The 54,983-nt window shown below is 71.0% G+C and carries 59 protein-coding genes and 2 tRNA genes (2 of these 61 only partly in view); 20 read left to right on the top strand and 41 right to left on the bottom strand.

What is annotated here, in order from left to right; genetic code table 11:
* Both AB0230_RS11555 and AB0230_RS11550 read left to right on the top strand, forming a co-directional pair.
* Nucleotides 1-572, top strand: the end of a protein-coding gene (locus AB0230_RS11555) for a mechanosensitive ion channel domain-containing protein (protein ID WP_366375849.1). The gene continues 682 nt to the left of window position 1, outside the view; the window shows 572 of its 1,254 coding nt (coding positions 683-1,254); its start codon lies beyond the left edge, outside the window; its stop codon occupies nt 570-572.
* Nucleotides 569-1,018, top strand: coding sequence for a globin (locus AB0230_RS11550; protein ID WP_315995569.1), 450 nt, complete (start codon nt 569-571; stop codon nt 1,016-1,018). The genes AB0230_RS11555 and AB0230_RS11550 overlap by 4 nt, the downstream gene beginning before the upstream one ends.
* 112 nt (nt 1,019-1,130) lie before the next feature.
* Here AB0230_RS11550 and AB0230_RS11545 read toward each other — a convergent pair whose 3' ends face one another.
* A complete protein-coding gene (locus tag AB0230_RS11545) occupies nt 1,131-1,958 on the bottom strand; it encodes a cation-transporting ATPase (RefSeq protein ID WP_366375847.1) in 828 nt (275 codons plus the stop codon).
* Between the two features lie 191 nt (nt 1,959-2,149).
* Nucleotides 2,150-2,818 (bottom strand): hypothetical protein, encoded by a 669-nt coding sequence (locus tag AB0230_RS11540; protein WP_366375845.1) that lies wholly within the window; start codon nt 2,816-2,818, stop codon nt 2,150-2,152.
* A 54-nt stretch (nt 2,819-2,872) separates the two neighbouring features.
* Between AB0230_RS11540 and AB0230_RS11535 the strand changes: the two genes are divergently transcribed.
* Complete coding sequence (locus AB0230_RS11535; protein WP_366375844.1) at nt 2,873-3,742, top strand: acyl-CoA thioesterase II; 870 nt, start codon at nt 2,873-2,875, stop codon at nt 3,740-3,742.
* A gap of 94 nt (nt 3,743-3,836) precedes the next feature.
* On the opposite strand, the gene AB0230_RS11530 is transcribed toward AB0230_RS11535, so the two are convergent.
* From AB0230_RS11530 to AB0230_RS11515, 4 genes are all read right to left on the bottom strand, one after another.
* Nucleotides 3,837-4,376 (bottom strand): thioesterase family protein, encoded by a 540-nt coding sequence (locus AB0230_RS11530; RefSeq protein WP_366375843.1) that lies wholly within the window; start codon nt 4,374-4,376, stop codon nt 3,837-3,839.
* Nucleotides 4,369-6,048 (bottom strand): energy-dependent translational throttle protein EttA, encoded by a 1,680-nt coding sequence (ettA, locus tag AB0230_RS11525; protein ID WP_315995564.1) that lies wholly within the window; start codon nt 6,046-6,048, stop codon nt 4,369-4,371. Before ettA ends, AB0230_RS11530 begins: the two co-directional genes overlap by 8 nt.
* A gap of 71 nt (nt 6,049-6,119) precedes the next feature.
* A complete protein-coding gene (locus AB0230_RS11520; RefSeq protein ID WP_366375841.1) occupies nt 6,120-6,638 on the bottom strand; it encodes a hypothetical protein in 519 nt (172 codons plus the stop codon).
* A 54-nt stretch (nt 6,639-6,692) separates the two neighbouring features.
* Entirely contained in the window at nt 6,693-7,253 is a 561-nt protein-coding gene (locus AB0230_RS11515) for a single-stranded DNA-binding protein (RefSeq protein WP_366375839.1), read from the bottom strand.
* A 204-nt stretch (nt 7,254-7,457) separates the two neighbouring features.
* On the opposite strand from AB0230_RS11515, the gene AB0230_RS11510 reads away from it, so the two are divergent.
* Nucleotides 7,458-7,715 (top strand): hypothetical protein, encoded by a 258-nt coding sequence (locus AB0230_RS11510; protein WP_363391893.1) that lies wholly within the window; start codon nt 7,458-7,460, stop codon nt 7,713-7,715.
* A 336-nt stretch (nt 7,716-8,051) separates the two neighbouring features.
* On the opposite strand, the gene AB0230_RS11505 is transcribed toward AB0230_RS11510, so the two are convergent.
* On the bottom strand, nt 8,052-9,470 hold the full coding sequence (locus AB0230_RS11505) for a PLP-dependent aminotransferase family protein (protein ID WP_366375837.1): 1,419 nt from the start codon (nt 9,468-9,470) through the stop codon (nt 8,052-8,054).
* 61 nt (nt 9,471-9,531) lie between these two features.
* On the opposite strand from AB0230_RS11505, the gene AB0230_RS11500 reads away from it, so the two are divergent.
* A complete protein-coding gene (locus AB0230_RS11500) occupies nt 9,532-10,140 on the top strand; it encodes a hypothetical protein (RefSeq protein ID WP_366375835.1) in 609 nt (202 codons plus the stop codon).
* Between the two features lie 50 nt (nt 10,141-10,190).
* Here the strand turns inward: AB0230_RS11500 and AB0230_RS11495 are convergent, their stop codons facing one another.
* Complete coding sequence (locus AB0230_RS11495; protein WP_315995558.1) at nt 10,191-10,400, bottom strand: methyltransferase; 210 nt, start codon at nt 10,398-10,400, stop codon at nt 10,191-10,193.
* Between the two features lie 104 nt (nt 10,401-10,504).
* Here AB0230_RS11495 and AB0230_RS11490 point away from each other — a divergent pair.
* The 6 genes from AB0230_RS11490 (at nt 10,505) to AB0230_RS11465 (ending at nt 12,648) form a co-directional block, all read left to right on the top strand.
* Nucleotides 10,505-10,580 (top strand) — tRNA-Arg (locus AB0230_RS11490).
* Between the two features lie 35 nt (nt 10,581-10,615).
* Nucleotides 10,616-11,242, top strand: coding sequence for an oligoribonuclease (gene orn, locus AB0230_RS11485; RefSeq protein WP_366375832.1), 627 nt, complete (start codon nt 10,616-10,618; stop codon nt 11,240-11,242).
* Nucleotides 11,243-11,278: 36 nt separating this feature from the next.
* Nucleotides 11,279-11,354, top strand: a tRNA-His gene (locus AB0230_RS11480).
* Between the two features lie 168 nt (nt 11,355-11,522).
* On the top strand, nt 11,523-11,870 hold the full coding sequence (locus AB0230_RS11475; protein ID WP_363392282.1) for a metallopeptidase family protein: 348 nt from the start codon (nt 11,523-11,525) through the stop codon (nt 11,868-11,870).
* On the top strand, nt 11,861-12,169 hold the full coding sequence (gene clpS, locus AB0230_RS11470) for an ATP-dependent Clp protease adapter ClpS (RefSeq protein WP_315995556.1): 309 nt from the start codon (nt 11,861-11,863) through the stop codon (nt 12,167-12,169). The genes AB0230_RS11475 and clpS overlap by 10 nt, the downstream gene beginning before the upstream one ends.
* The gene (locus AB0230_RS11465; protein ID WP_315995555.1) at nt 12,166-12,648 is read left to right on the top strand and encodes a DUF2017 family protein; all 483 of its coding nucleotides are present in this window, start codon (nt 12,166-12,168) and stop codon (nt 12,646-12,648) included. The genes clpS and AB0230_RS11465 overlap by 4 nt, the downstream gene beginning before the upstream one ends.
* Before the next feature lie 30 nt (nt 12,649-12,678).
* Here the strand turns inward: AB0230_RS11465 and AB0230_RS11460 are convergent, their stop codons facing one another.
* From AB0230_RS11460 to gatC, 6 genes are all read right to left on the bottom strand, one after another.
* Nucleotides 12,679-13,272 (bottom strand): hypothetical protein, encoded by a 594-nt coding sequence (locus AB0230_RS11460; protein WP_315995554.1) that lies wholly within the window; start codon nt 13,270-13,272, stop codon nt 12,679-12,681.
* Nucleotides 13,247-13,567, bottom strand: a complete 321-nt coding sequence (locus AB0230_RS11455; RefSeq protein WP_076675934.1) for a hypothetical protein — start codon at nt 13,565-13,567, stop codon at nt 13,247-13,249. The genes AB0230_RS11460 and AB0230_RS11455 overlap by 26 nt, the downstream gene beginning before the upstream one ends.
* Before the next feature lie 78 nt (nt 13,568-13,645).
* On the bottom strand, nt 13,646-14,902 hold the full coding sequence (locus AB0230_RS11450) for a DNA polymerase IV (protein WP_315995552.1): 1,257 nt from the start codon (nt 14,900-14,902) through the stop codon (nt 13,646-13,648).
* Nucleotides 14,903-15,128: 226 nt separating this feature from the next.
* The gene (gatB, locus tag AB0230_RS11445; RefSeq protein WP_366375829.1) at nt 15,129-16,643 is read right to left on the bottom strand and encodes an Asp-tRNA(Asn)/Glu-tRNA(Gln) amidotransferase subunit GatB; all 1,515 of its coding nucleotides are present in this window, start codon (nt 16,641-16,643) and stop codon (nt 15,129-15,131) included.
* Complete coding sequence (gene gatA, locus AB0230_RS11440; protein ID WP_366375827.1) at nt 16,643-18,163, bottom strand: Asp-tRNA(Asn)/Glu-tRNA(Gln) amidotransferase subunit GatA; 1,521 nt, start codon at nt 18,161-18,163, stop codon at nt 16,643-16,645. Before gatA ends, gatB begins: the two co-directional genes overlap by 1 nt.
* Nucleotides 18,160-18,459, bottom strand: a complete 300-nt coding sequence (gene gatC, locus AB0230_RS11435; RefSeq protein ID WP_298872388.1) for an Asp-tRNA(Asn)/Glu-tRNA(Gln) amidotransferase subunit GatC — start codon at nt 18,457-18,459, stop codon at nt 18,160-18,162. Before gatC ends, gatA begins: the two co-directional genes overlap by 4 nt.
* Before the next feature lie 82 nt (nt 18,460-18,541).
* Here gatC and AB0230_RS11430 point away from each other — a divergent pair, with 82 nt between their 5' ends.
* Both AB0230_RS11430 and AB0230_RS11425 read left to right on the top strand, forming a co-directional pair.
* On the top strand, nt 18,542-20,221 hold the full coding sequence (locus AB0230_RS11430) for a long-chain-fatty-acid--CoA ligase (RefSeq protein WP_315995548.1): 1,680 nt from the start codon (nt 18,542-18,544) through the stop codon (nt 20,219-20,221).
* 171 nt (nt 20,222-20,392) lie between these two features.
* Nucleotides 20,393-20,893 carry a hypothetical protein gene (locus AB0230_RS11425; RefSeq protein ID WP_315995547.1) on the top strand — a complete coding sequence of 167 codons (501 nt, stop codon included), beginning with the start codon at nt 20,393-20,395 and terminating at the stop codon, nt 20,891-20,893.
* A 104-nt stretch (nt 20,894-20,997) separates the two neighbouring features.
* On the opposite strand, the gene ligA is transcribed toward AB0230_RS11425, so the two are convergent.
* The 3 genes from ligA to AB0230_RS11410 all read right to left on the bottom strand — a co-directional run bounded on the left by ligA (nt 20,998) and on the right by AB0230_RS11410 (nt 25,801).
* On the bottom strand, nt 20,998-23,436 hold the full coding sequence (gene ligA / locus AB0230_RS11420) for an NAD-dependent DNA ligase LigA (protein ID WP_366375824.1): 2,439 nt from the start codon (nt 23,434-23,436) through the stop codon (nt 20,998-21,000).
* Between the two features lie 64 nt (nt 23,437-23,500).
* Nucleotides 23,501-24,598, bottom strand: coding sequence for a tRNA 2-thiouridine(34) synthase MnmA (gene mnmA / locus AB0230_RS11415; RefSeq protein ID WP_315995545.1), 1,098 nt, complete (start codon nt 24,596-24,598; stop codon nt 23,501-23,503).
* A gap of 9 nt (nt 24,599-24,607) precedes the next feature.
* Entirely contained in the window at nt 24,608-25,801 is a 1,194-nt protein-coding gene (locus AB0230_RS11410) for a cysteine desulfurase family protein (protein ID WP_366375822.1), read from the bottom strand.
* A 47-nt stretch (nt 25,802-25,848) separates the two neighbouring features.
* Here AB0230_RS11410 and glgX point away from each other — a divergent pair, with 47 nt between their 5' ends.
* The 3 genes from glgX (at nt 25,849) to glgB (ending at nt 32,236) form a co-directional block, all read left to right on the top strand.
* Nucleotides 25,849-27,948, top strand: a complete 2,100-nt coding sequence (glgX, locus tag AB0230_RS11405) for a glycogen debranching protein GlgX (RefSeq protein WP_366375820.1) — start codon at nt 25,849-25,851, stop codon at nt 27,946-27,948.
* Between the two features lie 185 nt (nt 27,949-28,133).
* Nucleotides 28,134-30,101 carry a maltotransferase domain-containing protein gene (locus AB0230_RS11400; RefSeq protein ID WP_366376233.1) on the top strand — a complete coding sequence of 656 codons (1,968 nt, stop codon included), beginning with the start codon at nt 28,134-28,136 and terminating at the stop codon, nt 30,099-30,101.
* Nucleotides 30,098-32,236, top strand: coding sequence for a 1,4-alpha-glucan branching protein GlgB (glgB, locus tag AB0230_RS11395; RefSeq protein ID WP_363391914.1), 2,139 nt, complete (start codon nt 30,098-30,100; stop codon nt 32,234-32,236). The genes AB0230_RS11400 and glgB overlap by 4 nt, the downstream gene beginning before the upstream one ends.
* A gap of 180 nt (nt 32,237-32,416) precedes the next feature.
* On the opposite strand, the gene AB0230_RS11390 is transcribed toward glgB, so the two are convergent.
* Together AB0230_RS11390 and AB0230_RS11385 are read right to left on the bottom strand one after the other, a co-directional pair.
* Nucleotides 32,417-33,361 carry a tetratricopeptide repeat protein gene (locus tag AB0230_RS11390; RefSeq protein WP_366375818.1) on the bottom strand — a complete coding sequence of 315 codons (945 nt, stop codon included), beginning with the start codon at nt 33,359-33,361 and terminating at the stop codon, nt 32,417-32,419.
* On the bottom strand, nt 33,358-35,169 hold the full coding sequence (locus AB0230_RS11385) for a glycosyl transferase (RefSeq protein WP_366375816.1): 1,812 nt from the start codon (nt 35,167-35,169) through the stop codon (nt 33,358-33,360). The genes AB0230_RS11390 and AB0230_RS11385 overlap by 4 nt, the downstream gene beginning before the upstream one ends.
* A 172-nt stretch (nt 35,170-35,341) precedes the next feature.
* Here AB0230_RS11385 and AB0230_RS11380 point away from each other — a divergent pair, with 172 nt between their 5' ends.
* Nucleotides 35,342-36,418, top strand: coding sequence for an AI-2E family transporter (locus AB0230_RS11380; RefSeq protein ID WP_315995539.1), 1,077 nt, complete (start codon nt 35,342-35,344; stop codon nt 36,416-36,418).
* Nucleotides 36,419-36,420: 2 nt separating this feature from the next.
* On the opposite strand, the gene AB0230_RS11375 is transcribed toward AB0230_RS11380, so the two are convergent.
* The 9 genes from AB0230_RS11375 to rpsB form a co-directional block, all read right to left on the bottom strand.
* The gene (locus AB0230_RS11375; protein WP_363579232.1) at nt 36,421-37,143 is read right to left on the bottom strand and encodes an alpha/beta hydrolase; all 723 of its coding nucleotides are present in this window, start codon (nt 37,141-37,143) and stop codon (nt 36,421-36,423) included.
* A complete protein-coding gene (locus AB0230_RS11370) occupies nt 37,143-37,430 on the bottom strand; it encodes a hypothetical protein (protein WP_315995537.1) in 288 nt (95 codons plus the stop codon). Before AB0230_RS11370 ends, AB0230_RS11375 begins: the two co-directional genes overlap by 1 nt.
* Nucleotides 37,431-37,439: 9 nt before the next feature.
* Nucleotides 37,440-38,039, bottom strand: coding sequence for a transglycosylase SLT domain-containing protein (locus AB0230_RS11365; RefSeq protein ID WP_363391924.1), 600 nt, complete (start codon nt 38,037-38,039; stop codon nt 37,440-37,442).
* A gap of 178 nt (nt 38,040-38,217) precedes the next feature.
* Entirely contained in the window at nt 38,218-38,793 is a 576-nt protein-coding gene (locus AB0230_RS11360) for a DivIVA domain-containing protein (protein WP_366375813.1), read from the bottom strand.
* Entirely contained in the window at nt 38,790-39,836 is a 1,047-nt protein-coding gene (locus AB0230_RS11355; protein ID WP_315995534.1) for a phosphatidate cytidylyltransferase, read from the bottom strand. Before AB0230_RS11355 ends, AB0230_RS11360 begins: the two co-directional genes overlap by 4 nt.
* A gap of 5 nt (nt 39,837-39,841) precedes the next feature.
* The gene (gene frr / locus AB0230_RS11350; protein WP_315995533.1) at nt 39,842-40,396 is read right to left on the bottom strand and encodes a ribosome recycling factor; all 555 of its coding nucleotides are present in this window, start codon (nt 40,394-40,396) and stop codon (nt 39,842-39,844) included.
* Between the two features lie 74 nt (nt 40,397-40,470).
* The gene (gene pyrH, locus AB0230_RS11345) at nt 40,471-41,190 is read right to left on the bottom strand and encodes a UMP kinase (RefSeq protein ID WP_315995532.1); all 720 of its coding nucleotides are present in this window, start codon (nt 41,188-41,190) and stop codon (nt 40,471-40,473) included.
* Between the two features lie 131 nt (nt 41,191-41,321).
* Nucleotides 41,322-42,149, bottom strand: a complete 828-nt coding sequence (gene tsf, locus AB0230_RS11340; RefSeq protein WP_136585461.1) for a translation elongation factor Ts — start codon at nt 42,147-42,149, stop codon at nt 41,322-41,324.
* A gap of 155 nt (nt 42,150-42,304) precedes the next feature.
* Complete coding sequence (gene rpsB, locus AB0230_RS11335; RefSeq protein WP_315995531.1) at nt 42,305-43,198, bottom strand: 30S ribosomal protein S2; 894 nt, start codon at nt 43,196-43,198, stop codon at nt 42,305-42,307.
* Nucleotides 43,199-43,512: 314 nt separating this feature from the next.
* Between rpsB and AB0230_RS11330 the strand changes: the two genes are divergently transcribed.
* Nucleotides 43,513-44,028 (top strand): M23 family metallopeptidase, encoded by a 516-nt coding sequence (locus tag AB0230_RS11330; protein WP_366375809.1) that lies wholly within the window; start codon nt 43,513-43,515, stop codon nt 44,026-44,028.
* A gap of 346 nt (nt 44,029-44,374) precedes the next feature.
* Here AB0230_RS11330 and AB0230_RS11325 read toward each other — a convergent pair whose 3' ends face one another.
* On the bottom strand, nt 44,375-44,674 hold the full coding sequence (locus tag AB0230_RS11325; RefSeq protein WP_366375807.1) for a hypothetical protein: 300 nt from the start codon (nt 44,672-44,674) through the stop codon (nt 44,375-44,377).
* A gap of 22 nt (nt 44,675-44,696) precedes the next feature.
* Between AB0230_RS11325 and AB0230_RS11320 the strand changes: the two genes are divergently transcribed.
* Nucleotides 44,697-44,921, top strand: coding sequence for a hypothetical protein (locus AB0230_RS11320; protein WP_366375805.1), 225 nt, complete (start codon nt 44,697-44,699; stop codon nt 44,919-44,921).
* 164 nt (nt 44,922-45,085) lie between these two features.
* On the opposite strand, the gene AB0230_RS11315 is transcribed toward AB0230_RS11320, so the two are convergent.
* From AB0230_RS11315 to AB0230_RS11275, 9 genes are all read right to left on the bottom strand, one after another.
* The gene (locus AB0230_RS11315) at nt 45,086-46,102 is read right to left on the bottom strand and encodes a tyrosine recombinase XerC (protein WP_315995527.1); all 1,017 of its coding nucleotides are present in this window, start codon (nt 46,100-46,102) and stop codon (nt 45,086-45,088) included.
* 144 nt (nt 46,103-46,246) lie between these two features.
* Nucleotides 46,247-47,440 (bottom strand): DNA-processing protein DprA, encoded by a 1,194-nt coding sequence (dprA, locus tag AB0230_RS11310; RefSeq protein WP_366375803.1) that lies wholly within the window; start codon nt 47,438-47,440, stop codon nt 46,247-46,249.
* Nucleotides 47,437-48,963: a YifB family Mg chelatase-like AAA ATPase gene (locus tag AB0230_RS11305; RefSeq protein ID WP_366375801.1), complete on the bottom strand. Its 1,527-nt coding sequence runs from the start codon at nt 48,961-48,963 to the stop codon at nt 47,437-47,439. Before AB0230_RS11305 ends, dprA begins: the two co-directional genes overlap by 4 nt.
* Nucleotides 48,960-49,322, bottom strand: coding sequence for a YraN family protein (locus AB0230_RS11300; RefSeq protein ID WP_366375799.1), 363 nt, complete (start codon nt 49,320-49,322; stop codon nt 48,960-48,962). The genes AB0230_RS11305 and AB0230_RS11300 overlap by 4 nt, the downstream gene beginning before the upstream one ends.
* 93 nt (nt 49,323-49,415) lie before the next feature.
* Nucleotides 49,416-49,739, bottom strand: coding sequence for a DUF2469 family protein (locus tag AB0230_RS11295; protein ID WP_055836674.1), 324 nt, complete (start codon nt 49,737-49,739; stop codon nt 49,416-49,418).
* 74 nt (nt 49,740-49,813) lie between these two features.
* On the bottom strand, nt 49,814-50,467 hold the full coding sequence (locus AB0230_RS11290; RefSeq protein WP_366375797.1) for a ribonuclease HII: 654 nt from the start codon (nt 50,465-50,467) through the stop codon (nt 49,814-49,816).
* Complete coding sequence (gene lepB, locus AB0230_RS11285) at nt 50,464-51,216, bottom strand: signal peptidase I (protein WP_315995522.1); 753 nt, start codon at nt 51,214-51,216, stop codon at nt 50,464-50,466. Before lepB ends, AB0230_RS11290 begins: the two co-directional genes overlap by 4 nt.
* Before the next feature lie 139 nt (nt 51,217-51,355).
* Complete coding sequence (gene rplS, locus AB0230_RS11280; RefSeq protein WP_094736597.1) at nt 51,356-51,703, bottom strand: 50S ribosomal protein L19; 348 nt, start codon at nt 51,701-51,703, stop codon at nt 51,356-51,358.
* Nucleotides 51,704-51,885: 182 nt separating this feature from the next.
* Nucleotides 51,886-52,377 (bottom strand): MFS transporter permease, encoded by a 492-nt coding sequence (locus AB0230_RS11275; RefSeq protein ID WP_315995521.1) that lies wholly within the window; start codon nt 52,375-52,377, stop codon nt 51,886-51,888.
* 116 nt (nt 52,378-52,493) lie between these two features.
* Between AB0230_RS11275 and map the strand changes: the two genes are divergently transcribed.
* Nucleotides 52,494-53,276, top strand: a complete 783-nt coding sequence (gene map, locus AB0230_RS11270) for a type I methionyl aminopeptidase (RefSeq protein ID WP_315995520.1) — start codon at nt 52,494-52,496, stop codon at nt 53,274-53,276.
* A gap of 173 nt (nt 53,277-53,449) precedes the next feature.
* Here map and trmD read toward each other — a convergent pair whose 3' ends face one another.
* The 3 genes in view from trmD to AB0230_RS11255 are tightly spaced (at most 1 nt apart) and all read right to left on the bottom strand, a layout consistent with a single transcriptional unit that may run on beyond the window.
* Nucleotides 53,450-54,139 (bottom strand): tRNA (guanosine(37)-N1)-methyltransferase TrmD, encoded by a 690-nt coding sequence (trmD, locus tag AB0230_RS11265; RefSeq protein ID WP_315995519.1) that lies wholly within the window; start codon nt 54,137-54,139, stop codon nt 53,450-53,452.
* A 1-nt stretch (nt 54,140) separates the two neighbouring features.
* Nucleotides 54,141-54,800: a ribosome maturation factor RimM gene (rimM, locus tag AB0230_RS11260; RefSeq protein WP_366375794.1), complete on the bottom strand. Its 660-nt coding sequence runs from the start codon at nt 54,798-54,800 to the stop codon at nt 54,141-54,143.
* Nucleotides 54,800-54,983: the 3' portion of an RNA-binding protein gene (locus AB0230_RS11255; RefSeq protein WP_315995517.1), read on the bottom strand. It continues 47 nt past the right edge of the window; the window shows 184 of its 231 coding nt (coding positions 48-231); its start codon lies beyond the right edge, outside the window — the gene reads right to left on this strand; its stop codon occupies nt 54,800-54,802. Before AB0230_RS11255 ends, rimM begins: the two co-directional genes overlap by 1 nt.

The raw sequence follows: 54,983 nt of genomic DNA, 5'->3' as shown, positions 1-54,983 counted from the left end.
TGCCGGTGGATGCCGACATCGACGACGTCGAGAAGGCCATGCTCGCCGCGGCGAAGACGATGTCGAAGGAGCAGAAGTGGCGCTCGCGCATCATCGAGCAGCCAGAGATCTGGGGCCTGGAGTCCATCAGCGGTGACGCCCTCGTCATCCGCCTGGTGATGAAGACGCGCTCGAGCGCGAAGGACGACGTGGCCCGCGAGCTGCGCGCGCGCCTCAAGCGCGCCATCGATGCGATGGGGATCGCGCTGCCGCAGCTGAACTCCATCGTGCTCACCGGAGCAGAGGGCGCGCAGAGCGTGCGCGGCGCCCACCCGCCGAAGACGAAGGAGACGCCCGTCGCCGTCGTGAACGACCGTCCCCGGTGGAAGCCGCGCGGGCGTCGCATCGACGTCTCCGAGACGGTGGAGGACCACACCGAGCACGACGGCGCGCCGGCGCCGAAGACGAAGAAGACCAAGACGCTGCGCGACGACACCCCCACCTCGGTCGTGGATCTGCCCGCCGCGCCGGGCGCCGACACGCCGAAGCCGACTCCCCCGGCCGTGCGCGCCGACGAAGAGAGCACGTCATGACCGAACCCGTCAGTTTCTACGATCAGGTCGGCGGTATGGACACCTTCCGCCGACTCGTCGACGCCTTCTATCGCGGCGTCGCCTCCGACGAGGTTCTCAAGCCCATGTACCCCGAAGAGGACCTCGGCCCGGCCGCCGACCGGCTGACGCTCTTCCTCGCGCAGTACTGGGGTGGACCGACGACCTACGGCGAGACGCGCGGGCACCCGCGCCTGCGCATGCGGCACATGCCGTTCCACGTCGATCCCGACGCGCGCGACCGCTGGCTGCGACACATGCGCGCCGCCGTCGATGAGATCGCCCTGCCGCCGGCCTTCGAGGCCCCCCTGTGGGACTACCTCGAACGCGCCGCCTACGCCATGGTCAACACGTTCGAGGCGCGCGGGATCGGCCCGCAGCAGAACGGACGCCCCGATACGGGGCTGCCGGTCCGCTCAGCGGACTGACGGCCGTCCGCCCCGCCGGCCCGCGCCGCTCAGCGAGCGCGGGTGGCCTCGCCGAGCAACCGCGGGGTCGGTGCACCCCGCCCGCGGGTGCCGCTCCGCCCGTCGCCCGGGCTCAGCGGCCGAGGAAGTCGCCGAAGCCCGGGAGGTCGAGGTTCGACAGGCCCTCGCCGAACCCGCTGATCTGCTCGCCCGCTCCCGATACGGCATCCTGCGCCCCTCCGGCCCATTCGCCGATGCCCGATCCTTCCGCGAGCGAGGTGAGATCGACTCCGGATGCCAGGGCCTCCAGGTCCACTCCCTCGGCGAGTCCCGCGAAGTCGACACCGGACTGCATCGCCTGCGCGAGCAGGGGTGCGGCGACCGCGCTGACGATCGCGCCTCCGGCGACCGCGGCGAGCAGGCCGCCGGCGCCGACGACACCGGCGCCGACGAGTCCGCCCTTCCCGGCCCTCGCGAGCAGCGACGACATGCGGCCCGGTCTCGCCGCCTCCGCCCGCGCCGCGGTGCGGGCGAGGTCGTCAGGAGCGTCGGACCGGGGTTGCTCGTGCGGCGCCAGCTCGGCATTCATCCGCTCGCGCACGTGCGCGCGTTGCGCCGGGGTGAGCCGAGCGAAGGCCTCGCGGTGCATCTGCTCGACGCGGTCGGGGTCGGCCGTGCGCAGCAGGTAGTCGTAGCGCGCGATGGCGGCGCGATCGTCGGCCGAGACGGCGCCTCCGGATGCCGGGCGTCGGCCCGCCGCGGGCGGGGCGTACCGATCGGCGGGGGTGGCGGGCGGCGCCCCCGGGGTGCGCGGCCGCGAGTCGCCGGTCACGGCGTCGGCGGCCGAGCGCACCATGTCGCGCCAGTCGCGATTCCCGGAAGACGGGGACCCGCTCTTGGCGGCCGAGGCCTTGCCGGCGGCCTTCGAGGCGAGGTCGAACAGACGGGAGAATGAAACCACGGGGATACCTCTCGACGGGCGGCATGCTGCCGCGACGTCAAGGTCTCCTCCGCCCCTCGGGGCCGACGTACCCGGAATCCAACCGTGGACTCGTGATGACGGATACGCCGCGTCGGGAGTACTCCCCTTGCTGCTTCCACGGTAGGGCGGGCACCTTTGTGCTTCCTGGATGACGCTCGGCCGCCGTGCGGTCAGCTTCCGGTGGCGCGCACCGCCGTCAGCCCCGAGCGCACCGGCCCGCGCACGAGCACGTGCCCGCGGGTGAGGCTCAGCCGCGTCCACGCTCCGCTGCGGCGCACGGGCGCCTCTTCGCCGCCGGCGATGAACCCGAGCGCGAACGCCGCGAAGGCCACCCCGAGCGGCAGTCCGCCCAAAGCCTCGTCGGCCTGTCCCCACACCTGGGCCCGGATCACCCGCACCACGTCCTCGCCCGCGTCGGCCGGGAGCGCGTCGGCGACGGCGGCGACACCGTACTGGGCACGCGCGGCGAGGACGGCCGCGTCGACGGCATCCGTCTGCTCCCAGCCGCCCTGCGGCGGCGAGATGCCCGCCCATGCCGGAGAGGTCGCCGTCTCGGGCAGGACGACCGCGTTCGCGTCGTCGGGGGCCGGCAGAAGCGCGGACGCCTCGACGACGAGGTCGCATTCCAGCTCGGGGTCGATCGCCGATGCGCGCAGCCCGAGCACGGTGGGCGTCGCGTCCATCAGGCCGCGCGGCGCGAGGGGCGCGGCCGTCGTGACGAGCACTCCCCCGCGGGCGCGCAGGCGCACGGTTCCGTCGCCGAGACGGATCGTTCGACTGGAGAAGGTCAGCAGGTCGGCTGCCGCCTGCGGGTCGGGGAACAACAGGCGCGCGGACACCCGCTCTAAACTAGCAAGCGGTGCGCACCTCGCCGCACCGGAACGGGAGTCAGCGTGACCGACGCCATCGATCCCGTGGCGTCGTTGCTCGCGGTCCTCGACCTCCGCGATGCCGGCGCCCGGACGACCGAAGACATCTTCACGGGTGTGTCGCAGGCCATGCCGACCGGCCGTGTCTACGGCGGCCAGGTGCTCGCGCAGACGATCGTCGCCGCCTCGCGTACCCTCCCGGCCGCACGCACCGTGCACTCGATGCACGGGTACTTCCTCCGTCCCGGCGATCCGGCCGACGGCATCACGTTCTCGGTCGACCGGATCCACGACGGCCGGTCGTTCTCGACCCGGCGCACGCAGGCGTTCCAGTCGGGCGTTCCGATCTTCTCGATGATCGCGTCATTCCAGGACGACGACCCCGGACTCGAGCATTTCGAGCCCATGCCCGACGGAATCGCCCCGCCCGAGGACACGGCGCCCGTCGACGTCGAGACGCTGCACCCCATCAGCCGGCGGATGCTGTCGGCGAGCCCTGTCGACGTGCGTCACGTATCGTCACCGGTGTACGCCTCGGTCGAGGGGCCGCGGGTGCCGCGGCAGGCCGTGTGGATGAAGCTGCGCCGTCCCATCACCGATGACCCGGCCGTGCACCGGGCCGCCCTCGCGTACCTCAGCGATCTGACGATCCAGGAGACGATCCTGCGCGCCCACGGCGTGCCCTGGAACGCACCGGGCTTGCGCGTGGCGAGCCTCGACCACGCGATGTGGTGGCACCGTCCCGGACGCGTGGACGAGTGGCTGCTCTACGTGCAGGAGTCGCCGAACGCCCGCGGCGGTCGCGGGCTGTCGACGGGCCGCGTCTATACGCGTGACGGTGCGCTGCTGGCGAGCGTCGCGCAGGAGGTCATGGTGCGGGTCCCGCGCGAGTGACCGCGATCACGGATGCCGCCGCCCGGCGGCATCCGTCCCGCGCCATGTCGACGCACGGCGGCGTCGAGGCGCAGACCTCGTGCGTCGACCGGAGTCAGCCCTTCGCGGCTCGGCGACGGTACTCGATCGGGTCACCGACGTAGGGTCCCCACGCAGCCCGCTCGGCCGCACTCCAGCGGATGGGACGGCCGCTCGCGGTGTCGACGAGGACCACGACGGCCGTGGCGCGCGCGTAGAGCACCTGCTCGGCGTCGCCGATCGGGCTGAACACCTCGAAGCAGATGTCGGCGCTCGAGCCCCCCATCGCACCGATCCACATGCGCACGTCCAGCGGACGCTGGCTGTAGGGCACGGGACGGAGGTACTCGATCTCCTGACGAGCGATCAGCGTCGCGCGTTCTCCGCCGCTCTCGAGCACGCTCATGTCGAAGACGGCCGTCGGCAGGGCCTCACCATCGCCGTCCCCGCGCCAGAAAGCGCGCAGACGCGCCTCTTCGAGCAGCTTGAGCATCGAGGTGTTGTTGACGTGTCCGAGCGCGTCGAGGTCGCCCCAGCGCAGAGGGATCGGCACGTGAAGCCGCTCGGGCCCCGCGGTGGCGGGGCCCGAGTCGGGGAATGCTTCTGCGTCAGTCACGTGTGAGCTTGCGGTAGGTCGACCGCGACGGGTTGGCGGCATCCGCTCCGAGGCGCTCGATCTTGTTCGCCTCGTAGGCTTCGAAGTTGCCCTCGAACCAGTGCCACTGGTCGGGGTTCTCCTCGGTGCCCTCGTAGGCGAGGATGTGCGTCGCGATGCGGTCGAGGAACCACCGGTCGTGGGTGATGACGACGGCACAGCCGGGGAACTCGAGCAGGGCGTTCTCGAGCGAGCTCAGCGTCTCGACGTCGAGGTCGTTGGTCGGCTCGTCGAGGAGCAGCAGGTTCCCGCCCTCTTTCAGCGTGAGGGCGAGGTTGAGGCGGTTGCGCTCACCACCGGAGAGCACCCCGGCCTTCTTCTGCTGGTCGGGGCCCTTGAAACCGAACTTCGACACGTAGGCGCGCGAGGGGATCTCGGTCTTGCCCACGGTGATGATGTCGAGGCCGTCGGAGACGACCTCCCACAGCGTCTTCTCGGGGTCGATGTTCGCGCGCGACTGGTCGACGTAGCTGATCTTGACGGTCTCGCCGATCTTCAGCGTTCCGCCGTCGAGGGGCTCGAGGCCGACGATCGTCTTGAACAGCGTCGTCTTTCCCACACCGTTCGGACCGATCACGCCGACGATGCCGTTCGGCGGGAGGTTGAAGCTCAGGTTGCTGATGAGCGAGCGGTCTCCGAAGCTCTTCTCGAGCTTCTTCGCGTCGATGACGATGCTGCCCAGGCGCGGACCCGCGGGGATCTGGATCTCGTCGAAGTCCAACTTGCGCGTGCGCTCGGCCTCGGCGGCCATCTCCTCGTAGCGCGCCAGGCGGGCCTTCGACTTGACCTGACGACCCTTGGCGTTGGAGCGGACCCACTCGAGCTCGTCCTTCAGGCGCTTGGCCAGCTTCGCGTCCTTCTTGCCCTGGACGTCGAGGCGCTGCGCCTTTTTGTCGAGGTAGGTCGAGTAGTTGCCCTCGTAGGGGTACAGGTGACCGCGGTCGACCTCGGCGATCCACTCCGCGACGTTGTCGAGGAAGTACCGGTCGTGGGTGATGGCGATGACCGCACCCTTGTAGGCCTTGAGGTGCTGCTCGAGCCACAGCACGCTCTCGGCGTCGAGGTGGTTGGTGGGCTCGTCGAGGAGCAGCAGGTCGGGCTTCTGCAGCAGCAGTTTCGCCAGCGCGACGCGGCGACGCTCTCCACCGGAGAGCGGGACGACGCTCGCATCGGCGGGCGGGGTGCGCAGGGCGTCCATCGCCTGCTCGAGCTGCGAGTCGAGGTCCCAGCCGTCGGCGGCGTCGATCTCTTCCTGCAGCGTGCCCATCTCGGCCAGCAGCGCGTCGAAGTCGGCGTCGGGGTCGGCCATGAGGGCGGAGATCTCGTTGAAGCGGTCGAGCTTGGGCTTGATCGCCACGCCGTCCTGGATGTTCTCCAGCACGGTCTTGCTGTCGTCGAGCTCGGGCTCCTGCATCAGGATGCCGACGGTGAAGCCGGGGCTGAGGCGCGCCTCACCGTTGGAGGGCGTGTCGAGGCCGGCCATGATCTTGAGGATCGTGGACTTTCCCGCACCGTTCGGACCGACCATGCCGATCTTGGCGCCGGGGAGGAACGACATCGTGACGTCGTCGAGGATGAGTTTGTCGCCGACCGCCTTGCGGGCACGGACCATGGAGTAGATGTATTCGGCCATAACCGTTCCAGTCTAGGGGCGGCTCCCCTGCGCACCGACGTGACGAGCGCACAGCGGCCGCCGCGGGTCCGTCACCAATCGATCGCGCGCGTCTGCCCGATCAGGCACCCACCGGAGCCGAGTCCCGGGAGCACCGTCGTCACAGGGTCGCCGATCGACGGGCCCACCTGTCCGACGAGGCACTCGTCGCCCAGGCGCACCGCGAATTCGATGCTCTCCGCCGCATTGCCGATGGTGGACTCATCGGCGGTGACCTGCATCGCCGCCTTGTCGAAGCCCGCCGCCGTCAGGGCGTCGATGTACGCGCGCCCCGACGCCGGATTCGGCCCGGCCCATACCGAGGCCACGGTCTGCGAGAACAGCGGAAGGCGCTGCGCGCCCTCGCTCGCGGACGAGGCCGCCGGGGTCGACGACGCATCGCCCGCGGACGACGGAGTCGTCGCCTCCGCGCCGGGCGTCTCCCCTGCCGTCGACGTCGCCCCGTCGCCGGCATCCGGCCCCGGTGCGGACGAACTCCCCGTGCAGCCCGCGAGCCCGAACACGGCCACGAGGGTCAGAGCGGCGAAGAGTCGTCCGGGGAAGCGAGGCACGATCACGAGTCTACGGACCCGTCCACGCACCACCGGAGGGTGACCCGCCCCGGATCAGAACGGGGTGGCGTCGGCGGGCGTCTCGACCCGACCGGTCTCCCCCGCCGCCACGCCGACCTCGGCCCGAGCGCGTTCGGCCCCTTCACCCGAACCCCCGGCGTCCGTCTCGAGCGAGGCGCCCGGCAGGCTCCATCCGTCGCCGTCCGTTTCGGCGCGCGGTGCGGGTTCAGCGGGAGACGGGCTGGTGGCAGTCTGCGGCTTCGCGGCGCGGTGGAACACCGACACCCCCCAGCGCAGGTCGTGGCCGATCGCGTCTGCGACGACGTCGGCGCTGACCCCGCGCTTGCTCTCGGTCTCCCACTCCCGCAGACGCAGGCGGCCGCTCAGGATCACGCGCTCGCCTTTCCGGAAGGAGCGGAGGACGTTGGCGCCGAGGTCGCCGAAGACCGAGATGGCGTAGAAGTTCGTGTGTCCGTCCACCCACTCGCCCTTCTCCCGGTCGAACTTCCTCTCGCCCACGGCGAGTCGGAACGCCGCGACCGGCCCGCCCCCGCGGGTGGTGCGTTGCTCGAGGTCGCCGACGATGTTGCCGACCAGGGTGATGTGATCGCTCATGATGTGTCCTCTCGATGTGTTGTGACGCTCCGGCATCCGCGTGCCCGACGGATGCCGGAGCCATGTCAGCGTCGCGCGACTCGCCCGGGCGGCGGAGGCGGTTCCGCCGGTTCCGTGGACGGATGGGGCAGCCGAGGCGGTGGGGAGGAGAAGTGGGATGGGCACGGCGACGGCGATGTCGGAGGTCGGTCGTACGGTGTCCGCATGAGCACCGCACTGTGGAACGACCTCGCTCCGGCACCGCGCCCGGCCGGGTGGGGTGCGGCGACGCATGTCGCCGCCGGTCTGTGGCGCATCGCCGACCCGCGCGGCGTCATGGTCGGCCACATCCGTGCCATCGCGTCCGATGGAGGATGGCGGTACGCGGCCGAACGCTTCCACGCCGCCTCGGGCAGCTTCCGACGCCTCGGCGAGTTCTGGTCGTCGAGCGACGCCGTCGAGTGTCTGCGCTACGCCCGATGAACGGCGCCTCGACGCGAGGCAGCAACACAGGCAGCATGGACGCGGGGCGCGCCTCGACGCCGGGGTCTATGGACGCCGGAGGCATCGACGCGGGTGTGCACTGACCACGGGGTGCATCGACGCCAGGGCGCATCGGCACGGCGACGCCTCGGCACAGCGACGCACCGGCACAGCGACGCACCGGCACAGCGACGCACCGGCACGGCGACGCCTCGACACGGCGACGCCTCGGCATCCGGGCGCACCGACGCGGCGACATCCGACACGCGGGCGCATCGACGTGCGCAGACGCATCCGCACCCGGGTGAGCCCCGACCGAGCGCGACGGCGACCGGCTCAGACGACCGTGGCGAAGTCCTCCCGCGCGGGCACTGTGCGCCCACCGCGCACGTCGTCCCACGCCGCACGGAGGATCCCCACCGCGCGCTCAAGCGTGGCAGGCGGAGCGGTGAAGGGCACGCGCAGGCGCCGGTCGTGGCCGCCTTCCACCGCGAACCGCGAGCCGGCGGAGAGAGCGAGACCGCGTGAGCGCGCGTTCATGACGAGCGGAGTGCTGAGCGGCTCTCCGATGCCGACCCACATCGACACGCCGCCACTCACCCGCGGGACGTCCCACTCCGGGAACGCGTCGATCAACGCGCTGCGCAGAGCGTCGCGTCCCGCCCGCAGCAGCTCTCCCCGCTGCCGCGCGATCTCGTCGAGCCGCGGCACCAGTCGCGTCGCGATGGCCTGCTCGAGTTCCGGCGTTCCCAGGTCGTGCACGGGGCGCCCGCTGGCGAGGCGGCGGATGATGTCGGGAGCGGCGCGCACCCATCCCACCCGCAGGCCGCCCCAGACGGTCTTGCCCAACGAAGCGACGCGGATGATGCGATCGTCGTCCGGGAAGGGCGCGGCATCCCCCCGGCGGTCGATGTCGAGTTGCCCTGTCGTCTCGTCCAGTACGAGGAGCGTTCCGGCGCCGCGGGCCCCCGACAAGAACGCGTCGACCTCGCGGGGGTCCATCGTGCGGCCGGTCGGGTTGTGGAAGTCGGGCATGAGGTAAGCCAGTGACGGAAGGGCGCGCGCGAAACTCTGCTCGGCGCGTTCGATGTCCCACCCGGTCTCCGCGTCGACGGGCACGCCGATCAGGCGCGCACCCACCCGGCGGAAGGCGTCGGCCGCGTGCGGATAGGTCGGCGTCTCGAGCATGACCCGGTCGGCGCGACCGATGAGCACGGACGCGATCAGATGGATCGCGCTCTGCGCCCCCGTCGTGACGAGGATCTGATCGGGGGCGGTTGACAGCCCGCGCGCCGTGTAGTGATCCGCGATGGCCGCCCGCAGCGTCGGGTCGCCGACGACGTCGTATCCGATCCGGGCGACGAGTGCCGGCGCCTGGGCCGCCGCCTCGGCGATGACGGCGGGGAGCCCCGGCCACGCCGCCGGGCTGGCCTGCTGCAGGTCGATGCTGTCGGCGTCGGCCTCCAGGCGGCCGGGGTCGCTCCGCCGCAGCGGGAGCGTCACGCTGCCGCTGCCTCTCAGGCTCTCGATGTGCCCCGTCTCCCGCAGGCTGCGATAGGCCGCTGCGACGGTCGTCCGGCTGAGCGACAGCGCGGCGGCGAGCTCGCGCTCGGCGGGGAGAGCGGTCGACGGCGCGAGGCGGTTGTCGAGGCACAGCAGACGCACCCCGTCGGCGAGCGCCTCGTACGCCGGGCCGCTCCCCCGCCAGCCGCCGAGGGCTGCGGCGAGGGCGCGCGCGGAGATCCGTGAGTCCATGCGGCCACACTATCTCAATTGGCCTCTAAGCAACGGTCCAATCTGATGATTGGATTGCCTCATGTTCTCCCGCGTCACCCGCCTCCTCGTCGGCCTCGTCCTCTACGGCGCCGGCTGCGCCCTTACCGTCGCCGCCGGGCTCGGCGTGGACCCGTGGACCGTCTTCGCGCAGGGCATCGCCCGCGTGACGGGCGTCGGCATCGGGTGGGTCACCAACATCATCGGCCTCGGCGTCCTGCTCCTGTGGATTCCCCTGCATCAGAAGCCGGGCGTCGGCACGATCGCGAACATCCTCCTGGTCGGCACCAGCCTGCAACTCGCCCTCGGCATCCTGCCGCACCCCGACGTCTTCTGGCTCCAGGCCCTCATGCTCGTCGCCGGCGTGGTGCTCGTGGCGGTCGCATCCGGGCTCTACATCGGAGCGAACTTCGGTCCCGGCCCCCGCGACGGGCTCATGACCGGCCTGCACGGACGCTTCGGCTGGCCCATCTGGGCGTGCAGGCTCACCGTCGAGGGGTCGGTGCTCGTGCTCGGGTGGCTCCTGGGCGGCACCGTGGGAATCGGCACCGTCGTCTTCGCCCTCGGCATCGGACCCCTCGTGCACATCGCGATGCCGCTGCTCGCGACTCCCCGGTCGGCGCCGCGCCCGCGGTCGGCGGCACGGGTCTGACACGAGCGCCCCGCCCGCGACGGATACCGCGCGGGCGGGGCGCTTCGCGCTCAGTGCTCGCGGAACTCCGGGCGGTCGCTGCCGGGCTTGAGGTGCGCGTGCAACGCGCTCTTGGCGATGTCCATCGACGGGTAGACGCCCAGCCGCTCGTCCTTGCCCGTCATGTGGACGCTGTAGCCCTCGGCATCCTTCTGGATGGTGCCGACGACCCCCACCGGGCCGTAAGCCACCCAGAGTCGTCGTGTCGCGGTGTCTGACATGAGTGCTCCTTTGCTCTCCTTCGCCCGGAGGTTACGCCCGCGCGGGGGCCGGCGCCAGGGGCTGGTGCCGCGCCGAGAGTGCGACCGATATCCTGGACCGACGACCCCCAGTAGCTCAGTGGATAGAGCAGCGGCCTTCTAATCCGCCGGTCACACGTTCGAATCGTGTCTGGGGGACCAGAACCGGTGTCGCACCCCCTCAGTAGGATGTGGGGATGGTAAACGCCTCCGAGAACGACCGGCTCGTCTGGATCGACTGCGAGATGACCGGCCTCGACCTCGGCGTCGACGAGCTCGTCGAGATCGCCGTCGTCGTCACCGATTTCGAGCTGAACGTGCTCGATCCGGGCTTCCAGATCGTCATCAAGCCCGACGACTCCGCCCTGGCCAACATGGGCGAGTTCGTCACCGAGATGCACCGGTCGTCGGGACTGCTCGACGAGATCCCTAACGGCGTCAGCCTCGCGGATGCCGAGTTCCAGACGCTCGAGTACATCCAGCGCTTCGCGCCGGTCGAAGGCAAGGCGCCGCTCGCCGGCAACACCATCGGCACCGACCGCATGTTCCTCGCGAAGTACATGCCGCGTGTCGACCGCTGGCTGCACTACCGCAACGTGGATGTGTCGAGCATCAAGGAGCTCTCGCGCCGGTGGTACCCGCGCGCCTACTTCCAGGCCCCCACGAAGAACGGCGGCCACCGCGCCCTCGCCGACATCCGCGAGTCCGTCCGCGAGCTCGCCTACTACCGCGCCGCCGTGTTCGTGCCCCAGCCCGGCCCCACGAGCGACGAGGCGAAGGCCGTGTCAGCGTCGGCTGTGTCGTCGTTCGCCCTCGACGTGTGACATAATCTTTCAGTTGTCTTCTTCCGAAGACACATGGTGGCTATAGCTCAGTTGGTAGAGCACCGCGTTGTGGTCGCGGGGGCCGCGGGTTCAAGTCCCGTTAGCCACCCCACTCGCAGAAGCCCGGCCGAGATCGCGCCGGGCTTCTGCATTTCCCGATGCCGCCTCCCCCACGCCCGTAGAATCGTTCGGTGGACGCCGCCCGCACGGATGCGGCATCCGCCCCTCGCTTCGACACCCGGGAGGCCACGTGAACGACGACGTCGACGCGCCCCCTGCGATGGTCATGTCGCCGGAGGCGTTCGAGCAGCTCGTCGTCGACGAACTCGACCGCCTCCCCGACGACATGGTCGAGGGTCTCGACAACGTCGTGTTCGTCGTCGAGGACCGTCCCGAGGACGGCTCGCTCGATCTCCTCGGGCTCTACGACGGATGGGCGCTCACCGAGCGCGACCGTTACGGCGTCGGCGAGCTGCCCGACCGCATCATCGTCTACCGCGAACCGCACCTCGCCGCCTGTACCGACGAGGACGACCTGCGCGACGAGATCCACACCACTCTCGTGCACGAGATCGCGCACTTCTACGGCATCGACGACGACCGCCTGCACGAACTCGGGTGGGCGTGATGGCCGGCCTCGCCTCGCCAGACCTGGATTCCGACGTCGAACGCGACCTCGACGCCCAGCCGCCGTCTTCGTGGCAGACGGTCGTCTGGAACGACCCCGTGAACCTCATGAGCTACGTGAGCCACGTCTTCCGCACCTACTTCGGCTTCGACGCCGCGACGGCCCACCGCCTCATGTTGGCTGTGCACCACGACGGTCACGCCGTCGTCGCACGCGGTCCGCGCGAGGTCATGGAAGCCCATACCCAGGCCATGCACGACTTCGGTCTCTGGGCCACCGTCAGGAAGGACCCCTCGTGAGCGAGCGGATCGTCGTCCTCGAGATCAGCGGTCTCGAAGCCCTCCACCTCGCCGGCATCGTCGGGCAGTTCCGCGATCTCCTCGCCGACTCCCGCACCGACGACGACCCGGCCGTGGCGCGACTGATGCCCGACGCCTACCCCGACGACGAAGCCGCCAGTCGCGAGTTCCGTCGGCTCACCGGAGGCGACCTGATCGAGCGGCGCTCCCAGGATGCCGCAACCGTCCTTCAGACGCTGGGCGCCGACGGCGGTGAGCCCACCCCCGCGGGCGACCCGGATGCGACGATCGCCGTCGCCCTGGGAGAAGGGGAGGCCCTCGCGTGGATGCGCACGCTGTCGGCGGTGCGCCTCGTGCTCGCCACGAGACTCGGCATCCAGGACGAAGACGATCACCAGCCCGACGATCCGCGGTTCGGGGTCTACGACTGGATCGGCTATCGCCTCGACGGCCTCATGGCCGCTCTCGAACGCCCCTGAGCCCGGGTCGGGTCGGCCTCGGCGGAGGTGTCAGGGGATGCGAACGCGCACGTCGGCACGCTCAGCCGGGCTGTGGGCGTCGAGGTGGGCGTCCTCTTGGAGCGCCCAGCGCCGCCAGTGCGGGCGATAGGTGTCGCCGTCGCGCTCGAGCGCGCGGTGCCGGCGCGAGTCGGTCGGCGCCTCCACCCAGACCGAGACGTCGGCCAGCCGCGCGACCTCGGGGGTGAGGATGCCCGCCCCCTCGACGACCAGCGGAAGCGAGGGGTCCACCGCGTACGCCTCGGCGCGCGTCCCGGCTTCCCAATCCCACCGTTCCCAGACGCCGAGCAGTCCACGGGCATGGGGCAGCAGGATCACCTCCCGGGCGTAGGCCACGCCTTCGGCGAGCCCGTCCCACCCCGGATAGACGTCGTCGAGCGCCACGAGCTGCACGCGCCCGCGACCGGGCCACGCCGACACCAGCCGCCGTGCGAGCGAGCTCTTGCCGGCGCCGCTGCGTCCGTCGATGACGACGGCCGGGTTCGGTGCGCCGACCGCCGTGATACGCGCCGAGACCGCGGCCACCGCCGCGGTGAGGGCCTCGTCGACCGGGTCCGTGTTACTTCTTGAGGGCGCGGATGACACGGCTGAGCGCGCGACCGGCGACCCACACGAACGGGATGCCGACGGCGAGCAGCGACACGAGGTTCGGGTCGAACCGCAGGTCGTCGCCGCGGCGGATGTAGGCGCCGAGCGGGAGGGTGTATCCGCCTCCCCCGCCTCCACCGTTGCCCTGCTCGTCCGAGCCGCCGCCGTACCCCGCCCAGGTGAGCGCGACGGGGACGATGCGCACGCCGTCCACGTCCTGCTGCTCCCCGTACGCGGAGGTGACGCCGAAGCTGGTGGCCTGCTTGCCGAGTTCCAATGCGATGTTGGGCATGCCCCCACCGTAGCGGCCCGCCTCGCCGGGCCGCAGGGCGTTGCGCGCCGTCACGGCTCGTGCGAGGGTCGCTCGTCGTCAGTGGTCGTACGACGGCCGCGGGTTCGTCGGCAGGGCGCCGCCCCCTCGCGACGGTCCCAGCAACGACCCGCGGGTCACGGCTCCACGGCCGAACCGCGCAGCCGCGCCGTCGAGGGCGCCCTCGACCCGTCGCCATTCGGCGTCGTCGTCCCAGAGCGTCGCGGCCATGGCCGCCGGCTTGAGCTTCTCGCCACGCACCCCCACCAGCCGGACGGCCTGGCGGCGGTCGATCGAGTCGAACAGGTCGATCGCCGCGTCGCCGATGCGTTGTCCGACCGAGGTGGGCTCGGGCAGCGTGCGCGAGCGGCTCAACGTGGTGAAGTCGGAGAAGCGGACTTTGATCGAGATCGTCGCGGCCTCGTACTGCTGCGTCCGCAGGCGCGCTCCGACCCGGTCGGCGAGGCGGCGCAGCTCCACGTGAAGCGTGCGCGTGTCGGAGATGTCGGTGTGGAACGTCTCCTCGTGGCCGACGCTCTTCTCGGACCGACCCGTGTGCACTTCGCGTGCGTCGATCCCGCGCGACAGGTGCCAGATGCGCTCCCCCATCGCCGCCCCCAGAACCTGATCGAGCGCGTGCCGCGGTGTGTCGAGGATGTCGGAGATGAGACGGATGCCGCGGGCCTCCAGAGCCTCGGCGGCCTTGGGCCCCACTCCCCACAGGGCGCGGACGGACCGCGGCCGCAGGAACGCCTCCGTGTCGGCGGCCGCCACGACGAGCAGGCCGTCGGGCTTGGAGATGGTGGAGGCCATCTTGGCGACGTGTTTGGTGGCCGCGACGCCGATGCTGCACGTGAGACCGGTCTCCGCGAGCACGCGGGCTCGCAGGTCGCGCGCGATCGTGCCCGGACTCCCCCACAGCCGACGCGCCCCGCGCACGTCGAGGAACGCCTCGTCGATCGAGAGCGGTTCGACCAGCGGAGTGACGTCGTGGAAGATCGCCATCACCTGCCGCGACATCTCTGTGTAGCGGTGGTACGGCGGGTTGACCACGATCGCGGTGGGGCACAGGCGCAGTGCGATCGCCACGGGCATGGCGGACTTCACGCCGTAGCGGCGTGCCTCGTACGAGGCGCTCGAGACGACGCCGCGCCCCTCGGAACCGCCGATGATGAGCGGCTTGCCCGCGAGCGACGGATCGTCGAGCACGGCCACCGACGCGAAGAAGGCATCCATGTCGACGTGCAGGATGCCGGTGCCCGTGTCGTCGGCGTCGGGTCGCGAGACGATGCGCCCCGTGCCGTCTCCGCGTCCCATGGCATCCATTGTCCCCCGGACCTCCGACATCGAGGTCGGCGCGGGCGACGACCCCTCGAGTCAGCGATCCGCCTACGGCGATCTGCCCCGCTCCGTAGCGATTCCGCGGCTCGGCTGACCGAGGGCGGGTCGACGATCCCCCGTCGGCACCCCGCGGAACGCCCCGCGAACGACGGATGCCACGGCCCCGCGCGCGTGGAGCGCCGGGGCCGTGGCATCCGGTGTCTTACTGCGCGGCGCGCTCCAACACGAGCTCGCGCACGCGCGCGGCGTCGGCCTGGCCCTTCATGGCCTTCATGACCGCCCCGATGACGGCGCCGGCGGCCTGCACCTTGCCGTCGCGGATCTTCGCGAGCACGTCCGGCTGGGCGGCGAGGGCGTCGTCGATCGCGGCGATGAGCGCCCCGTCGTCGGAGACCACGGCGAGGCCTCGGGCGTCGACGACCTCCTGCGGGGTGCCCTCTCCGGCGATGACGCCCTCGAGCACCTGGCGCGCGAGCTTGTCGGTGAGCGTTCCCTCATCGACGAGCTTCTGCAGCGCGGCGACGTTCGCGGGCGACACGAGGTCGGCGGCGTCGCGCTCCTGTGCATTGGCGACGCGCGTGATCTCGCCCGTCCACCATTTGCGCGCCGAGGCGGGGGCGGCGCCCGCGGCGATCGTGTCGGCGACCGCGTCGAGCAGCCCGCCGTTCGCGACGTCCTGGAACTCGAGGTCGGTGAAGCCCCACTCGGCCCTGAGGCGACGACGGCGAGCGGCCGGGGGCTCCGGCAGCGCGGCGCGCAGTTCCTCGATCAGCGCGGGCGCGGGCACGACCGGCAGCAGGTCGGGCTCGGGGAAGTAGCGGTAGTCGTCGGCATCCGACTTGGGGCGACCGGGAGAGGTGCGACCGGTGTCCTCGTGCCAGTGGCGCGTCTCCTGCGTGATCGTCCCGCCCTTGGCGAGGATCGCGGCCTGACGCTGGATCTCGTACCGCACCGCGCGCTCGACCGAGCGCATGGAGTTGACGTTCTTCGTCTCGGTGCGTGTGCCCAGCTTCTCTTGCCCGCGGGGGCGCAGCGAGACGTTCGCGTCGCAGCGGAGGTTTCCGCGCTCCAGCCGCGCCTCCGAGATGCCGAGACCGCGCACGATGTCGCGGATCGTAGCGACGTAGGCCTTCGCAAGCGCCGGAGCGGAGTGCTCCGCGCCGAAGATCGGCTTCGTGACGATCTCGACGAGCGGCACACCCGCGCGGTTGTAGTCGACGAGCGAGTACTCGGCGCCCTGGATGCGACCGGTCGCGCCACCCATGTGGGTGAGCTTGCCGGCATCCTCTTCCATGTGGGCTCGCTCGATCGGCACGGTGACGATGGTGCCGTCCTCGAGCTCGACCTCGACCGAGCCCTCGAAGGCGATCGGCTCGTCGTACTGCGAGATCTGGTAGTTCTTGCCGAGGTCGGGGTAGAAGTAGTTCTTCCGCGCAAAACGGCTCGAGGGCGCGATCGAGCAGCCGAGGGCGAGGCCCAGGCTGATCGAGGAGCGGATCGCCTCGGCGTTGACCACGGGCAGCGCACCCGGCAGGCCCATGTCGACCGGGGCGACGAGCGTGTTGGGCTCGGCGCCGTGGTGAGCCTCGTTGGCGGGGTTGGGAGCGGCCGAGAACATCTTGGTCGCGGTGTTCAGCTCGACGTGCACCTCGAAACCGAGGACGGGCTCGAACAGCTCGAGCGCCTCGTCGAAGTCCATGAGTGCGTCTTTGGCCATCAGAGGGACGCTCCGTTCGTGAGAGAAGGGGCTTTGTCGAGCAGCGGTCCGCCCCACTGGTCGACCAGCAGCGCCTCGAACGCGGCACCGACGCGGTACAGACGCGCGTCCTCGCGGGCGGGGGCGAGGAACTGGATGCCGACGGGCAGCCCGTCGTCGTCCGCCAGGCCGCTCGGGATCGAGATGCCCGGGACGCCGGCGAGGTTCGCCGGGATCGTGGTCACGTCGTTGAGGTACATCTGCAGCGGGTCGTCGAGCTTCTCCCCCAGGCGGAACGCCGTGGTGGGCGCCGACGGAGTCGCGATGACGTCGACGTGCGCGAACGCCGCGTCGAAGTCCTGCTGGATGAGCGTGCGCACCTTCTGGGCGCTGCCGTAGTACGCGTCGTAGTAACCCGCCGACAGCGCGTACGTGCCGAGGATGATGCGGCGCTTGACCTCGGGACCGAACCCGGCATCGCGGGTCGCGGCCATGACGTTCTCGACCGTGGGGGTGCCCTGCGGCGTGACTCGCAGACCGAAGCGCACCGAGTCGAACTTGGCGAGGTTGCTCGACGCCTCCGCGGGGAGGATCAGGTAGTACGCCGCGACGCCGTATTCGAAGTGCGGGGCGCTGATCTCGACGATCTCGGCCCCCTGGGCCTGCATGGCCGCCAGCGACGCGCGGAACGAGTCCGACACGCCCTTCTGGAAGCCACGGTCGTCGAGCTCGCGGATGACGCCGACCTTGAGGCCCTTGAGGACCTCTCCGGTCGCGCCCTCGCGGGCGGCTGCGGCGAACGACGGCCACGCGTCGGAGAGCGAGGTCGAGTCGTTCGGGTCGTGCCCGCCGATGACGTCGTGCAGCAGGCCCGCATCGAGGACGGTGCGCGTGACCGGACCGACCTGGTCGAGGCTGGATGCCAGGGCGATCGCGCCGTAGCGGCTGACCCCGCCGTACGTGGGCTTGACGCCCACCGTGCCGGTGACGTGCGCGGGCTGACGGATCGAGCCGCCGGTGTCGGAGCCGAGGGCCAGGGGCGCCTCGAACGCGGCGACGGCCGCCGCCGACCCGCCGCCGGAGCCTCCGGGGATGCGATCGAGGTCCCAGGGGTTGCGGGTGGGACCGTAGGCCGAGAACTCCGTCGAGGAGCCCATCGCGAATTCGTCCATGTTCGTCTTGCCGAGGGGCACGAGGCCGGCCGCACGGGAACGCGCGACGACCGTGGCGTCGTAGGGCGACATGTAGCCCTCGAGGATCTTCGATCCGCTCGTGGAGGGCATGTCGGTGGTGACGAGCACGTCCTTGACGGCGAGCGGGACACCCGCGAGCTCGTGGAGCTGCTCGCCCGCGGCGCGACGGCGATCGATGTCGGCCGCGACCTCGAGCGCGTGATCGCTCACGTGCAGGAAGGCGTGGACGTCGCCGTCGACGGCGGCGATGCGGTCGAGGTGCGCCTGCGTGGCTTCGACGCTCGACACCTCGGACGAGGCGAGTTTGGCGGCCAGGTCGGCCGCGGTCAGGCGAGTGAGGTCGGTCACTGCTCTTCTCCCAGGATCGCGGTCACACGGAAACGGCCGTCGGCCTGGTCGGGGGCGTTCTGCAGCACCTGCTCGCGCGTCAGCTGCTGCTGGACGACGTCGGGGCGGAAGACGTTCTCGAGCGGGATCGGGTGGCTCGTGGCCGCCACGTCGGGCGTCGCCACCTCGGACACCTTCGCGATGTTGTCGACGATGGCATCCAGCTGGCCGGTGAGGCTCTGGACCTCCTCGTCGTTCAACTGGATCCGGGCGAGCACACCGAGATGGCGCACGAGATCAGGAGTGATTTCAGACACCCCCCGAGTCTAGTTCGCAGACGGTCTCCTCCCCGTCGCGCGCCGCCTGGCTCCCACCGGAACGCCGCCTTAGGCTGGCCCGGTGACGAGCTTCGATCCGCCGCGACCCTGGACCTCGAGCTATGCCGCGGGGGTGCCCGAAGACCTGGAAGCGCAGACGGGGTCGCTCCTCGACATCGTCGACGCCTCCACGCGCGATTACCCCGACGCCCCGGCCCTGCAGTTCTTCGGACGCGAGACCACCTACGCCGAGATGTCGGAGCAGATCGCGCGCGCCGCGGCGGCCCTCGCCGCGCACGGTGTGCGTGCGGGGGACCCGGTGGCGCTCGTGCTGCCCAACTGCCCGCAGCACATCGTCGCGTTCTACGCCGTGCTGCGGCTCGGAGCGGTCGTGGTCGAGCACAATCCGCTCTACACCGCCCGGGAGCTGCGCAAGCAGTTCGAGGACCACGGGGCGAAGCACGCGATCGTGTGGAGCAAGGTCGTGGCGACCGTGCAGGAGTTCCCGGCCGATCTGCGCCTGGACACCCTCATCTCGGTGGACGTGACCCGGGCGATGCCATGGACGACGCGTCTCGCGCTGCGTCTGCCGGTCGCGAAAGCCCGCGAATCCCGCGCAGCTCTGCACGCCGCCACCAAGGGCGCAGTGGACTGGGACGACGTCGTGCGCCACGCACCTCTGCCCGCCTCGCATCCGCGCCCGGTCACGTCCGACCTCGCCATCATCCAGTACACGAGCGGCACCACGGGCACGCCCAAGGGCGCCATGCTCACCCACGCCAACCTGCTGGCCAATGCCGCGCAGGCGCGGGCCTGGGTCCCGCAGATCGTGCGGGGAGAGGGATGCGTCGTCTACGCGGTGCTGCCGATGTTCCACGCCTACGGCCTCACTCTCTGCCTCACCTTCGCGATGTCGATGGGCGCCCGGCTCGTGCTCTTCCCGAAGTTCGACGCCGACCTCGTGCTCGCCGTGACGAAGAAGCATCCGGCGACCTTTCTGCCGCTCGTTCCCCCCATCGCCGAGCGGTTGTTGGCCGCCGCCCGGGAGCGGGGCGTGTCGCTCGCCGGCACCGACGTGGCCATCTCCGGCGCCATGGCGCTGCCCCACGAGCTGGTCGTCCCCTTCGAGGAAGCCACGGGCGGATACCTGGTCGAGGGGTACGGGCTGAGCGAGTGCTCCCCCGTGCTCATGGCCAACCCCGTCGCCGACAACCGTGTCGCGGGGACGGTCGGACTCCCGCTGCCGGGAACCGAGTGCCGGGTCGTCGACCCCGACGACCCGCGGACCGACGTCGAGCGCGGCGAGCTCCTCGTGCGCGGACCGCAGGTGTTCTCGGGCTACTACGGCAAGCCGGAGGAGACCGACGCGGTGTTCGTCGACGGCTGGTTCCGCACCGGCGACATCGTCACGATCGACGAGGGCGGCTTCGTCCGCATCGTCGACCGCATCAAGGAGCTCATCATCACCGGCGGGTTCAACGTCGCTCCCACCGAGGTCGAGAACGTGCTGCGTCAGCACCCCGGCGTCGCCGACGTCGCCGTCGTGGGCCTGCCGAGCGAGCACTCGGGCGAGGAGGTCGTCGCGGCCGTCGTGCCGACCGTCGCCGGCGAACTCGACGTCGAAGCGGTCCGGGCGTTCGCGCGCGGCATCCTGACGCCGTACAAGGTGCCCCGTCGCATCGTGATCGTCGACGACCTGCCGCGCTCGCTCATCGGCAAAGTCCTGCGCCGTCAGGTGCGGGAGACGCTGCTGGCGGACTGAGGGGGCGCCGCGGGGCTGCCCGGCGACCGGTCCTCGGCGCACGACCGTCCGAGGGGGATGCGACCCGCTCCGCGCAAGGGGGAAACCGGATCCGTGCCGATGAGCGCGGCTTCGCTACCGTGGGGCGACGGGCCGATCCCTGGCCCGGCCGTGACCTTTGGGGGGACTCACATGATCATCAAACGCGCCTCGTTCGCCGCCGTCGCCGCGACCGCTCTGCTCCTGGCGGGGTGTTCCGGGGGCGGATCCTCGGATGCGGACTCCGCCGCGCAGGAGAGCTCGGCGCCGAGCAGCGTCGCATCGGGCTCCGCCCCGACGCCGTCGCAGGCATCGGTCGCGCCGGCCGGAGACCAGTCGAAGCAGGACGCCTGCCAGATCATCATCACGTCGTTCAACGACGTCACCTCCGCCAGTGGCGACATCGACACGTCGGATCCCCAGGCTGCGGTCACCCGCTTCAAGGAGCTCGCGAGCAAGGTGAAGGGCGACTTCTCGCAGATCACGAACGCGGAGATCGCCCCCGCGGCGCAGAACGCCACTCAGACCCTCGACCAGTACGTCACGTTCCTCGAGGGGGTCATGGCCGACCCGAGCAAAGCGAGTGGGCTGGGTGAGCAGATCACCGCACTGCAGGAGAGCTTCACACAGGCCGGCACGGCCTGCGCCGGCTGACGGGCAGCAGCTTGGAAGGGCGGGGCTGCGGTCCCGCGAGCCGGAAGGGCGGGGCTGCGGTCCCGCGAGCCGGAAGGGCGGGGCTTCGGCCCCACCCTTCCCCGTCATTCGGTCGGCGCCTCCGCGTCACCCTCCGACCCCGCGCCGTCGAGCGCGGCGGGCCCCTGCTCGACCAGCATCTTGAACTGCGCCGCGTCGAGGATGCGCAGCCCCAGTTCCTCGGCCTTGGCGAGCTTGGATCCGGCACCCGGGCCGGCGGCGACGAAGTCCGTCTTCTTCGACACGCTCGACGCGGCCTTGCCACCCGCCGAGATGATCGCTTCTTGAGCTCCTTCGCGCGTGTACCCGTCGAGAGAACCGGTCGCGACCACGGTGACGCCCGCGAGCACGCCTCCCGCCGCGGCGGCGGCGCCCGGGCCCGGGTGGCCGGGGATCGAGAAGCGCACGCCGGCCGCCTGCCAGCGCTCGACGATCTCGCGATGCCAGTCGACCTCGAACCAATCGATCACCGCGTCGGCGATGATGCCGCCGACCCCCTCGACGGCGGCGAGCTCTTCCCGCGTGGCCGCCCGGATGGCATCCAGCGATCCGAACCACTGCGCGAGAGCGCGCGCGGCGACCGGACCCACGTGACGGATGTTGAGGGAGACGAGCAGGCGCCACAGGTCTTTGGTCTTGGCCTTCTCCAGCTCGGCGACCAGCTTGGTCGCCTGCTCCGAGGGGCGCACCTCGCGGTAGTCCTTCCGGATGCCACGACGGCGGCGCTCCGCGGGGTCGAGGTCTTCGGATCCGGGCGGGTAGGTCGCGGGGCCGAGCTTCTGGAACGGTGCGCGTCGCACCAGCTCGCCCGTGTCGGCGTCGACTTTGCGCTCCCCCGTCTCGGAGTCGCGGACGACGACCTCGATGGGGACCAGCTCGTCGACGGTGAGATCGAACAGCCCGGCCTCGGTGTCGAGCGGCGGGCGCTCGGGAACCTCTGGTTGCGTGAGGGCGGCGGCCGTCACCTCGCCGAGCGCCTCGATGTCGAGGGCACCACGCGAGCCGATGTGCTCGACGCGACCGCGGACCTGCGCGGGGCACGAACGCGCGTTCGGGCACCGCAGGTCGATGTCGCCCTCTTTCGCCGGGCGCAGCGGCGTGCCGCACTCCGGGCAGTCGGCGGGCATGACGAAGGCCCGCTCGGTGCCGTCGCGCAGCTCGACGACGGGACCGAGCACCTCGGGGATGACGTCGCCCGCCTTGCGCAGCACGACGGTGTCGCCGATGAGCACGCCCTTGACCTTCACGACGTCCTGGTTGTGAAGCGTCGCTTGGCGCACGACGCTGCCGGCCACCTTGGCGGGCTCCATCACGGCGAACGGCGTGGCGCGCCCGGTGCGGCCGACTGACACGACGATGTCGAGCAGCTTCGTGTTGACCTGCTCGGGCGGGTACTTGTACGCGATCGCCCAGCGGGGCGCACGGCTCGTGGCGCCGAGCTCGTCGTGGAGGGCAAGTTCATCGACCTTGACGACGACACCGTCGATCTCGTGCTCGACGTCATGCCGATGCTCACCGTGATGGGCGACGAAGTCGAGGACGCCGTCGATCGAGGCCTCGACCTTGCTGTACGGCGAGGTCGGCAGGCCCCATCCCTTCAGCAGATCGTAGATCTCGCTCTGCGCCGCCACCGGCGGATCGGGCCAGGCGCCGATTCCGTGCACGTACAGGGCCAGCGAGGCGATACGGGCGAGCCCGGCCTCGAGCTCGAGACCGCTCTTCTTCTCGATCTGCTGCCGCAGCCCGCCGCTCGCCGCGTTGCGCGGATTCGCGAAGGCCGGGAAGCGGCGCGCCGCGGCGAGCTCCGCCTTCTCTTCGTCGAACGCCCGCCCTCCGCGTCGTCCCGCGGAGCGCTCGCGCGCCTCGGCGATCGCGCGCTCGCGGTACTCGCCCTGCAGACGGTTGAGGTTCTCGAACGCGGCGACGGGGATGAACACCTCGCCGCGCACCTCGACGAGGGCCGGATGCCCCTCGCCCGACAGCTCGCGAGGGATGCCGGTCACGCGCAGGGCGTTCTCGGTCACGATCTCGCCGACGCGGCCGTCTCCGCGCGTCGCCGCCGAAGTCAGGACGCCGTTCTCGTAGCGGAGGTTGATCGCGAGCCCGTCGATCTTCAACTCGCTGAGCCACTGCACGGGCCGGCCCGCCGACGCCTGCGTCTTGACCGCCCAATCGCGCAGCTCGTCGGGTGAGAACACGTTGTCGAGACTCAGCATGCGCTCGGCGTGCTCGATCGTCACGAGGTCGGTCGCCTCGGCGGCTCCGACGGACTGCGTCGGACTGTCCTGCCCCTGCAGCTCGGGATAGCGGCGCTCCAGGGCCTCGAGCCGATGCATCCATCCGTCGTACGTCGCATCGTCGACGAGTTCGGCGTCGCGCCCGTAGTACGCGTCGCGCGCGTCGAGCACGCGCTGGGCCAGGTCGGTCCATTCGGCGCGCGCCGCGTCGAGGGGGATGTCGGGGAGCTCAGTCACGGCATCCAGCTTAGGGAGGGCCTCCGACATCGCCGCGGCCCTTGCCGCGCGCCGTTCTGCCCTGGGCGCGCACCACCGCGCGACGTCCAACGCGTCAGACCTCGACCGGAACCGCCGACACCGTCCGGTCGATGGTGAACTGACCGATCACGCGCGTCCCGTCGTACAGCACGGCGGTCTGCCCGGGTGCGACACCGTCGAACGGCGTCTCGGGTCGCACGGTCACGACCCCGTCCTCGAGCACGGCGGCGGCCGGCACCGGATCGGCGTGAGCCCGGATCTGCACGTGACAGGCGAAGGTCGACGCCGACGGCGCGCGGCCCGCCCAGGTGAAGCGCTCCCCGGCGATCTCGCTGCAGGCCAGGGCTTCCTTCGGTCCCACCACGACGGTGTTGTTCACCGGGCGCACCTCGAGCACGAACCGGGGCTTCCCATCGGATGCCGGAACCCCCAGCTGCAGTCCGCGTCGCTGCCCCACGGTGAAGGCGTGCGCCCCCTCGTGGGTGCCCACGACGGCGCCCGTGCGGTCGAGGATGTCACCGCGCTCGGCGCCCACCTTGTCGGCGAGCCAGCCGCGCGTGTCGCCGTCGGGGATGAAGCAGATGTCGTGGCTGTCGGGCTTGTGCGCGACGGTGAGTCCCCGCGCCTGGGCCTCCGCACGCACGACCGCCTTCGAGGGGGTCGACCCGAGCGGGAAGTACGTGTGCGCGAGCTGCTCGGCCGTCAGCACGCCGAGCACGTAGGACTGGTCCTTCGCGGCATCCGAGGCCCGGTGCAGTTCGCGACCCTCCGGAGTGTCGACGAGGGTGGCGTAGTGGCCGGTGCAGACGGCGTCGAAGCCGAGCTCGATCGCGCGCTCGAGGAGGGCGGCGAACTTGATCTTCTCGTTGCACCGCATGCAGGGGTTGGGGGTGCGGCCCGCGCGGTACTCCGACACGAAGTCCTCGATGACGTCGTCACGGAAGCGCTCCGAGAAGTCCCACACGTAGAAGGGCATCCCGAGCTTGTCGGCCGCGCGGCGCGCGTCCATGGCGTCCTCGATCGTGCAGCAGCCGCGGCTCCCGGCGCGAAGAGTCCCGCCGGCCCGCGAGAGCGCCAAGTGCACACCGACCACGTCATGACCGGCCTCCACGGCGCGGGCCGCCGCCACCGCGGAGTCCACGCCTCCGCTCATCGCCGCCAGAACTCGCATCGTCCCAGTCTACGAACGGCCCGCTGAACGGGCGCCGGATGCGCCGGATGCCACGGCCCGCGCGTACGCGTCGGGGAGCCGGGCGAGAACGGACTCGACGTCATCGGCCGTGGAGGTGTGCCCAAGGGTGAAGCGCAGCACCGATCGCGCCGCACGGTCGTCGTGGCCCAGGGCGAGCACCACGTGCGAGGGCTCGGCCACCCCGGCCTGGCAGGCGGACCCTGTCGAGACCGCGACCCCCGCCATGTCGAGCAGGAACAGCAGCGTCTCGCCGGCGGCATCCGGGAACAGCACGTGCGCGTTGCCGGGAAGGCGGTCGTGGGGGTCGCCCAGCAGCCGCGCGGCGGGGATGGACCGCAGGATGCCGCTCACCAGACGGTCGCGCAGGGCCGCCAGACGCGCGCTCTCCCGCTCGCGCTCCGCCTCGGCCGCTCGTGCGGCGGCGGCGAAGGCGGCCGCACCCGCGACGTCCTGCGTCCCGGCGCGGAGCCCGCGCTGCTGACCGCCGCCGTGCAGGAGCGGTGTCATCGTGGCGTGCCGCGACACGACGGCGGCGCCCACGCCGACGGGTCCGCCGACCTTGTGCGCCGACACCGACATCGCGACCAGTCCCCCGCGCGCCGAGCCGGCCCCGCGCCACGCGGCGAAATCGACCGGGATCTGCCCGAGCGCCGACACCGCGTCGAGGTGCAGGGGAATTCCGGCACCGGATGCCGCTGCCGCCAGGCCCGCGGCATCCTGGATCGTCCCGACCTCGTTGTTGGCCACGAGCGCCGTCGCGAGAGCGGCCCCGGGCAGGGCGGCCGCGAAGGAGTCGCCGTCGATGCGCCCGACCGGGTCGAGGGGCACGGAGCGGACCTCGGCCTCCTGCGACGCCGCGAGCCAGCCGACGACGTCGAGGGTCGCGTGGTGCTCGCCGTCGGGCAGCACCAGGGCACGGGCACCGGGCTCGCGCGCCCACCAGAGCCCCTTCAGGGCGAGATTCGCCGCTTCCGTGCCGCCCGAGGTCAGCACGACCTCGATGCTCTGGCATCCCAGGACCTCGGCGAGACCGTCACGGGCGTCTTCGAGCAGGCGCCGCGCATCCTGACCCGCCCCATGGATCGACGAGGGGTTGCCGAGCACCTCGTGCGCGGCGAGCCAGGCCTCCCGCGCCTCTGCGCGAAGAGGCGTCGTCGCTGCGTGATCGAGGTAGACCCGCATCCGCCACCCTCCCGGCTCCGCCGTCCGTCTTCACTACCCTAAGACGCATGGTCCGACCCGAGACTGTCCTCCCCGCCCGCTCCTCCACCCGACCGAGCCTGCTGACTCCCGCGCTCGACGACCTCGGGGTGCGTCTCGGTCCCGACGGCGGGACGCTGCGCGTGTGGTCGGGCGCCGCCGACGCGATGCAGTTGCTCGTCTTCGACGATGTCGACCTCGACTGGGCCACCGAGACGATCACGATGACTCCCGTGGGCGGGGGCGTGTTCGAGGCGTCGACACCGCTCCTGCGGCCCGGGGCACGGTACGCGATCCGCGTGGGCGGACCGCACGGACCGGGACACACCTTCAACCCGCAGTCGCTGCTGATCGAGCCGTACTCGCGTGGACTCGTGTCGGGCAGCTTCGGCGATTGGCGCTCGGTCGTGGTCGACGGCTCGTTCGACTGGGGCTCGTCGGCGAAGCCCCGTGTGCCCCTGGACCGCACGGTGATCTACGAGGGGCACGTGAAGGGCCTGACCAAGCGGCATCCCTTCATCCCCCCGGCACTGCACGGCACGTACGCGGGCCTCGCGCACCCCGCGATGATCGACCATCTGCTCTCGCTCGGGGTCACCAGCGTCGAACTGCTGCCCGTGCACGCCTTCGCCACCGAACCGCGCCTGCTGCAGCTCGGACTGTCGAACTACTGGGGCTACAACTCCCTCAACTTCTTCACCCCGCACGCGCCCTACGCCACGGCCGCCAGCCGCGCCGAGGGCCCCGACGCAGTACTGCGCGAGTTCAAGGGGATGGTCAAGCTCCTGCACGAGGCGGGGCTCGAGGTGCTGCTCGACGTGGTCTACAACCACACCGCCGAAGAGGGCATCGGCGGTCCCCGCACGAGCCTGCGCGGGATCGACAACCGCGCCTACTACCGGCAGACCGCCGAGGGCGTCTACATCGACGAGACCGGATGCGGCAACGCGGTGAACACCTCGACGGATGCCGCTGCCCGGCTCGTCCTGGACTCGCTCCGCTACTGGTCGGAAGACGTGCAGATCGACGGCTTCCGCTTCGACCTGGCGGTGACGCTCGGGCGGGACGCGCATCACTCCTTCGCCCCCGATCACCCGCTGCTCACGGCCATCCGCGACGACGAGCGGCTCGCGGACACGAAACTCATCGCGGAGCCCTGGGACGTCGGCATGGGCGGATGGCAGACCGGCAACTTCGGCCCCGGGTGGCTGGAGTGGAACGACCGGTACCGCGACCGCGTGCGCAACTTCTGGTTGAGCGACATCGACTACGCGCGCCGCGCCGACACCGCCCCGGTCGGCGTGGGCGGGTTCGCCACCCGGCTCGCGGGTTCGTCGAACACGTTCAGCGAGGAGCGCGGCCCGCTCGCGAGCGTCAACTTCGTCACGGCCCACGACGGCTTCACGCTGCGCGATCTCGTGTCGTACGACGTCAAGCACAACCTGGGCAACGGCGAGCAGAACCGCGACGGTGCCGACACCAACCGCTCGTTCAACCACGGTGCCGAGGGCCGCACCGACGACGAGCGCGTCCTCGCCACGCGACGCAAGGCCATGCGCAACCTGATGGGCACCCTGCTGCTGTCCGCCGGGGTCCCCATGATCACGGCCGGAGACGAGATGGGGCGCACGCAGCGCGGCAACAACAACGCCTACTGCCACGACTCCGCCCTGACGTGGTTGTCGTGGGACCTCGCGCCCTGGCAGCGCGACCTGTTCGCCCACACCCAGCGCCTGCTGCAGGTGCGGCGGGAGAACCCCGCCCTGCGCCCCCGCCGATTCGCCCGGCTCGGGGAACGGATCCCCTCGGCATCCGTCATGGAGTGGTTCGACGAGCGCGGCGACACGATGTCGAGCGACCGGTGGAACGACCCCGCCCACCGCACGCTGCAGTACCTCGCGACTTCGACGCCCGAGGACGAGGACCCGAACCGCGTGCTTCTCGTGGTGCACGGCACCGAGGCGGACACCGAGATCGTGCTGCCGCGCATAGACGGAGAGCCCGACCTCGCCTACCTCGCCCTGTGGTCCAGTGCCGACGAGACGCCCACGGCCGTCCCGGCGCGGTTCGCCGCGGGAGACGTCGTGCCGGTGACGGGCGCGTCGATGATGCTGTTCCGCGTCGAGTAACCGCAGCGCCCTGTCAAGGCCGCGCGAAACGATGCGGCAACGTCGGTGGCCCGCGGTAGGTTCGGATCGTGGCCACCACGACGACTCCTTCGCCCGAGCTGCCCTGGCGCAGCGCCGCCTCGATTCCCGTGCGTCCGGTCAAGCCGACGCCGTCCTCGCGCAGCGTGGTCACGCCGCGCATCCCGATGGCCCTGCCGCATCCGAGCGTCCCGGGTGGGCGGTTCCGCCCCTCCGCGTACCTGGGCGAAGCCGTTCCCTTCACGGTCACCGCATTCCGCGAGGGGCACGACCGCATCGGCGTCCAGGTGCGACTGTTCTCGCCCTCGGGTGACGAGTCGTTGCATCGACTCAGCCCCCTCAACGACGGCTTCGACCGCTGGTCGACCCTCGTGGCCCCGCTCGAGCAGGGCGTGTGGCGCTTCCGGTTCGAGTCGTTCGCCGACGACTTCGCGACATGGGAGCACGCGGCCGACCTGAAGATCGCCGCAGGTGTCGACACCGCGCTCATGCGCGAGATGGGCGCCCAGCTGTTCGACCGCGCCCGAGGCGAGAAGAAGCGCCCCGGCAGCGACAAGGATCGCCTGTACGACGCCGCCCGCGCGCTGCGCGACCCGGAGGTGCACGACGACACCGCCCTGCAGATCGTGCGGGACCCTGCGATCGCCGCGCTGTTCGAGGTCCGGCCGATGATGGGACTCGTCTCGGTCGGTAAAGACGCCGAGCTGCTCGTCGAGCGCGAGCGCGCCGGCGTGGGCGCCTGGTACGAGTTCTTCCCGCGCTCGGAGGGCGCCACGCGCCGCGACGACGGGTCCGTGGTCAGCGGCACGTTTCGCACCGCCGTCGATCGCCTCCCCGGCGTGGCCGACATGGGCTTCGACGTGCTCTACCTCCCGCCGATCCACCCCATCGGCGTGACCAATCGCAAGGGTCCGAACAACACGCTCGTCACGCAGCCCGGCGACCCGGGCTCGCCGTGGGCCATCGGCGCCGCGGAGGGCGGGCACGACACGGTGCACCCCGACCTCGGCACGCTCGAGGACTTCCGCGCCTTCGTCGCCGCCGCGCGCGAGAACGGCGTCGAGGTGGCGCTCGACCTCGCGCTGCAGGCCTCGCCCGACCACCCGTGGGTCGCAGAGCACCCCGAGTGGTTCACGACGCTCCCCGACGGCTCGATCGCGTTCGCCGAGAACCCGCCCAAGAAGTATCAGGACATCTACCCGGTCAACTTCGACAACGACCCCGAGGGCATCCGCGCCGAGGTGCTGCGCATCGTGCGCCACTGGATCGCGCAGGGAGTCACCATCTTCCGCGTCGACAACCCCCACACCAAGCCGCTGCAGTTCTGGGAGTGGCTCATCGCCACGGTGAGCGCGGAAGAACCCGACGCCGTCTTCCTGGCGGAGGCGTTCACGCGTCCGGCACCCCTGCAGGGTCTGGCGATGGCCGGGTTCCAGCAGAGCTACACGTACTTCACCTGGCGCAACACGAAGGAGGAGCTCGAGGAGTTCCTCGGCGGCCTCGCCCACGAGACCGACGACTTCCTGCGGCCCAACCTCTTCGTCAACACCCCCGACATCCTCACGGAGTACCTGCAGTTCGGGGGGCGCCCGGCCTACAAGATCCGCGCCGCGATCGCCGCGACGGCCGCCCCCACCTACGGCGTCTACGCCGGGTACGAGCTCTACGAGAACATCGCGCGCCCGGGCTCCGAAGAGAACATCGACAACGAGAAGTACGAGTACAAGTTCCGCGACTGGGCGGGCGCCGAGGCGGCGGGCGACTCTCTCGCCCCCTACCTGCGCATGCTCAACGCCGCGCGCCGCGCCCATCCGGCCCTCCGTCAGCTGCGCAACCTGCAGGTGCACTGGAGCGACGACGACGCCATCCTCGTGTACTCCAAGCACCTGGATGCCGCCCTCAGCCCCACGGGCACCTCCGACACGGTGATCGTCGTCGCCAACGTCGACCCGCACTCGGCGCGCGAGACCACCGTCCACCTCGACACGACCGCGTTCGGCGTCGAACCCGGCGCGTCGTACGACGTCGAAGACCTCGTGACCGGCCAGGTCTGGACCTGGGCCGACCACAACTTCGTCCGCCTCGACGCCTTCAGCGAGCCCGTGCACATCCTGCACGTCAAGGAGAACCGATGACCTCCCTCTCCCCCGAGATCCTGGATGCCGTGGCCCACGGCTCCCACCACGACCCGCACAGCGTGCTGGGCGTGCACGAGACCGGCGACGGGTGGGTCATCCGCTCGCGGCGCCCCCTCGCCGCGACCGTCGTCGCCGAGCTCGCCGACGGCACCCCGGTTCCGCTCGAGCATGTGCGCGGGGGCATCTGGGAGGCCGCGGTCGACGCCTTCCCCGGGGCCTACCTGGTACGTGCGTCGTACGACGGGTCGGAGCATGCGGCCGATGACGGCTATCGCCACGCCCCCTCCATCGGCGAGCTCGACCTGCACCTCATCACCGAGGGACGTCACGAGGAGCTGTGGCGCGTGCTCGGAGCGCACGTCCGCGAACTCGACGGGTCCTCGGGCACCGCCTTCACCGTGTGGGCGCCCGACGCCCGTGCGTTGCGCGTGATCGGCGACTTCAACGGCTGGGACGGGTCGGGCAGCGCGATGCGCTCGATGGGCGGAAGCGGCGTCTGGGAGCTCTTCATCCCCGGCGTCGGGATCGGCGCACGCTACAAGTTCGAGATCCTCACCCGCGGTGGCCAGTGGATCGAGAAGGCCGACCCGATGGCGCGCCTCGCCGAGGTCCCCCCGGCCACCGCGTCGGTCGTCACCGACTCCGCCTACGCCTGGGCCGACGACGGCTGGATCGACGAGCGCTCCCGCACCGCGCCAATCGACCGCCCGATGTCGATCTACGAGCTGCACCTCGGCTCATGGAAGCAGGGCCTCTCGTACCGCGACGCGGCCGACGAGATCATCGCCTACGTCGGCGCTCAGGGCTTCACCCACGTCGAGTTCCTTCCGCTCGCCGAGCACCCCTTCGGTGGGTCGTGGGGCTACCAGGTGTCGGGCTACTACGCCCCCACGAGCCGCTTCGGCTCCCCCGACGACCTGCGTTACCTCATCGACCGTCTTCACCAGGCCGGCATCGGCGTCATCATGGACTGGGTCCCCGGGCACTTCCCGAAAGACGACTTCGCCCTGGCCCGCTTCGACGGCGAGGCCCTCTACGAGCACCCCGACCCCCGCCGCGGCGAGCACAAGGACTGGGGCACGCTCATCTTCGACTACGGCCGCAACGAGGTGCGCAACTTCCTCGTCGCGAACGCGCTGTACTGGTTCGAGGAGTTCCACGTCGACGGTCTGCGCGTGGATGCCGTGGCATCCATGCTCTATCTCGACTACTCCCGCAACGACGGCGAATGGGCACCGAACCAATTCGGCGGTCGCGAGAACCTCGAGGCGATCCGCTTCCTGCAGGAAGTCAACGCGACGTCCTACAAGCGCTACCCCGGCATCGCCCTCATCGCCGAGGAGTCGACGAGTTTCCCCGGCGTCACCGCCCCGACGTCGCACGCCGGACTCGGTTTCGGCTTCAAGTGGAACATGGGGTGGATGAACGACTCGCTGCAGTACATCGGTCGCGATCCGATGTACCGGTCGCACCATGAGGGCGAGCTGTCGTTCTCGTTCGTCTACTCCTTCAGCGAGAACTTCGTCCTGCCCATCAGCCACGACGAGGTCGTGCACGGCAAGGGGAGCCTCTTCGGCCGCATGCCGGGAGACCACTGGCAGAAGCTCGCCAACATGCGCGCCTTCCTGGCGTACATGTGGGGCCACCCGGGCAAGCAGTTGCTCTTCATGGGCCAGGAGTTCGGCCAGATGTCGGAGTGGTCCGAGTCCCGGTCGATCGACTGGTGGATGCTCGACCAGCCCTCCCACAAGCAGCTGCACGAATTCGTCGCCGAGCTGAACCGCGTGTACAAGGATCAGGCGGCCCTCTGGTCACGCGACCACGACGGAGCGGCCTTCTCGCGTCTCGGCGCGCCCGCGTGGAACCCGAACGTGCTCGCTTTCGCCCGTCGTGACCACCACGGCAACACGATCGCGGTCGTGTGCAACTTCTCCGGCGTCCCGCTCACCGACTTCCCGCTCGACCTGCCCGAATCCGGGTCGTGGACCGAAGTGCTCAACAGCGACGCGGAGGTGTTCGGCGGTTCCGGCCAGGGCAACCTCGGCACGGTCACGACCGATAGCCGCGGGAGCGCGACCCTCACCCTCCCGCCGCTCGGGGTGCTCTGGCTGCACCACCGCGCCGGGTCCTGACCCGCGGAGTCCGACGCCCCGTCCCGATCACCGGGGCGGGGCGTTCGCGTGCCCGGGGTCCGTGACCGGCCTCCGGTGGGAGGGGACACCCGCGTGTTGATCGACGATCGCATCTCGCGCCGGCTAGGACGAACGACGGCCCGGACCCCCGAGAGGGACCGGGCCGCGTCGTCGGTCGTGTCAGAAGAGCAGGGATGCCAGTCGCGCGCGCGCCCGTACGACGCGGGCGTCGTCGTCGCCGATGATCCCGAACAGCTCGAGCAGGCGCTCGCGGACCGGGGCGCGCTCGTCGGCAGGGAGCGCCGCGAAGAGATCGAGCAGACGCCCGAATGCGTCATCGACGTGTCCGCCGACGACATCGAGGTCGGCGACGACGAACTGGGCGTCGACGCCCGTGGGATCGGCCGCCGCCGCGGCGCGCGCCGCCTGCAGGTCGGCGCCCTGCACGCGGTCGAGCAGGCGCACCTGACCGAGGCCCGCACGGGCGTCGGAGTCACGCGGATTCTCGGCGAGAGCCTTCTCGTACGCCGTGATCGCGCGGGCGTAGTCGCCCTCCTCGATCGCGGCGAACGCCTCGGCGTGCAGCGGCGGCAGCGGGGGCTCCTCTGCCGGAGCCGCATCGGCCGCCCCGGCGACGGGAACGGTGCCGGTGACGCCGTGCTGGGCGGCGAGCTGCAGCAGCTGAGCGAAGACGTCGCGCACCTGCTGCTCGGGCACCGCGCCGGTGAACAGCGGAACGGGCTGACCCGCGACGAGCGCGAGGACCATCGGAATGGACTGCGCGCGGAAGCCCTGCGCCAGCTGCGGGTTGGCGTCGACGTCGACCTTCGCCAGTACGAGGCGGCCGGCCAGTTCGGTGACGACCTTCTCGAGCACCGGGCTGAGCTGCTTGCACGGCCCGCACCACTCGGCCCACAGGTCGATGACGACGGGAACCGTGCGCGAGAGCTCGAGCACCTCGCCGAAGGTCGCGTCGGTCACATCGAAGACCAGGGGCAGGGCACCGGCCGGGGCGGCGCCCTCGGCGGGAGGGTTCGCGGGGGCCGCGGGGGCGGCGGGACGGTTGCGCAGCGACGAGAGGTCGACGGCACCGCGCATGACGGAGCCGGGGGCGGGAGTGCTCACGGGGACACCTTCGCTTCGAGGAGGCTGGAACGGTAGCCGAGCAGGCGGATCTTGTCGTCGGAGCCCTGGCTGGGCACGTAGAAGAACACCTGGTCGGAGTAGGTCGTGGTGAAGCCTGTCGCGGACTGGTCGACACCGGTCAGGGCCTTGACCGCCGGATTGTTGTCGAGCTTGATGACCGCGTCGGCGTTCGTGGGCTTCGCCGTGTCGCTCTCGTAGACATTCACGGCGACGATCGCGCCGGTGTCGAGCGTCGCGAGGGCGATGGGGGCGGCGGGCCCCGCCGAGGCGGCGAAACTGATCTCAGCCGTTCCGGCGCCGGTCTGGTTGAGCTCGTCGGTGCGCTTCGTCTTGTTGTCCTGGATCGCGGAGAGCAACAGGTCGTTCGCGGTGTCGAAGAGCGCGGCCGAGGTGCTGTTCTCGCCGTTGTTGATGATGTCGGCGTAGGCGGCGGCGACCTTCTCGGGAGCGAGGGTGAGGAACGAGGAGTCCGGCGGCACCTGCGTCGCGCCCACGTACGGTGCGGCGAGCTCCGGCAGGTTGGTGGAGGCCTCGAGGTTCCCGACGTACGACGCCTTGTACTCGTCCCACGGCGTCTCTTGCGTCATCATCATGATCGTCGTGGTCGGGGTCGCGGCATCCGCCGACTCCACCACGGTCATGAGCGTGCGCGGCCAGGTGCCCGTCGTCTGCGGCAGCACGATCTGAACCGGCTCCGCGGGAATGGCCGGGAGCGCCGGGCGGTCGGGCAGAGCCGCACGCAGGGTGTAGTTGGTGGCGCGCTCGGCGAGCGCCGGTCCGGACAGGCGTTGGGCGGCGGCGTTCTGATCGAGCGCCGCGTCGGCCGAGGAAACGGTGCTCGAGACGCGCGCGACGATCCGCTTCGCCTGCGCCTCGGTCACGGCGGGCGGGAATTGCCCCTCGGGAACGACGACCGTGGGCGTCGGGCTCGGAGTCTCGGATGCCGCCAACTGCGGCCAGGCATCCGCCGAGCAGCCGGCGAGCAGTGCGACGGAGACGCCGAGGGCCGGGACCGCGACGAGTGCGCGCCGGCCGCGCGAGCCTGTCCCGCGGCGCGCGGGGCTCTCGCTCACGACCCCCTTGGACGCGGACGCGTCGCGAGCTGCGGCATCCGACTCGGCGATGGAGATGGGCTCCGTGACCGGCAGGGGCAATCCCTTCCGGCGCGGGCGCCGCGAACGGCGCACGTGCCGGATGCCGAGCAGGTAGAGCACGAGGCCCGCGAGCAGGGCGATACCGCCGCCGACGATGAGCGGACCCGCCCAGGGCGTCGAGTCGTCGATGGGCCACGTGACGCTGATGTTCGACGGCGCGGGAGCCGTGCCGTCGGATGCCACGAGCACGCTCATGTCGTCCGGCAGCTGCAGGGTGGTGGACAGCGACCCGGTCTGCTCGTACTCGTCCAGCCACAGGTCGTTGTCGATCGGACTCCGCCCCGCGGCGGCGTCGGAGGTGGGTGTCACGGTCGGGGCCTGATCGGCGGTCTGCACCGTCCCCTCACCGTCCACGGTCACCGCGGTGTAGTCGACGTCGGCGAGCCACGCCTTGAGGTCGGCCGTGCGCCCGTAGGAGACGAACACCGCGCCGTCGCCCTCGACGCGCAGCGTCTGGGCGCCCGGGACGCTCGTGAGCACGGAGCCGTCGACCAGCGTGTACGCCGCCGACCCCTCCGTCTGCACCGACGTGGTGGTCTCAGATGGACCCTGGAAAACCGTGCGCTGAGCGATCCCGGCACCGATCATGGCGGCGGCGATGACGAACGCCACCACGGCCCAGACGAATCTCACGCTTCACACCATCCCCACCGGCAGCTCGGGCGCCACCGAAGAATCGACGGTTCAGACTATCGGAGGGCGGCTGAAAGTTCGCGGCGAGGCTCGCGCCTCGCCGATCCCGCCCCGCACGGTCACTATCCTGACGAGACGGGCGCGTGCCCGGCTGAGGCGGGAGTCGTTCGGCATGAAGATCCACAACCCCTTCCGGGTCGCACTCCTGGCGACTCTCGGAGTCGGCGTCGGCCTGCTGCTCATCGGGAGCGTGCAGAACCTCTCGACGATCCTGCTGTACGTCGGGACGGCCCTGTTCCTGTCGTTGGGCCTCGACCCCGTGGTGTCTTTCCTGGAGCGGCGCGGTCTGCCCCGCTGGGCGGCCGTCCTCGTGACGATCCTCGCGGTGCTCGGCGTCTTCGCCGGCATCATCTTCATGGTCGTGCCGATCATCGTCAGCCAGATCGCCCAGCTGATCTCCCAGGTCGAGCAGCTGCTGCAGCCGGGACGCTGGAACGAGATCGTCACGCAGGTGCAGCAGTGGGTGTCCGACTCCCTTCCCTGGCTCAAGATCGACGACGTCTGGGCCGGCATCCAGCACTGGTTCACGACCCTCGACGTCGGCTCGATCTCCACGGTCATCGGCAACAGCCTGCTCACGGGCGCCGGCGCCGTGGCAGCGGGCCTCGGCGGCGCGTTCATCGTGCTGATCCTGACCATCTACTTCACGGCATCCACTCCCTCGCTCAAGTCGGCGGTGTACCAGCTGGTCCCGGCGTCCAAGCGCGCGCGCTTCATCGAGCTCGCCGAGAAGATCACCGACTCCGTGGGTTACTACGTCATGGGGCAGGTGAGCCTGGGCGTCATCAACGGCGTGCTCAGCGCCATCTTCCTCACCATCATCAACGCGCCGTTCCCGGCCGTGCTCGCCGTGATCGCGTTCTTCTTCTCGCTCATCCCCCTGGTGGGAACGCTGACGGGCTCGACGATCATCGTGCTCACCTGCCTCATTCCGGGTCTCGGAACGCCGGGGTGGGCGATCATCGCGGCGGCGATCTACTACCTCGTCTACATGCAGATCGAGGCATACGTCATCTCCCCGCGCATCATGAACCGCGCGGTGTCGGTGCCGGGCTCGGTCGTCGTGATCTCGGCGCTGGCCGGCGGCGCACTGCTCAACCTGCTGGGCGCCCTCATCGCGATCCCCGTGGCCGCAAGCATCCTCATCATCTACCGCGAGGTCATCATCCCGCGGCAGAACGAGCGCTGAGCTCAGCCGACGACGTCGCCGTCCCACTCGGTGGGGAGCGGAAGGGCGTCGGGGGCGACCGCGGCGACGATCTCGGTGAGCACGCGGCGCGTCTGCGTCTCGCCGACCCACAGATGCTTCCCGCCTTCGACGGCGATGAGCGTGGCATCCGGAATCGACGCGAAGCGCTCGCGGGCCTCGTCGGGTCGCAGGTAGTCGTCGAACTCGGGAACCAGCACGACCACCCGGCGCTCGTCTCCCGCCCACGCCGCGACCTCGTCGGCGGTCGCCCGATGCAGCGGGGGCGACAGCAGGATGACGCCCTCGATGTCGTGGTCGCGGCCGTACTTCAGCGCGAGCTCGGTGCCGAACGACCACCCCACCAGCCAGGGGCGGGGCAGACCGCGCTCGCGCACGAAATCCATCGCCGCCGCCACGTCGAAGCACTCGTTCGCTCCCCCGTCGAAGGCGCCGTCGCTCGTGCCGCGGGGAGACGTCGTGCCCCGGGTGTTGAACCGCAGCACCGCGAGATCGGCGAGGGCCGGCAGGCGGCCGGCCGCCTTGCGCAGGATGTGCGAGTCCATGAACCCGCCTGCCGTGGGCAGCGGGTGCAACGTCACAAGGGTCGCCACCGGCTCGCGGTCGAGGGGCAGGGCGAGCTCGCCGACGAGGGTGAGCTCGTCGACCGTGTGCAGGGCGACGTCTTCCCGGCGTGCGGGCAGAAGGACGGGTCCGCGAATCTCCATCAGGCGATCCTCCAACAGTGGGTGTGCCAGTGCCGACGTGCGGCGAGATCCGCCGCGTCGCCGAGCACGCCGTCGGCGCGCCAGACGACGAGGTGGGGGGTGCCGGAAGCGACCGTGCGTCCGCATCCGGGGCAGATGTAGTCCTTGACCGCCTGCGGTCCCGAGAGCGGCTGCACGGTCCATTCCGATCCGCGCTTGACCTCGGTGCGCTTCCACCCCGCGATCAGACGATCGAGCGAGTCGTCGCCGCGACCCGGATCGGGGCGGCGCTTACGGGAGCGGGGCATGGATGCCGCTCACCACCAGTGGTTGCTCGTCCAGAACGCGTACGCGCCCGCCCAGCTGCCGTATCGGCCCGTGGCGTACCCGGTCGCCCAGCGCAGGTTGTCGACCGGGTCGTACCCGTTGCCGGGGACCTTGCTGCACGGCAGGGCCTGCACGAGACCGCACGCTCCCGAGGAGCGGTTGGTGGCGTTCGGATTCCACCCGCTCTCGCGGCTGACGATGTAGTCGACGTAGCCCATGTCGGCATCCGAGATGCCGGCGGCGGCCATCCATTCCGCGGGCGCTCCCCCGCCGGAGTAATACAGCGGCCCTCCGCCACCGCCACCGCCGTCGCCGCCGGCCGACGAACCCGAGTCGCTGCTGCGCGTCTGCGTGGGCGTGGGGGTGGGGGTCGGCTTCGGCTTGACGTACACGTTGTAGCTCGAGCGTTGCAGGTCGGGGGCCTGCTTCTCGCCCGAGGTCGACACCGCCTGCGTGTCACCGAGGCCCTCCGCGTAGAGGGTGACCGTGCGGGGCTCCTCGGCCTGCGCCGGCGAGAACGCGGCGCTCATGGGCCCGACGTAGGCGGCCGCGAACAGGACCGCCGCGCACGCGCCGAACACGCCGACCACGCCGCGACGACGGGACCAGCGTGGCGCCGAGCGGCGCGGAAGAGCGGGGGGTACCACGTCGACCAACCCGACGCCTCGACGGGCGACGCGGTCCGATGATCTACGCGAGAGTTCCGAGCCAGAAGTCACAGTGCCGCCGAGTCTACCGACGAGTCGGAACGGGTGTCATCCTGATGCCTCATCCGACGGCGAGCATGACCTCGACGACGGCGTCGAGCACCGCATCGACCTGGGTCTCGCGGTATCCACCGCGCTGCAGGCGGAAGGCGACGGCGCGTACCTGGTCGGGCGTCACGGGGTCGCCCGCTGCGAGGTAGCGCGAGACGCGGTCGGCGACGACGTCGACTTCGTCGACTCGGTACCCGTAATGCAGCAGCGACACGCGCTCGAAGCGCTGTCCGCGCGGCCGACCGAGACGGTCGAGCACGACCTGGGCGGTGTCGCGCGTCTCCGCGACCCAGGCCCGCGCCCCGAGCCGGGAGAGAGCGTGCTCGCGCTCTCGTGCGGCGAAGGCGTCTTCGACCCGACCCAGGGCCGCGTCGACGGATGCCACGGCGTAGCCGCCCTTGACCAGCGGGAACGACACCGCGCGAACCTCCGACGAGCGCAGGACGCCGGGGTCGTCGGCTTCGAACGCGTCGCGCGCGCGGGCGAGGAATGCGTCGACGGCGCGCTTCTCGTAGCCCTTGGTGCGTCCCGTCGTCTCGGGGAAAGGGGTCGCGGCGACCTTGTCGTGGATCGGGGTCTCGGTCATGACACTCCCAACGGGGCGAGCAGATAGAACATCACCAGAGCGGCCGTCGCCGACGGCAGGATCGAGTCGAGGCGGTCGAGCACTCCCCCGTGTCCGGGAAGCCACGAGCTCATGTCCTTGATACCGAGGTCGCGCTTGACCATCGACTCGCCGAGGTCGCCGACGGTCGCCGTGGCCAGCACGGTCGCGCCGAAGATGAGCCCGGCCCACCACGGGACCTGGAGCATGAACACGGCCAGAAGCGCCCCGGCGACCAGAGCCGCCACGCACGCGCCCGCGAAACCCTCCCAGGTCTTCTTCGGGCTGATGCGCGGAGCCATCGGATGCCGCCCGCCCCGACCGAATGTGAGGCCCGAGATGTACGCACCCGTGTCGGCCGCGACGGCGAGGATGAGGAACGCGAGAACCCACCACTCCCCACGCGGCTGAGCGAGCAGGATCATGGCGACGCTGGTGAGGAACGGAACGTACAGCTGCACGAACCCCGCGACGAGCACATCGCCGATGACGTCGATGCGCAGCCGTCCGTCGGCGGCGAAGAGCTGCGCCACCAGCCGCCACACGACGACCACGACGACCGCGACGAGGGTGGCGATCCAGTGCACCCAGGCGCCGAGGAAGAACCCGCTGAGCAGCAGCACGAACCCCATGACCAGCTGCGGGACGACGTCGACGCGCCGCCCGGCGACTTGCAGGGCTCGGCTGAACTCGACGACCCCCAGCACCATCGCGGCCGCGGCGAAGAGGACGAAGGCCCACTTCACGAAGATCAGCGAGGCGATCACGATCGCACCGATCCCCACGCCGATGAGCGTCGCGACGATCAGGTCGCGCCCCGTGCGCTGCTTCAGACGCTCGTTCGCCTGGTCGAACTCGGCGCGCGCGTGCGCGATGTGCTGCTCGGCATCCGATCGCATGGCACGCAGCTGCGACTCGATCGCCGTGACCCCCTCGCCCGTCGTCGGACGGCGCGTCGGATCGGCACGACGGACGTCGAGCGGGTCGACCGGCTCGGCGTCACCGGTCTCAGGGGCGTCGGGCATGCGGGTCAGACCTCGAGAAGCTCGGCCTCTTTGCGCTTGAGCGCGTCGTCGATCAGGTCGACGTGCGTGCGCGTGACGGCGTCGAGCTCCTTCTCGGCCCGAACGAGCTCGTCCTCGCCGACGTCGCTCTTCAGGGCGTCGAGGTCGTCCTTCGCCTTGCGGCGCAGGTTGCGCACCTGCACCTTCGCGTCTTCTCCCTTGCCGCGCACGATCTTGACGTACTCCTTGCGGCGGTCCTGCGTGAGTTCCGGCATGGTGACGCGGACGATCGTGCCGTCGTTGGTGGGGTTGACGCCGAGGTTCGGCATGTCGCGGATGGCCTGCTCGATGGCCTTCAACGCGGACTTGTCGTAGGGGTTGATGACGAGGGTGCGCGCCTCGGGGTTGTTCAGCGACGCGAGCTGCGCGAGAGGGGTGGGCGACCCGTAGTAGTCGACCAGGACCTTCTGGAACATCTGGGGGTTCGCGCGTCCGGTGCGGACGGTCGCGAAGTCCTCCTTCGCGGCCTCGACGGCGCGATCCATTCGCGCTCCGGCATCGGCGAGGACATCGGCGATCACGGTGACTCCATTCGTTGGACTGAGGTGCCAGTCTAGTCGCGCGCGGGCCCGGCTCCCCGGGCCCGCGCGGCGCGTCACGCGGTGACGAGGGTTCCCATCTCGTCGCCCAGCAGCGCACGGGTGACGTTGCCGGCCGGCTCCATGCCGAACACGCGCATGTCGATGCCGTTGTCCATGCAGAGGCTGAACGCCGTCGAGTCCACGACCTTGAGGCCCTTCTGCAGCGCGTCGCTGTAGGTGAGGTGGTCGAGCTTGGTGGCACTGGGGTCCACGCGCGGGTCGGCCGTGTACACGCCGTCGACGCCGTTCTTGGCGACCAGGACCTCGGTCGCACCGATCTCGAGCGCGCGCTGGGCGGCGACGGTGTCGGTGGAGAAGTACGGCAGGCCGGCGCCGGCGCCGAAGATCACGACGCGGCCCTTCTCGAGGTGACGCACGGCCCGTCGCGGGATATAGGGCTCGGCCACCTGCGTCATCGAGATCGCCGACTGCACGCGCGTGGCGGCTCCCGCCTGCTCGAGGAAGTCCTGCAGGGCCAGGGAGTTCATCACGGTGCCGAGCATGCCCATGTAGTCGGCGCGGCCGCGATCCATGCCGCGCTGGCTGAGCTCGGCGCCGCGGAAGAAGTTGCCGCCGCCGACCACGATCGCGATCTCGACCCGGTCCACCGCCTCGGCGATCTCGCGTGCGATCTGGCTGACGACGTCGGGATTGACACCCAGTTGGCCTCCGCCGAACGCCTCCCCCGACAGCTTCAGCAGAACCCGGCGGCGCTTGGTGGCTTCATCGATCACGTGTGGTGTCCTCTCGTCTTGAACAAACTATCCCCCCGCCGACGCCGACCGATACGGGCCGCGGGCAGGGAAAAGGCCCGGGATGCCATGGCATCCCGGGCCTCATGACGGGCCCTGAGCCTGTCGAAGGGTTACGCGCCGACCTTGAAGCGGGCGAAGTCGGTCAGGGTGAGACCGGCGTCGGACGCGACCTTGGCGACGGACAGCTTGTTGTCCTTCGCGTAGTCCTGGTCGAGCAGGGCGACCTGCTTGAAGAACGCGTTCACGCGTCCCTCGACGATCTTCGGCAGGGCGGCCTCGGGCTTGCCCTCGTTGCGGGAGATCTCGGTGACGATCTCGCGCTCCTTCTCGACGTCGGCCTCGGGCACGGCGTCGCGGGTGAGGTACGAGGGGTTGGCGAACGAGATGTGCTGCGCGATGGAGCGAGCGGTCTCGGCGTCGTCACCGGTGTAGGCGAGGACCACGCCGACCTGCGGGGGCAGGTCCTTGCTGGTCTTGTGCAGGTAGACCTCGAACTTGTCGCCCGAGATGGTGCGCACGCGGCGCAGTTCGACCTTCTCGCCGATGATCGCGGCCTCGTCGGAGATGAGCTGCTCGACGGTCTTGCCCTCGGCGTCGGCGGCCAGAGCGGCCTCGACCGAGTCTGCACCGGCGGCGGCCGCCGCGTCGACGACCTTGTCGGCCAGAGCGATGAAGCGCTCGTTCTTGGCGACGAAGTCGGTCTCGCAGGCGAGCTCGAGCAGCGTGACCGAGCCGGCGTTCTCGCGAGCGACCACGAGGCCCTCGCTCGTCGAACGGTCGGCGCGCTTCGCGTTGCCCTTGGCGCCCTTGAGGCGCAGGATCTCGACGGCCTTCTCGACGTCGCCGTCGGCCTCTTCGAGCGCCTTCTTGGTGTCGACCATGCCGGTGCCGAGCTGCTCGCGCAGCGCCTTGATGTCGGCGATCGTGAAGTTTGCCATGGTGTGGCGGTCTCCTTGTCGTTTGCGTTCTAGATGTGGGCCCGGCGGGGCCGTGTCGCCGCCCTCACGAGGAGGGGGCTGTCACGACCCCGCCGGATCGTAGCCTGTGCGGGTGACGCGCCGTGCACGCGGGGGTGACGGCGGCGTCGCGCGGCTTACTTGCTGTCGGTGGCCTCGGCGTCCGCGACCTCGGTCGCGGTCTCGCCCGACTCGGCGGCGACGGCCTCGTCGTGAGCCTCGGCGCCGGCGGCGTCGTCAGCCGACTCGGTCGCGGCCTCGGTGGTCTCGGCGTTGGTCTCGAGCAGCTCGCGCTCCCACTCGGCGAGGGGCTCGGCGGCCTCTTCCTCACCGGCGGGCTGGTGACGCTGGATGAGGCCCTCGGCCGCGGCGTCGGCGATGATGCGCGTGAGCAGGCTCACAGAGCGGATCGCGTCGTCGTTACCGGGGATCGGGTACTGGAACTCGTCGGGGTCGGCGTTCGTGTCGAGGATGCCGATCACGGGGATGCCGAGCTTCTTGGCCTCGTCGACCGCGAGGTGCTCGCGCTTGGCGTCGACGACCCAGATGGCCGACGGGGTCTTCTGCAGGTTGCGGATACCACCGAGCGACTTGTGCAGCTTGTCGAGCTCGCGCTTCTTGAGCAGGAGCTCTTTCTTGGTGAAGCCGCTCTCGGCCGGGTTCTCGTAGTCGAGCTCCTCGAGCTCCTTCATGCGGGCGAGGCGCTTCGACACCGTCTGGAAGTTGGTGAGGAGGCCACCGAGCCAGCGCTGGTTGACGTAGGGCTGGCCCACGCGGGTCGCCTGCTCGGCGAGGACTTCCTGCGCCTGCTTCTTGGTGCCGACGAAGAGGATGGTGCCGCCGTGCGCGACGGTCTCCTTGACGAACTCGTACGCCTTGTCGATGTAGCCGAGCGACTGCTGCAGGTCGATGATGTGGATGCCGGAGCGCTCGGTCAGGATGAAGCGCTTGACCTTCGGGTTCCACCGGCGGGTCTGGTGTCCGAAGTGAACGCCGCTGTCGAGCAGCTGGCGGATGGTGACGACGGCCATGGTCGTACTCCTGTTTCTGAGCGCTTTCGCGCCTTGGTTGCGGTTGTTCGCGCCGGACGGACCGTCCGGCGAGCCTGGTGCCCGGCGCACACCCGCCACCCGCCGGAGCGGAGGACCATGGGGTGTGGATGCCGCGCGGTGCGGCTTCTGGGAAGAAGACGCGATGCGCTGTGGGCACGCGGAGTCATCCCGACGTGCGGGATGCATCCCCCAGCATACAGGACGCCTCCTCCCCACCGCGTGCGCGCACGGGTCCGTCCCGATTCGCGCCGCGGCCGCCACGCGGAGGTGACGGGGAGGGGCAGACTCCCGCCATGACTCCTCCTTCCGCGCGCCGACGCCTCGCTGCGATCGTCGTGATCCTGACCCTGTGCGCAGCGCTCGTCGGCATGAACGCCCCGGCTCGCGGGGACGGCGCGGACCCCCTCGCCGAGCGCGGCTGGGTGTGGCCGGTCTCTCCGGTGAGGATCGTGCGCGGGTGGGAGGCCCCCGCGCACCCCTACGGTCCGGGCCATCGGGGCGTCGACCTCGCCGGCACGGAGGTGCGCGCTCCCGCCGACGGGGTCGTCGCCTTCGTCGGCGCGGTCGCGGGGCGCGGGGTGCTCACGATCAACCACGGCGGGGGCCTGGTGAGTTCGTTCGAGCCGGTCGTCTCGGACCTGGCGGTCGGTGAGCACGTGGCGCCGGGCCAGCCGCTCGCGATGGTCGCCGAGGGCGGGCACACCGCGCCCGCGACGGTGCACCTGGGGGTCCGCCTCGACGGCGAGTACGTCAATCCGCTCCGTCTTCTCGGCGGCGTGCCACGCGCTGTGCTCCTGCCGTGCTGCTGAGCGGCGGAGGATGACTCGCGGTGTCGTTCCGGGGCGTTCCTCCCCGTGTCGGCGTCACCCCGGGCCCCTGCCTCGGGTCCCCGTCCTGCCCCGCTTCGGGCCAAGATCGGCTCACCGGCGCCCGGTCGCAGGGCGCCGCTCGGACATCCTGGTGCTCCCCCGTGTCGGGCGAGGATCGGGTTCACCGGCTGCCGTTCGGGGCGCTGCAACAGGGCTCGTGTGCTCCCCCGTGTCGGGCGAAGGTCGGCCTCACCGCTCCCGTTCGTGGGGCGCCGCCTCGGGCCCCGTCGCGCTCCCCCGTGTCGGGCGAAGATCGGCCTCACCGGCGCCCGGTCGAGGACCGGCATCACCCGATCTGATTGCCGCGACCCTCGATCGTCGTCGTTCCGATGCCCCCACCGGCGCGCACCACGTTGTCCTGCCCGCGAACGGTCACCGCCGAGATGGCACCCGCCGCCTGCATCGACGTACGGTCGCCGCTGAGGTCGACGCTTCCGATCCCGCCCGAGGACTCGACCGAGCCGTCGTTCCCCTGCACCACGACCATGTCTATTCCGTCGGCGACGACACGCGCCCGGTCGCCCGAAATCCGGAGCGTGCCGATGGACGCCCCGGAGGCGTCGACGGTGAGGGCCGACCCCGACACGGTCACTTCCGAACACGTGCCCGTGACACGCACGGATCGCTCGGAGCCCGAGATGCTCTGGCTGCCGCCGTCGCCGCACGAGAGCGCGCCGGGGTCGGCGACGGGGCTCGAGGGCTGCGGAGTGACGGTGACCAGCGGCGCGGATGTCGCATCGGCGTCCGGGGCCGGCGAGCGCGTCACGACCGAGGGCGACGGAACGGATGCCGTCGGGACGGATGCCGTCGGCGACGCGTCCGAGGCTCCGTAACCGGGCGGGAGTCGCGTCTCGACCGGTTGGGGCTGCATCGCACACGCGGTGAGCGCACCGCAGGCGATCAACGCACCTGCGACAGCGGCGACGACTCGACGGGACGGCACGGCTCCCACGCTACGGGGTGCGGGGTCGCGCACGCCAGCCGGGGGCCGCCGGGCTCAGGCTCGAGGGTGGGCGAGACGGTACGCCTCCCGGAGCCTCTCCGCCGAGACGTGCGTGTAGATCTGAGTGGTCCCCAGACTGGCGTGGCCCAGGATCTCCTGCACGGCCCTCAGATCGGCGCCGCCGTCGAGGAGGTGTGTGGCGGCGGAGTGCCGGAGCGCGTGCGGGCCCAGCACGTCGGTCCCCAGCCGCGGACCGACGGTGCGCGACACGAGCGCATGGACGGCGCGCGGTCCCAGGCGCGACCCCTTCGCTCCGAGGAACACAGCTCGCGCGTCGCGGTCCGTGCCGTGTGCGGCGCCGCCCGAGCTGGAGCGGGCCGCCCGACCGCCATCGCCGCGGGCTGCGTCGGGGCGCCCCCGGTCGCTGCGGGGGAGATCGTCGGACGCCTGCGCTTCCCTCCGGGCGCGGAGGACCGGCCGAGCCCGGACGAGGTAGGCCTGGAGGGCGCGCTCGGCCGGCAGTCCGAACGGCACAACGCGCTCCTTGTCGCCCTTTCCGCGTAGCCGGAGGGTCCGCCGTTCGTGGTCGATGTCGTCGAGGTCGAGTCCGCATGCCTCGGAGACCCGCGCCCCGGAGCCGTAGAGCAGTTCGAGAAGGGCGTGATCGCGGAGAGCGACGGCATCGCCCTGCGTCGCCGACTCGGCCACCGCGGCGAGCACCTCCGAGAGCGCGTCCTGCGTGGCCACGGCGGGGAGCGTCCGCCCGCGCTTGGGGGAGACGAGCCGTTGGGACGGATCGACGGTGACGAGGCCGGCGTCGCCCGCCCAGGCGAACATCCCGCGCACCGTCGAGGTGCGTCGAGCCGCGGTGGCCTTGCTCTTGCCCGCTTGCGAGGCGCGCCACTGCCATTCGCGAAGGTCGTCGACCCCGATCTCGGCGATCGGCGGATCGTTCAGGACGCGCACCAGGTCGTCGAGATCCGACCGATAGGCGCGGACCGTCGCGGCCGAGAGGCGGCGCACCTCCGCCAGGTGGGACAGATAGCCCTCGACCACCGCGGATGTACGCACCCTCCCACTTTGACTCCCGCCGTCGCCGAGCCGCGGGTGACGCGCGGGAAGCGCGCGAGCCGGTGCCCCGGCCCTCGGCCCGTCGCCGACGATGCGCTCCGCCCAGGACCGCCGCGCTGCAGCCGGACGCGGCGTCGCCCCCTCTCATGACCGAGTACTCCCCCGCGTCACCGAACGCCACGCGCCGTCGTCGTCGCGGACGGCACGACCCTCCAACTCCGCGAAGCCGAGCAGGACGGCGGCATCGTCACGGGCGAGTCCGCTCCGTCGTGCCACATCGTCGACCGACCTCGCCGATCGAGGCGACAGCGCGTCGAACAGCCTCGTGGTGTCGTCGGTCCTGCCGGCATCGGCGGCGCGCCCACTGTCGCCCGCGGGAGCGCCGCCCGCGCCCAGCATTTCGAGGACGTCCGCCGCCGACGTCACGCACACGCCGTCGAATTCGCGCAGCACCCGATGGCATCCGGCCGACGCCGCACTCGTGATCGGACCGGGCACCGCCCCGAGCCGCCTGCCGAGCATCGCGGCGTGGCCGGCGGTGTTCAGGGATCCGCTCCGCCAGCCGGCCTCGATGACGACGACCGCGTCGGCCATCGCCGCGATGAGGCGGTTTCTCCCGAGGAACCGCCACTTCGTCGGCGCCGCTCCGCACGGGGTCTCGCTCCACACGGCCCCCGTCGCCGCGATCCGCTCCAGAAGACCCTCATGTCCGCGGGGGTACGGGCGGTCGACCCCTCCGGCGAGGAAGGCCACCGTCGTGCCACCCATCGACAGCGCACCCCGGTGGCACGCGCCGTCGATGCCGTAGGCGGCGCCGGAGATCACCACCGCACCTGCCGCCGCGAGCTCGGCGGCGAGATCGGCCGCCACACCTTCGCCGTACGCGGTCGCGGCACGCGCGCCCACGAGAGCGACCGCGGGCACATCCGACGGCGTCCCTCTCCCCCGTCGCCAGAGGGCGACCGGGGCGTGCGCCTCGAGATCTCCGAAGCGCGCTGGCCACGCCTCATCTCCGGGAACCACGAGGCGGGCGCCGCATCGCCGAGCCGCGTCGAGAGCGGCGTCGACCGCCGAACCCTGGAGTCTCGGCATCCATCGCGCTCGTGCCCGGTCGAGGGCGTCACCGCGGCCGTCCATCACCACACGGAGCGCTGCGGCGGCGCCGACGGCCGCGATCAGCACGCCCGCCTCGCTGTCTCCCGGCTCGACGAGCACGCTCCACACCGCGCGCGCATAGACCTCCGCCGGGTCGAGCGGTTCGTCGCCGAGGTCGACGCCCTCGCGAAGCCCGTCGAGCGCGCGGCGCGCCGACGCCTCGGACAGTTCGATGGGGATCATGAGGCGTTCGCTCCGCGCCGCAGGAAGAGCGCTCGACCGACGTCGGCTGCCTCCAAGCGGTCGTGGCCGGCGATGTCGGCGACCGTCCAGGCGACGCGCATGAGGCGGTCGTATCCGCGCAGCGTCAGGGCGCCTCGTCGCAGCGCGACGTCGAGCGGCGCGAGCACCTCGGAGCTCGGCGCAGCGGGTCCGCGCAGCCAGGTTCCGGGGACATCGGCGTTCCGCCGCCACGGCGTCTCGTCCCACCGTCGCGCGGCACGGGCGCGTGCCTCCGCCACCAGCGACCGGGCATACGCCGTCGTCATCGTCGCGCCTGCGAAGTCGCGGCGCACCGACGAGACGCGTTGCAGGCGAAGGTCGATGTCGATGCGGTCCAGCAGCGGTCCCGACAGGCGCCGGGTGTAGCGGCGGATCGCTTGCGGGGCGCATTCGCACGTGGCTCCCGGGACGCCGTACTGCCCGCACGGACACGGATTGGTGGCCACCACCAGCTGGAACCGCGCCGGATAGGTCGCCGCCACGCCGGAGCGATGCACCTGGATCACCCCGCTCTCAAGCGGTTGCCGCAGGGCGTCCAAGACCGAGGCCGGGAATTCCCCGCCCTCGTCGAGGAACAGAACGCCCTCACTCGCCCGCGCGATCGCGCCCGGGCGGATCACTCCGGAGCCGCCCCCGATGAGCGCGGCCGCCGTCGCCCCGTGGTGGGGACTCTCGAACGGCGGTACGCGCGTCAGACGGGTCACGGTCTCACCGGAGAGCGAGCGCACCGACGCGACGGACAGGGCCGCCTCGTCGTCGAGCGGCGGCAGGATGCCGGGCAGTCGGCGGGCCAGCATGGTCTTACCGGCCCCCGGTGGTCCGCTCATGAGGACGTGATGCCCGCCCGCGGCCGCCACCACGAGGGCGTCGACCGCCTCGCGCTGGCCCACCACGTCTGCCAGATCGAGCACGGCGTCGGCCGGTTCGGCAGATTCGGGCAGCTCGACGGCGGCCAGGTCGGGCGCCTCGCTGCTGCCCCCGTGCCAGCGCACCACGTCGGCGAGGCAGACGGCCGGGTATACCTCCATGCCGTCGACCAGTGCCGCCTCCGCCGCGTTCGCCTTCGGTACGGCGACCCGGGTCAGCCCCGCGGCGCGGGCCGCCACGACCGCGGGGAGGACCCCGGCCACGGGCCGCAGCCGACCGTCGAGTCCGAGCTCGCCGATGTGGACCGTGTCGGCGACGTGAGTGGCATCCATCCGCACGGAGGTCGCGAGGGCCGCGACGGCGATCGCGACGTCGAAGCCCGAGCCGCGCTTGGGCAGACTCGCCGGGGAGAGGTTGACGGTGATCCGCCGCTTGGGGAGGTCCAGGCCACGGTTGGCGCACGCATTGCGCACCCGTCGGCCCGCTTCGCCCAGGGCCTTGTCGGCCAGGCCGATGATCGCGAACTCGGGAGTCTGCGACGACACGTCGGCCTCGACCTCGACCAGGTCGCCGCGCAGTCCCGTCAACGCCACCGCCCACGTGCGCGCAACCGTCACAGGGCGTCCTCGAGGTGCTCGAGGCGCGCGTCGGCGGGATCGTCGCCGACCAGGCCGATGACGTCGACCCGCAGACGACGCCCGCGCGCGTGCTGCGGATGCTCGGCGAGCCAGGCCATCGACAGCCGCCAGAGGCGCTCGGCCTTCCGTCGATCGACTGCCTCGAACGGGTGACCGTAGTCCTCGCTGCGTCGGGTCTTGACCTCGACGACGACGAGCGTGCCGCTGCGCTCGGCCACGACGTCGATCTCCCCCTGTGGACATCGCCAATTGCGCGCCAGGATGCGGTAGCCGTCGCCGATAAGATAGGCGACCGCGCGGTCTTCTCCGGCTCTGCCGAGGTCGTCTTTCGCTGCCATGCCCGAGAGCGTGGCAGCAGGCTCATCCTCCCCGTGGAGCCCGGAGCCCTGTCGGTGGATGGATCGAGGGAGGGCCGGAGTGGGGAGGAGGCGTCAGTTGTCGAGCGACAGTTCGTCGGGCAGCTGGAAGTCGTGGCGCGAGAGCTCCTCGACGTTGACGTCCTTGAACGTCAGCACGCGCACGGACTTCACGAAGCGGTCGGCGCGGTAGATGTCCCACACCCACACGTCGGTCATCGAGATCTCGAAGTAGAAGTCGTGCTCGGTGTCGCGGCGGACGACGTTGACGTCGTTCGCGAGGTAGAACCGGCGCTCGGTCTCGATCACGTAGGTGAACTGGCGCACGACATCGCGGTACTCGCGGTACAGGGCCAGTTCGAGTTCGCGGTCGTAATCCTCGAAGACGTCGTCATCCATGGTTTTCCCATCCTAGGCGCGCGCGACGACCGCAGCCGCACGGGAGCACCCGCCCGGGCGCGTCCACCCGGGTGTCAGAACAGCGTCGGCGCCGCCGTGATGGCCCACGAATGGCGATGGTGCGTGCTCATCCCGTGCAGGGAGATGGCCTCGCGGTGATCGAGGCTCGCGTAGCCCTTGTTCCGCGCCCACCCGTACACGGGCAGGTCGTCGTGCAGCCCGGTCATGAGGGCGTCGCGCGCGACCTTCGCGATGACGGACGCCGCGGCCGCACTCGCGCAGTCGCGGTCGGCCTTGATGACCGGGCGCACCGTCAGACCCGACTCCCCCGCCGGCGTGATGTAGTCGTGATTGCCGTCGAGGATGACGACGGCCTCCTCCGGGACGACGCCGTGAGCGCGCAGGTCGGCGATCGCGCGGACCGCGGCGAGCCCGAGCGCGCGGATGATGCCGATCTCATCGACCTCGACCGAGCTCGCCCACCCGACCGCGCTGTGCTGCACGAACGCCGCCGCGCGGGAGGCGACCTCCGGCCGGCGCGCCTCGGGAACGAGCTTCGAGTCGCGCAGACCCGCCGGCACGCGCTTACGCGAGCGGGCCGGATCGACCACGGCGGCGCCGACGGCGACCGGGCCTGCGAGGGCCCCTCGGCCGACCTCGTCGCACGCGATGACGATCGCGTGCTGCTTGAGCAGTCGGCGTTCCAGGGTGAGGGTCGGCTCGATCACTGCTGCCCCGGCGCGGGGACCCCCGCGAACACCTCGTGATGGAAATCGATCAGCCCGAACCGGTCGAAGGGCCAGGTGATGACGAACGCGCGGCCGACGACGTTGTCGATCGGAACGAAGCCCTGCCCCGGCTGCGCCTGGTTGAAGCGCGAGTCGCGCGAGCTGTTGCGGTTGTCGCCGAGGACCCAGAGGGAACCGTCGGGCACGGTGACGTCGTAGGGAACGGGTTCGGGAGCCGTGGCTCCCGGCGCCAGGCGCACGTAGCTCTCGTCGAGCGGCACGCCGTTGACGGTTGTCTGCCCCAGGGCGTTGCAGCAGACGACGTGGTCGCCCGGCGTGCCGATGACGCGCTTGATGAGGTGGTCGTCGCTGTCGGGGGCCGACAGGCCGAAGAGGGACAGCACCCAGTCCACGCCCTCCACGAATGCGGACCGCTCCGGGGCCGGGGCCGTGTCGAGCCATCCACCCGGATCGCGGAACACCACGACATCCCCCCGGGAGTACTCGCCGAAGCGCGGGGTGAGCTCGTCGACGAGGATCCGATCCTTGATCATCAAGGTGTTCTCCATCGACGCCGACGGGATGTAGAACGATCGCACCACGAACGTCTTGACCAGGAACGACACCAGCAGCGCGATGACCACGATCACGACGAGGTCGCGCAGGAACGACCCCCAGCCTCGACGGCGGACGGTGGAACGGGATGCCGGGGACACGGCATCCGGGGTCGAGGCGGTCTGGTCGCTCATGTTTCCTTCACCGGGTTCCCGCACACCGGAGAACCGCAGCAACAAGGGTCGCACACCCGCGTGCCGCACCGTGACCGCGTCGCCGCGAAAACGCCGAACGCCCCGTGGGGAAACCCACGGGGCGTTCGAGAGAGTCGACTCAGCGGTCGCGCTTCTCCTTGATCTTGGCCTTCTTGCCACGCAGGCTGCGCAGGTAGTAGAGCTTCGCGCGACGCACGTCACCACGGGTGACGACCTCGATGTGGTCGATCACGGGGCTGTGGACCGGGAAGGTGCGCTCGACGCCGACCTGGAAGCTGACCTTGCGGACGCAGAAGGTCTCGCGCACGCCGTCGCCCGAGCGACCGATGACGACGCCCTGGAACACCTGAATACGCGAGCGGTTGCCTTCGGTGATGTTGACGTGCACCTTGACGGTGTCGCCGGGGGCGAAGACGGGGATGTCGGAGCGGAGCGAAGCCGCGTCGACGGAGTCGAGGATCTGCATGATCGTCACTTCCTGCGACCGCCACAGGTCGATCGCACGATGAAAAGGGAAAAGGTGAGGCGTGCCCGAGCCGCGGATGCGGCGGACTCCCCTGAGGCAGAGCCGGTCAGGGCACAAAGGATCATTCTGCCATGTTCCGGCGTCGCGACCAAAACGTGCGTGCGCCAGCGGCGCCGCGGCGATCACTCCGCGCGTCGCGACTCCGACACGACGATGACGTCACCGTCGACCCTCTGCTGCGGACGCTCCTGCGGCGCCGGGATGTACGCGGTGCCATCGGTCGCGTGCAGCACGGTCACGGCGCCGCGGGCCTCGTTCCACACCTGAGCGAGCGATGACCAGAACAGCACGAGCGCTCCCACGACCGACAGCACGAGGAGCGGGAAGAACACCCGCGAGTCGAACAGTCCGAGCGCGACGATGACGAGGTGCCAGAGCCCGATGCCGACCGCGTCGCGCCAGGACACCGCGCGGGATTCGCGGACGCTCCCCCGTGCGCGGACCAGCAGCGACAGCAGCAGCTGCGAGACGAAGACGGCGGGCATGGCGACGAACAGCCAGAGCAGCGCCCACCCGCTCCCGCCCGAGAAGACGATCCAGCCGACGAACAGCCACAGCGGCAGCACGACGGCGGCCGGGAACATCCAGCGGAAGAAAAGACGGCGCAGCACCATGAGCCGATGCTAGGGCGCGACCATGTGCGGCACCTTTGAGAAGTCCATGGCCGCGCCCGAGCCCACGGCATCCGCATCGATCGGGGAGAATGGAAGCTCGACGAAAGGGAACCACCATGATCGAACTGCGTACGCCGGCCGAGATCGACGCGATGCGCCCCGCGGGTCGCTTCGTCGCGGAGGTGCTGGCCACGCTGCGCGACGAGACCAAGGTGGGCACCAACCTCCTGCACCTCGATCGTCGCGCGCACGACATGATCCGTTCGGCCGGGGCGGAGTCCTGCTACATCGACTACCACCCGTCGTTCGGCGCGAGCCCGTTCGGCAAGGTGCTGTGCACCTCGATCAACGACGCCGTCCTGCACGGGCTCCCCCACGACTACGTCCTGCGCGACGGAGACCTCGTCTCGCTCGACTTCGCCGCCTCCGTCGACGGGTGGGTCGCCGACTCCGCCGTATCGTTCGTGGTCGGCACGCCCCGCGACGAGGACCTCGCCCTCATCGACACCACGCAGCGCGCCCTCGCCGCGGCGATCGACGCCGCGACGGTCGGTCACAAGATCGGCGACATCTCCGCCGCCGTCGCCGCAGTGGCGCACGCCGAGGGCCTGAGCATCAACACCGACTTCGGCGGCCACGGCGTGGGGCGCACGATGCACGGCGACCCGCACGTCGCGAACGACGGCAAGGCGGGTCGCGGGTATCCCCTCCGTGACGGCCTGGTCGTCGCCCTCGAGCCGTGGTTCCTCCAGACGACCGACGAGCTCGTGACCGACCCCGACGGCTGGACGCTGCGCAGCGCCGACGGCTCCCGCGGCGCGCACTCCGAACACACCGTCGCGATCACCGCCGCCGGCCCGATCGTGCTCACCGACCGGTCGTTCCTCGGCGTCGACTGAGTTCGTGTTCCGGATGCCGCGGCCCCGGGGTCGCGGCATCCGTCGCGTTCGGGCCGCGCAGCACCGCACGGCAATCGCGGCGTGCGCGCCCCGCCGGGCGCGAAACGCGCCGACGTCGGGCGCGGCGAAGACGAGGTGGCGGCTGGACGCCGCCGGAGCCGGAACGCGGACGCTCAGTCGGCGAGCAGATCGGGGCGACGCGTCCGCGTGCGCTCGAGCTGCTGCTCACGGCGCCAGCGCGCGACGGCGCCGTGGTTGCCGCTCAGCAGCACCGGGGGTACCTCGCGCTCGCGCCACGTCGCGGGTTTCGTGAAGGACGGGTACTCGAGCAGGCCGTCCTCGTGCGACTCCTCGACGAGGCTCTCGGGGTTGCCGACCACGCCGGGCACCAGCCGGCCGATGGCCTCGATCATCGCCATCACGGCGACCTCGCCGCCATTGAGGACGTAGTCGCCGAGCGAGAGAAGCCGTACGTCGCCGAGCTCGGACGCGTAGTCGAAGACGCGCTCGTCGATGCCCTCGTACCGGCCGCATCCGAAGACCAGGTGCGGGGCCGTGGACAGCTCGCGGGCTATCGACTGGGTGAAACGCTCGCCCGCCGGAGAGGGGAAGACGATCACGGGGCGCGGATCGGCCTCGCCGACGATGGCGTCGAGGGCCTCGCCCCACGGCTCCGGCTTCATCACCATTCCGGCGCCGCCGCCGTACGGGGTGTCGTCGACCGTGCGGTGTCGATCGTGCGTGAACGCACGGAGATCGTGCACCTGCACGTCGAGAAGACCACTCTGCCGGGCCTTGCCGAGGAGGGAGACCTCGAGCGCGTCGAAGATCGTCGGGAAGATCGACACGACGTCGATGCGCACGTCAGTCCTCGGAGTGGGTGGGAGCGTCGTCGGCGGGTGCGTCGGCGGCGGAAGCCTGCTCGGACGTCGGCTCCTGCTCGTCGTCCGGCTCCGGGGGAAGCTCCTCGAACAGCCCCGCCGGGGGCGTGACCACGACACGGCCGCCCGCGATGTCGACCTCGGGCACGATCGCACTCACGAAGGGGACGAGCACCTCGCGGCCGTCGCCGGACTGCTTGACGATCAGCAGGTCCTGCGCGGGGAAGTGGTCGACGCGCGCGACGCGGCCGATGACCACCCCGTCACGGACCACGTCGAGGCCGACGAGCTGGTGGTCGTACCACGCGTCGTCCTCGGCGGGCGCCTCGGAGGTGTCCTGATCGATCCAGAGGATCGCCTTGACGAGCTCCTCCGCCGCGGTGCGGTCGTCGACGCCCTCGAAGAAGGCCACCGGGTGCGAGTTCATCCAGCGGAACTCGCGGACCGTCAGCTCGCGGCCGTGCCACGGCGAGGACTCCGGAACCTGGAGGGTGAAGGTGCTCCCGGGCGCGAAGCGTCCATCGGGGTCGTCGGTGTAGAGCTCGAGCTTGAACGCGCCCTTGAGGCCGTGGGCCTTCACGAGGCGTCCGACGCGGAGCTGGGTCTTGGCGGGCTGGGCGCCCGCGGTCTCGCCGTTCGTCATCAGTCGTCGGCGACGTCGACGCGCACGCGGCGGCCGTCGGCGAGAGCCGACACCACCGTGCGAAGTGCTTTGGCGGTGCGTCCGCCGCGCCCGATCACGCGGCCCCGGTCATCGGGGTGCACGCGAACCTCCAGCACGTCGCCGCGAGGCGAGGTGCTGGAACGGATGGTGACGGCATCCGGG

This window comes from Microbacterium sp. NPDC089190 (assembly GCF_040701795.1).
Taxonomy (GTDB): domain Bacteria; phylum Actinomycetota; class Actinomycetes; order Actinomycetales; family Microbacteriaceae; genus Microbacterium; species Microbacterium galbum.
The sequence above is the reverse complement of the archived record's forward strand: the minus strand, read 5'-3'. Positions and strand labels throughout refer to the sequence as shown.

What these genes read in the sequence shown, in the direction of transcription:
- AB0230_RS11550 (WP_315995569.1), top strand. Translation starts at nt 569, where the DNA reads ATGACCGAACCCGTCAGTTTCTACGATCAGGTCGGCGGTATGGACACC.
- ettA (WP_315995564.1), bottom strand. Translation starts at nt 6,048, where the DNA reads ATGGCCGAATACATCTACTCCATGGTCCGTGCCCGCAAGGCGGTCGGC.
- AB0230_RS11515 (WP_366375839.1), bottom strand. Translation starts at nt 7,253, where the DNA reads ATGAGCGATCACATCACCCTGGTCGGCAACATCGTCGGCGACCTCGAG.
- AB0230_RS11510 (WP_363391893.1), top strand. Translation starts at nt 7,458, where the DNA reads ATGAGCACCGCACTGTGGAACGACCTCGCTCCGGCACCGCGCCCGGCC.
- AB0230_RS11505 (WP_366375837.1), bottom strand. Translation starts at nt 9,470, where the DNA reads ATGGACTCACGGATCTCCGCGCGCGCCCTCGCCGCAGCCCTCGGCGGC.
- AB0230_RS11500 (WP_366375835.1), top strand. Translation starts at nt 9,532, where the DNA reads ATGTTCTCCCGCGTCACCCGCCTCCTCGTCGGCCTCGTCCTCTACGGC.
- AB0230_RS11495 (WP_315995558.1), bottom strand. Translation starts at nt 10,400, where the DNA reads ATGTCAGACACCGCGACACGACGACTCTGGGTGGCTTACGGCCCGGTG.
- orn (WP_366375832.1), top strand. Translation starts at nt 10,616, where the DNA reads ATGGTAAACGCCTCCGAGAACGACCGGCTCGTCTGGATCGACTGCGAG.
- AB0230_RS11475 (WP_363392282.1), top strand. Translation starts at nt 11,523, where the DNA reads ATGGTCATGTCGCCGGAGGCGTTCGAGCAGCTCGTCGTCGACGAACTC.
- AB0230_RS11455 (WP_076675934.1), bottom strand. Translation starts at nt 13,567, where the DNA reads ATGCCCAACATCGCATTGGAACTCGGCAAGCAGGCCACCAGCTTCGGC.
- AB0230_RS11450 (WP_315995552.1), bottom strand. Translation starts at nt 14,902, where the DNA reads ATGGGACGCGGAGACGGCACGGGGCGCATCGTCTCGCGACCCGACGCC.
- gatB (WP_366375829.1), bottom strand. Translation starts at nt 16,643, where the DNA reads ATGGCCAAAGACGCACTCATGGACTTCGACGAGGCGCTCGAGCTGTTC.
- AB0230_RS11425 (WP_315995547.1), top strand. Translation starts at nt 20,393, where the DNA reads ATGATCATCAAACGCGCCTCGTTCGCCGCCGTCGCCGCGACCGCTCTG.
- ligA (WP_366375824.1), bottom strand. Translation starts at nt 23,436, where the DNA reads ATGTCGGAGGCCCTCCCTAAGCTGGATGCCGTGACTGAGCTCCCCGAC.
- mnmA (WP_315995545.1), bottom strand. Translation starts at nt 24,598, where the DNA reads ATGCGAGTTCTGGCGGCGATGAGCGGAGGCGTGGACTCCGCGGTGGCG.
- AB0230_RS11410 (WP_366375822.1), bottom strand. Translation starts at nt 25,801, where the DNA reads ATGCGGGTCTACCTCGATCACGCAGCGACGACGCCTCTTCGCGCAGAG.
- glgX (WP_366375820.1), top strand. Translation starts at nt 25,849, where the DNA reads ATGGTCCGACCCGAGACTGTCCTCCCCGCCCGCTCCTCCACCCGACCG.
- AB0230_RS11400 (WP_366376233.1), top strand. Translation starts at nt 28,134, where the DNA reads ATGGCCCTGCCGCATCCGAGCGTCCCGGGTGGGCGGTTCCGCCCCTCC.
- glgB (WP_363391914.1), top strand. Translation starts at nt 30,098, where the DNA reads ATGACCTCCCTCTCCCCCGAGATCCTGGATGCCGTGGCCCACGGCTCC.
- AB0230_RS11380 (WP_315995539.1), top strand. Translation starts at nt 35,342, where the DNA reads ATGAAGATCCACAACCCCTTCCGGGTCGCACTCCTGGCGACTCTCGGA.
- AB0230_RS11375 (WP_363579232.1), bottom strand. Translation starts at nt 37,143, where the DNA reads ATGGAGATTCGCGGACCCGTCCTTCTGCCCGCACGCCGGGAAGACGTC.
- AB0230_RS11370 (WP_315995537.1), bottom strand. Translation starts at nt 37,430, where the DNA reads ATGCCCCGCTCCCGTAAGCGCCGCCCCGATCCGGGTCGCGGCGACGAC.
- AB0230_RS11360 (WP_366375813.1), bottom strand. Translation starts at nt 38,793, where the DNA reads ATGACCGAGACCCCGATCCACGACAAGGTCGCCGCGACCCCTTTCCCC.
- AB0230_RS11355 (WP_315995534.1), bottom strand. Translation starts at nt 39,836, where the DNA reads ATGCCCGACGCCCCTGAGACCGGTGACGCCGAGCCGGTCGACCCGCTC.
- tsf (WP_136585461.1), bottom strand. Translation starts at nt 42,149, where the DNA reads ATGGCAAACTTCACGATCGCCGACATCAAGGCGCTGCGCGAGCAGCTC.
- rpsB (WP_315995531.1), bottom strand. Translation starts at nt 43,198, where the DNA reads ATGGCCGTCGTCACCATCCGCCAGCTGCTCGACAGCGGCGTTCACTTC.
- AB0230_RS11330 (WP_366375809.1), top strand. Translation starts at nt 43,513, where the DNA reads ATGACTCCTCCTTCCGCGCGCCGACGCCTCGCTGCGATCGTCGTGATC.
- dprA (WP_366375803.1), bottom strand. Translation starts at nt 47,440, where the DNA reads ATGATCCCCATCGAACTGTCCGAGGCGTCGGCGCGCCGCGCGCTCGAC.
- AB0230_RS11300 (WP_366375799.1), bottom strand. Translation starts at nt 49,322, where the DNA reads ATGGCAGCGAAAGACGACCTCGGCAGAGCCGGAGAAGACCGCGCGGTC.
- AB0230_RS11295 (WP_055836674.1), bottom strand. Translation starts at nt 49,739, where the DNA reads ATGGATGACGACGTCTTCGAGGATTACGACCGCGAACTCGAACTGGCC.
- lepB (WP_315995522.1), bottom strand. Translation starts at nt 51,216, where the DNA reads ATGAGCGACCAGACCGCCTCGACCCCGGATGCCGTGTCCCCGGCATCC.
- rplS (WP_094736597.1), bottom strand. Translation starts at nt 51,703, where the DNA reads ATGCAGATCCTCGACTCCGTCGACGCGGCTTCGCTCCGCTCCGACATC.
- AB0230_RS11275 (WP_315995521.1), bottom strand. Translation starts at nt 52,377, where the DNA reads ATGGTGCTGCGCCGTCTTTTCTTCCGCTGGATGTTCCCGGCCGCCGTC.
- map (WP_315995520.1), top strand. Translation starts at nt 52,494, where the DNA reads ATGATCGAACTGCGTACGCCGGCCGAGATCGACGCGATGCGCCCCGCG.
- rimM (WP_366375794.1), bottom strand. Translation starts at nt 54,800, where the DNA reads ATGACGAACGGCGAGACCGCGGGCGCCCAGCCCGCCAAGACCCAGCTC.